This is a genomic window from Streptomyces sp. NPDC055243 (assembly GCF_044544025.1).
In the GTDB taxonomy this organism is placed as follows: domain Bacteria; phylum Actinomycetota; class Actinomycetes; order Streptomycetales; family Streptomycetaceae; genus Streptomyces.
The window spans coordinates 58,805-116,475 of the sequence record NZ_JBITWR010000019.1 but is presented as its reverse complement, the minus strand read 5'-3'; the positions used below and the strand labels follow the sequence as shown (position 1 = coordinate 116,475).

The following is a 57,671-nucleotide window of genomic DNA, read 5'->3' as shown; positions in this document are numbered from 1 at the left end:
AAGTCCAGCGCCAGGCGGCGGAAGATGTAGTCGACGATCGACTGCGCCATCCGCACGTCCGGGTCGTCCGTCATGCCGGCCGGCTCGAAGCGCATGTTCGTGAACTTCGAGACGTACGTCTCCAGCGGAACGCCGTACTGCAGGCCTACGGAGACGGCGATCGAGAAGGCGTCCATCATGCCCGCGAGGGTCGAGCCCTGCTTGGACATCTTCAGGAAGACCTCGCCGAGACCGTCGTCCGGGTAGGAGTTGGCGGTCATGTAGCCCTCGGCGCCACCCACGGTGAAGGAGGTGGTGATCCCCGGGCGGCCCTTGGGAAGGCGCTTGCGGACGGGGCGGTACTCGACCACCTTCTCGACCGCGGCACGGATCGTGTCCTCGGCCTTCTCGGTGACCTCGGCGTTCCCGTCGCCCTTCTTCTTGGCGGAGAGGGGCTGGCCGACCTTGCAGTTGTCGCGGTAGATGGCGAGCGCCTTGACGCCCATCTTCCACGCCTCGTAGTAGACCTCTTCGACGTCCTCGACGGTGGCCGTCTCGGGGAGGTTCACCGTCTTGGAGAGCGCGCCGGAGATCCACGGCTGGATGGCCGCCATCATCCGGACGTGCCCCATCGCGGAGATGGAACGCTCGCCCATCGCGCAGTCGAAGACCTCGTAGTGCTCGGGCTTCAGACCGGGGGCGTCGATCACATTGCCATGGTCGGCGATGTGGGCGACGATCGCCTCGATCTGCTCCTCCTGGTAACCCAGGCGACGCAGGGCCTGCGGCACGGTGCCGTTGACGATCTGCATCGAGCCGCCGCCGACGAGCTTCTTGAACTTGACCAGGGCGAGGTCGGGCTCCAGGCCCGTGGTGTCGCAGGACATCGCGAGACCGATGGTGCCGGTCGGGGCGATGACGGACGCCTGGGAGTTACGGAAACCGTTCTTCTCGCCGAGGCGCAGCACGTCCTGCCAGGCCTCCGTGGCGGCGGCCCAGATCGGCGTGTCCAGGTCGTCGACGCGGGGCGCCGTGGCGTTGGCGTCGGAGTGCTGCTTCATGACGCGCTTGTGCGGGGTCGCGTTCTTGGCGTAGCCGTCGTACGGGCCGACGACCGCGGCGAGCTCGGCGGAACGCTTGTACGACCGACCCGTCATCAGGGAGGTGATGGCGCCGGCCAGGGAGCGGCCGCCGTCGGAGTCGTACGCGTGACCGGTGGCCATCAGCAGGGCGCCGAGGTTGGCGTAGCCGATGCCCAGCTGGCGGAAGGCGCGGGTGTTCTCGCCGATCTTCTGCGTCGGGAAGTCCGCGAAGCAGATCGAGATGTCCATCGCGGTGATGACCAGCTCGACGACCTTGGAGAAGCGCTCGGCGTCGAAGGACTGCGTGCCCAGGCCGTCGTCCTTGAGGAACTTCATCAGGTTCAGCGAGGCGAGGTTGCAGGACGTGTTGTCCAGGTGCATGTACTCGCTGCACGGGTTCGAGCCGTTGATGCGGCCGGACTCCGGGCAGGTGTGCCAGGCGTTGATGGTGTCGTCGTACTGGATGCCGGGGTCGGCACAGGCCCAGGCGGCCTCGGCCATCTTGCGGAAGAGCGACTTGGCGTCGACCTCCTCGATGACGTCGCCCGTCATGCGGGACGTCAGACCGAACTTGCCGCCCTCCTCGACCGCCTTCATGAACGTGTCGTTCACACGGACCGAGTTGTTGGCGTTCTGGTACTGGACGGACGTGATGTCGTCGCCGCCCAGGTCCATGTCGAAGCCCGCGTCACGCAGGGCGCGGATCTTCTCCTCTTCCTTCACCTTGGTCTCGATGAAGCCCTCGATGTCGGGGTGGTCGACGTCGAGGATGACCATCTTGGCCGCGCGGCGCGTGGCGCCACCCGACTTGATGGTTCCCGCGGACGCGTCGGCACCGCGCATGAAGGAGACCGGTCCCGAGGCGTTGCCTCCGGAGGAGAGCAGTTCCTTGGAGGAACGGATGCGGGAGAGGTTCAGGCCGGCGCCGGAGCCGCCCTTGAAGATCATCCCCTCTTCCTTGTACCAGTCCAGGATCGAGTCCATGGAGTCGTCCACGGCCAGGATGAAGCAGGCGGAGACCTGCTGCGGCTGGGGCGTGCCGACGTTGAACCAGACCGGCGAGTTGAAGCTGAAGATCTGGTGCAGGAGGGCATACGCCAGCTCGTGCTCGAAGATCTCGGCGTCGGCGGGCGAGGCGAAGTAGCTGTAGTCCTCGCCGGCCTTCCGGTAGGTCTTCACGATGCGGTCGATCAGCTGCTTGAGGCCGGTCTCGCGCTGCGGGGTGCCAACGGCCCCGCGGAAGTACTTGCTGGTGACGATGTTGACCGCGTTCACCGACCAGAAGTCGGGGAACTCGACGCCACGCTGCTCGAAGTTGACCGAGCCGTCGCGCCAGTTGGTCATGACGACGTCTCGGCGCTCCCAGACCACCTCGTCGTACGGATGCACGCCGGGCGTCGTATGGATGCGCTCGATACGCAGACCCTTGCTGGCCTTGGATCCCTTGGCGCGGGAACCTCGTGCCGGGCCGCTCGTCGTCTCGGTCATGCCGCCTCCCTGTATCAGGCTAAAACGCCCTGAAGTGCCACGTTCTTCCCGTGACACGGTGTTGTCTGGTGCCGCGAAAACCCGCGAAGGTCACCGCAACAGGTCTGTGTGTGCCGCCGTCGGCCGTTCAGCCGGTCAGTCGGCGGCAGTGGCGGGCACCGGGACTTCGACAGTCCCTCCGGGCCCGCAGTCTTTCGCGCCGCGCTCGCCGCCGGCGCCCTGCGGCTCGTCGTCGAGCCGCTTTTCCCGCTGGTCCCTCAGCTCCCCGATGGCAGCCTCGAAGTCCTCGAGCGAGTCGAACGCCCGATACACGGACGCGAAGCGCAGGTAGGCCACGAGGTCCAGCTCCTGCAGCGGACCGAGTATGGCCAGACCCACGTCGTGCGTGGTCAGCTCGGCGCTTCCGGTGGCCCGCACCGCCTCCTCGACCCGCTGGCCGAGCTGGGCGAGGGCGTCCTCGGTCACCGGACGCCCCTGGCACGCCTTGCGTACGCCGTTGATCACCTTCGTACGACTGAAAGGCTCGGTCACGCCGCTGCGCTTGACCACCATCAGCGAACACGTCTCCACCGTCGTGAAACGACGGGAGCAGTCGGGGCACTGACGGCGCCTGCGGATCGACGTGCCGTCATCGGTGGTGCGACTGTCGACCACGCGACTGTCGGGGTGCCTGCAGAAGGGGCAGTGCATGGAACTCCCAACCCTCCTTCATGACACGACTCGTAGGCCTCAACAGGCCCATGAGGCCCTCGAAGCAGCCCCCAGCATAGGCGATGCCCGAGGCCTGAAAAGACCGGGGACCACAACTTCTGGGCTGTGGTTGCAATCCAACCACTAGATCTGGGGTTTGGCCGTAAATCCGACGCCATCGCGTGTCGCGTACTCGCGGCCCTCCGCGAACGATACGAGCCCGCCTCGCGCGCCGCACGGGAAGGGGGGCGGTGCCAGGTTGACCGCGCAACCAGTGGCAGTATGGGAGCCCCACTGAGGGGGTCACGACCCCGGCGGTGAAGCGTACCGTAATGAACCGAAATGCCATTCGGCTCGAACGTTAGCCATACACCCAGACGCATGATCACGGCAGGCCTTCTGCGATTTTTCACTCGAACGTGTGTTTGGCGCAACCTTTCGAAAGCAACTACCGTTGGCTAACTAGGGAGAACATCTCGAGAGGGGCCGACAGACGTGACCACCACCGCAGACAGCGCCACCATCACTGCCCAGGACCGCCAGAGCCGACTCGAGCCGGTGCATGCCATGAATGACGCAAGCACGAACCAGGAGGGCCCCAAGCCCCCACGCTCCCTACCGGGCCGACCTCCTGGAATCCGCGCCGACAGCTCGGGGCTCACGGACCGGCAGCGCCGGGTCATCGAGGTCATCAGGGACTCGGTGCAGCGGCGGGGCTACCCGCCGTCCATGCGGGAGATCGGCCAGGCGGTAGGCCTCTCCAGCACCTCATCGGTGGCCCATCAGCTGATGGCCCTGGAGCGCAAGGGCTTCCTGCGCCGTGACCCGCACCGCCCGCGTGCGTACGAGGTGCGTGGCTCGGACCAGCCGAGCAGCCAGCCCACGGACACGGCAGGCAAGCCCGCCGCTTCGTACGTGCCGCTGGTCGGCCGCATCGCCGCCGGTGGCCCGATCCTCGCCGAGGAGTCGGTGGAGGACGTCTTCCCGCTCCCCCGGCAGCTGGTCGGTGACGGTGAGCTGTTCGTCCTCAAGGTCGTCGGCGACTCGATGATCGAGGCCGCTATCTGTGACGGCGACTGGGTGACGGTCCGCCGCCAGCCCGTCGCCGAGAACGGCGACATCGTGGCCGCCATGCTGGACGGCGAGGCGACGGTCAAGCGGTTCAAGCGCGAGGACGGACACGTGTGGTTGCTGCCTCACAACTCCGCGTACCAGCCCATCCCCGGTGACGAGGCGACGATCCTCGGCAAGGTCGTGGCGGTGCTGCGGCGGGTGTGAGCCTCCGCCCCTGACCGGGCCCCGGAACCAACTGCGCCGGTTCCGGGGCCCTGCTGTGTCCCGGGGGCTTCTGTGTCTCGGGAAGGGCTGCTGTGTCCGGCGGCACTGCTTCCGGACTGCTGCGTCCGAAGGCCTACCGCGTACCGGCCCTGCTGCTTCCGGGCCGGTCCGCGCCTACTCCTCGCCGGCCTCGTCCTCGCCTGTGTCCGTGGCGGTGTCCTCGTCGGCGTCCTTGATCGTGACCGTCGCCTTCGCCGCCGCGTCGATCGCGGCCAGCGAGCGCCGCGCCTGATTGCGGTCCGTCGTGTACCAGAAGTCCGGCAGCGAGGCCTTCAGATAGCTGCCGTAGCGGGCGGTCGCGAGCCGCGGGTCCAGGACGGCGACCACTCCGCGGTCCGCGGAGGCCCGCACGAGCCGTCCCGCACCCTGCGCCATCAGGAGCGCCGCGTGGGTCGCGGCGATGGCCATGAAGCCGTTGCCACCGGCGTCCTCCACCGCCTTCTGGCGGGCGCTCATCAGCGGGTCGTCCGGGCGAGGGAAAGGGATCTTGTCCATGACCACCAGCTGACAGCTGGCACCCGGCACATCGACGCCCTGCCACAAGGAAAGCGTCCCGAACAGGCAGGTCTGCGGGTCCGCCGCGAAGTTCTTGATCAGCTCGCCCAGCGTCTCCTCGCCCTGGAGCAGGATCGGCACGTCGAGCCGCTCGCGGAGCTCCTCGGCGGCGTTCTGAGCGGCGCGCATGGACGAGAACAGACCGAGCGTGCGCCCGCCTGCCGCCTCGATCAGCTCGGCCAGTTCGTCGATCATGTCGCTGCGCGTGCCCTCGCGGCCCGGCCGGGCCAGGTGCTTGGCGACGTACAGGATCCCCTGCTTGCGGTAGTCGAAGGGTGAGCCGACGTCGAGGCCCTTCCACACCGGGGCGTCCTCGGACTCGGTGCCCTCGGGGGCGAGCCCCAGGGAGGCTCCCACTCCGTTGAAGTCGCCGCCGAGCTTGAGGGTGGCGGACGTCAGAACCACCGAGCGGTCGCTGAAGAGCTTCTCCCGGAGCAGGCCCGAGACGGACATAGGCGCCACGCGCAGCGAGGCTCCGAAGCGGTCATGGCGCTCGTACCAGACGACGTCCCACTCGGAGCCGTTCGCGATGCGCTCCGCCACGTCGTGGATCGACTCGACGGAGGCGAGGGCCTGCTTACGTACGGCGTCCTCGTCCTGGACCGACTTGTCGCGGGTGGAGCCGAGCGCCGAGATCACCGTGCGGGCAGCGTCGCGCAGGGCCATCAGTGCGTACCCGAGGTCCTCCGGGACCTCCTCGAGACGGCCGGGGAGAGCCAGCTCCATCACGCGCTCGAAGCCCTCGGACGCGGTCTGGAGCTGGTCGGCGACCTTCTCGTTGACGAGCTTGGACGCTCGGCGCACCGCGCGGTTGACCTGGCCCGGAGTGAGCTCGCCGGTGGCGACGCCGGTGACGCGGGAGACCAGCTCATGAGCCTCGTCCACGATCAGCACTTCGTGCTGGGGAAGGACCGGGGCACCCTCGATGGCATCGATCGCAAGGAGCGCGTGATTGGTGACGACGACCTCGGAGAGCTTGGCCCGCTCGCGCGCGGCCTCGGCGAAGCACTCCGCTCCGTACGCGCACTTCGTCGCTCCCAGGCATTCCCTGGAGGAGACGGACACCTGGGACCAGGCACGGTCGGAGACCCCGGGAGTGAGGTTGTCCCGGTCACCGGTCTCGGTCTCGTCCGCCCAGTCGCGCATCCGCAGCAGGTCCTGGCCGAGCTTGCTGGTGGGGGCGGCGGCCTCGAACTGGTCGAAGAGGCCGGGGCCCTCCTCCTCTTCCTGCGGCACTCCCTCGTGGAGGCGGTGCAGGCACAGGTAGTTCGAACGGCCCTTGAGCATGGCGAACTGGGGGCGGCGGCGCAGCAGCGGATGCAGGGCGTCCACCGTCCGCGGCAGGTCGCGCTCCACGAGCTGGCGCTGCAGCGCCAGCGTGGCGGTCGCGACCACCACGCGCTCGCCGTGCGCGAGGGCGGGCACCAGATAGCCGAGGGACTTGCCCGTGCCGGTGCCGGCCTGGATCAGCAGGTGGGAGCCGTCGTCGATCGCCTCGGCGACGGTCTCGGCCATCGTCACCTGGCCAGGGCGCTCTGTGCCGCCGACAGCGGTGACGGCGGCGTGCAGGAGCTCGGGAAGGGAGGGCTTTGTCATAGCGCGACCACCCTACGGGTCTCCACTGACAATCCTTCGATCAAGGCTGATGGAGGGGGTTCGGCACGCTCCCGTGCACGGCGGCGTGCGGGCGTTCGGGGCGGTCCCGGTAGCCGTCCAGGTGGAGCCGGTTGCGGTTGAGGCACAGCCGCTCGATGCGCGGGGCGAGCAGGTCGAACATCTCGTACCGCTCCTTGAGCCGCGGGGCACGCGCCTGATGGCGGAGGATCTCCGCGCGGACGAGCGACCAGAAGTCGCTCTCCGGGACGCCCAACTGCTCGTGGCAGAGCGGGGCGAGATAGCGGAAGACGCCCACGAAGAGCCCGGAATGGATGAACTGCGTGAGGAAGTCGGGGCGTTCGGTGAGCAGTACGTCCCTTACGTCGTCCGGCATCGACGTGTGCTCCGGAAGCGCCTCGGCGCTGACGTTGACGTCGTCGACGAAATCCTTCACCGCGAGCCGGACGGGTACGTCCTTGTCGTCGAAGACGACGATGGCGTTCTCCCCGTGAGGGGAGAACACGGTGCCGTACCGGTAAAGGAACTGAAGGAGCGGCGGCAGCAGCGCGGCGAAGAGATGGCGCAGCCAGACCTCGGGGGTGAGGCGCGAGCGCTCGACCAGCTCGGCGACGAAGGCCCTGCCGTGCGGGTCGGTGTGCAACAAGGAGGCGAGCGTGCGGGCGCGCTCATCGGGAGCGAGATACCGGCTGATCGGTTCGCGCCAGATGGCACCGAGCAGTTCCTTGTACTGGTACGGGACCTCGGGAAGGCCGTCGTACAGCGGGTGCGCGACGGTCACCGACGCGACCTCGCCGAGCAGGATCACCCGGCATTCGTCGCGCAGGAAGGGGTCGGCGTCGCGCAGGGCGTGCATCCAGGCGGTGACGGCGGGGGCGGCCAGGGTGCGCTCGGTCGGCAGCCCGCGCCACACCAGGGTGTTGAGGACCGAGAGCGGCAGCTTCACGGTGTGCCGGTCGGGGCGGGACACATTCAGGAACGTACGAATGGACTGCTGGGGCAGTCGCAGATCGCTGTCGGTGGTGAGCGGCACGATCGTTCCGGCGGCGACGGAAGGGGCGAAGAGGGGCAGGACGACGTCGTCCCATTGCCACGGGTGCACCGGCAGGTAGAGGTAGGCGTGCGGGTCGAGGCCGCGTGCCCTGAGTATGCCCGCGAAGGACTCCCTGGTGGCGGGGGTGAGTTCGCGTGCGTAGAGCCGCTCCGCGGTGTCCAGACCGGAGACGCCTCGGTATGCGGCGAGGTCGGTGTGGACCGCGATCCAGGGAAGCCGCGCGCTGAGGCGGGCCTCGGGGGCCCAGCGGGCGGTGTCACTGGCGGAGAACCCGATGCGGCCCTTGTTGAGGACGAGCCATGGGTGGCCGGTCTGATGCCCTTCGAGTTCCGCGTAGCCGAGGTCGGCCAGCTGTGCCGCGGTGAGGGCGGTCCGGTCGAGCCGGGCGTCGGCGGAGAGCGTGACGGTCAGCTCGCGGATGAGGTGGCCCAGCGTGGCGCCGTCGATGCCCAGGGTGCGGCGGGCGCGGGTGAGGAAGCGGAGAGGGTCGTCGAAGGGGCGCGGTGGTCCCTCACCCTCGGCCAGGGCCAGGCTGGCGGGGTCGACGTGCCAGCTGCCGTACGAGCCGCGGCGGGCGCGGAAGAGGAGACGGGGGGCCGCCGGTCGCTCGCCCTGTGAGTGGTTCCCGTACCCGTTTGCGTCTCCGTCTCTGCCTCTGTCCCCGTCATCGCCGGCGCTATCGCCAGCGGCATCGGCATCGGCATCGAGGCGGATGCTGTAGCTGTCCGTGTCGCCCGGCGGTCCGGTGGGGGCGGGCTCGATGATCTCTTCATAGGCGAACTCGCCGACCATTTTCGCGAGGAGGCGGCGCCCCGCCCTCGCCCATCTGTCCGGGGTCAGCTCGGGCGGGTCATGGAGAGCGGACGGTTCTCGGGACGTCGGGGGAACGGACGGATTCGGCACGGGGACTCCTCAGGGAGGGAACCGGATCAGGTCGAGCGGTGTACCAAGAGTGACGGGGTCATAGCACTGCGCGCAGGGCCCGGTCACGGACCATGAGCGCCGCGCGCTTGTCGGGGAGATCCACCTCGGCGGCAAAGCGGAAGCCGGCGCTCAGAAACGCGGAGACGGAGGGGGTGTTGCGCAGGTCGGGTTCTGCGATGACGCGTGCGCATGCGGCGCGACGGTCGAGCACAAGGTCGGCGACGGCTCTCAGCAGCGAGGTGCCGAGCCCCCGGCCGCGGTCGGCGACACCGCCGATGAGGAGGTGAAGACCGGTGTCGTGCGGGCGGGCCGGGTAATGGCGGGCCAGGGCGTCGAGGTCCGCGCGGTAGACCTCCCAGTAGCTCATCGGCGTGCCGTCCAGAACACCGAGGCAGGGGACGCTGCGGCCGTCGCCGTCGAACTGGTCGCGCAGATGCGCCTCTGTGACGGCATCGGGACCGGCCAGTTCCCAGAACGCCGCTACGGCGGGGTCGTTCATCCACCGGCTGATGAGAGGGAGATCGCGTTCGATGCGCACAGGGACGAGTTGAAAGACACCGGCAGAGGTGGTCGCGGGGCCCCAGTCGGCGACATGGTCCAGCAGATCCTCGGCCGACGAGGCGGCCGTCGGTGCCGGTGTCTGGGCAGAGGCTGCCGTGCGCGCCGCGCCGCTCGCGCCGAACAGGGCGATGAGCTCGTCCGGGAGACGTAGGTCCAGGGTGTCCTGGACGTCGGCCCGGTCTGCCCGTTCGGTCTGGTCGGCCCGATCGGCCCTGCCGACGGTGGAGGACTCGGTGGCGGACTCGGGGGTGGTCTCGGTTCCGGCGTCGGTGCTCGCATCGGGGGGAGGCGGAGGCACGGCGTCGCTCCTCTCAGAAAGGGTCGGTCATGTTCCTCAGGAATGAAGGGGGTTGGCGATGGAGACGTAGACGGACTGGGTGTCGACGGGGCCCACGAGCTCGTCGAGCCCGCGCAGCCGGGTCAGCAGATTGGCCTTGCAGCGCAGCACGGGTGAGTCGAGAAGCAGAGCGGGCAGCGGCGAACGCAGCGGAGCGGGACCGGAGACGACGTCGCCGAGGAAGCGGCGGAACCCGGCGAGCAACAGCTTCTCGTCGGCCAGACGCTGGGCGCCCAGCGCTCCGATGAGGCCAAGGACGTTGTTGATGCCGAGGTAGTAGGCGAAGCGCTCGTCCGCCACCTCGTCGGAGACGAACGTGTCGCTGTGCTCGCCGATGCCGGGGAGCCTTCGGTCGAGTTCGGCGCGGCGGGACTCGCGGAAGTAGTAGCCCTGGTTGTCGCGGTAGCGGCCGCCCACCGGCCAACCGTCGGGGTCGAGCAGCAGGAGCGTGTTCTGCTGGTGGGCCTCCAGGGCGACACCTGCCTCGCTGTCCAGCCACAGCACGGGGCGTACGACGTTCTCCAGGTAGCGCAGGAACCACTCCGTGGCGACGGCTCCCCGGGGGCGGCCCGTCCGTCCGGCGAGGCGGGTGACGATCTCGCCGAGCCGGGAGCGCATCGGGGCGCGGTCATGCCCGGTGGACTGCGGGGACGGTCGGGGCGAGACGAGTCCCGCGATGCAGGTGACGTCGTCGCCGGGACCGAAGGGATTGTGCCGGATCATGACGTCGAGCCCGGGGACGGGCGCGCCGTCGGGGCCGGTCACGGCGAGCCAGGCCGGGTCGCGGATCACGTCGAAGCCCGGGTGAGCCGCCTGCCACTGCTCGGCGAGGCCGCTGCGCAGCAGTCGGTGGACCTCGACGCCGCGGTGGAGTTCCTTGCGGAGATTCTCACGACGGGAGTTGGTGATGCGTAGGCCGAGCGAGAGCTTCAGCATGGCTGCGGCGCCCGAGCGGTAGAGGGTGCGCACGGAGGAGGTCGGGTACCACGGTGCGCCGTGGGAGCCGAGGTCCTGGAGGAGTCCGGCTTCCAGGAGCGCGGCGGTCGCGGGGCGATGTCTGAGCTCACGCATCTGCCACGGGTGCAGGGGCAGGGCGGCGCGGCCTTCCGGCAGCGGCAGGTCCGGGCCCGCGAGGCGGGCGGTGAGCTGCTCGGCAGGGAGGGTGCGGCCACGCTCGGTCCAGGCTGAGTCCGCGGCGAGTACGGAGGGGTCGACGGCGAGCCAGTGCAGTGCGAAGGCGCCGCGCAACTCCGGTGAGTAGAGCCGGGATTCGGTGTCGGAGAGCCCCTCGCGGCTCTTCGGCGTCGGGTGCAGGGGGTGGCCGAGGAGCAGAGACTGTTCGGCGGCGAGGAAGAGGTCGGGCTCGTCACCGGGGTTGTTCCGGCGGTCGGCGATGAAGGTCGCGGTGCGCCGCACCGAGTCGGCGACGCGGCCGACGAGGTCCCCTCCCTCGACCCGCTCGTCGTCGCTGCCGGCGCCGAGGAGGGAGTCGGCTCCGCTGCCGGTGCCGGTCCCAGAGCTGGTGCCGGTGCCGGTGCCGGTGTTAGAGCTGGTGCCGGAGTCGGAGTCGGAGTGGCCGGGCTCGCCTTGCACGGCGGCCTCTGCCTGCGCCCCTGCCTGTGCCTCTCCCTGCGCCTCCGCCCAGCCTTCCGCCCACCCCGCTGCCTGCGCCTCCGGATCAGCGGCTCCGCTGCGTTGGCCCGTCTCTCGGCCCAGGAGAGCGGCGACGGTGACGGCGTCGGCCGGGGGTGCGCTCTGAGGACCGTCCTCCAGGTACGGGAGGCCGAACCGGTGCCAGCCGGTGGCCGACCAGTAGTGCACGGGGACCAGCAGAGCGGTACCACTGGCGTCGAGCGGGATGCGCAGGGCGCCGTGCTCCGGGGCCGGGAAGTCGTTCTCGCGCACCCAGCAGCGCAGGAGGTTCTCGATGGCCGCCACCTGCGCGGCGGTGTGCGGATCCGGGTGATCCAGGAGGTCGGCGGTCGCGCCTCGCAGCTGCTCGGCCCGCCCGCCTTCCTTCTGCCGGGGGACCGTACCGGCCTCCGCCACCAGCGCGGATCGCTTGCCGCACGCGCCTGGGACGTGAGGTTGGGGTGGGCCTTCGGATGCGGGGGTGGCGTTCAAGAGGGCTTCCTTGTGGGGTCGTTCGGGCTCCGGGGCGACGGGTCGGAGCTGTGCTGATGTCTCTTGGCCGCCCGCGGGACGGCCGGGGTCCGCCGTGGCTATGCGTAGTGCGGGCGCGCTGCCGCGGAGATCGCCTCGGCGAGGCGGTCCAAGATCGCGGTCGCCTGCTCGTCCGTGATGGTGAGAGGAGGAAGGAGACGTACGACGCTGGAGTGGCGTCCGCCCAGCTCGACGATGAGTCCGCGGCTCAGGCATTCCCGCTGCACCGCGGCGGCGAGTTCGGGTGCCGGAGGAAGCGGCCGCGGAGAGCGGCCCAGGAAGCTGACGGGCCCCGCAGACCCGGCGGATTCAGACGGCCCGGCCGATTTGGCAGGCACGGCCGATTCGGCAGGCACGGCGGATTCGGCAGGCACGGCGGGTCCAGCGGGCAGATGGCGCTCAGCCGGTACGCCGCTCGACGTGCCACCTGAGATAGCGGCCGAAAGGCCATCTGAGATGCCGAGTTGGTCCGCGCCGCCCGGGTCCACGAGTTCGACGCCGATCATCAGGCCGCTGCCCCGGACGTCGCCGACGCAGGGATGCCCGGCGGCCAGGGACCGCAGTTGGGCGAGCATGCGGGCGCCCAGGACTCCCGCGCGTTCCGCGAGGCCGTTCTCACGGACGTACGCGAGGGTGGCCGAACCGGCCGCCATGGCGAGCTGGTTGCCGCGGAACGTGCCCGCGTGGGCGCCGGGCGGCCAGACGTCGAGGTCGTCGCGGTAGACCACGACGGCCAGCGGCAGACTGCCGCCGATCGCCTTGGAGAGCACCATCACATCCGGGACGATGCCGCTGTGCTCGACGGCCCAGAAGGTGCCGGTGCGCCCGACGCCGGTCTGGACCTCGTCCGCGATGAGCGGGATCGAGCGTGCGGCGGTGATCTCGCGCATCCGGCGCAGCCAGTCGGCGGGGGCGGGGATCACACCGCCCTCGCCCTGCACGGGTTCGAGGATCATCCCGGCCGGATGCGGTACGCCGGACTTGGGGTCGTCGAGGAGGCTCTCGGTCCAGCGGGCCGCGAGTTCGGCGCCGTCCGCGCCGCCGATGCCGAACGGGCAGCGGTAGTCCTGCGGGTAGGGCAGGCGCGCCACGCGTACGTCCTGTGCGCCACCGGATGCTTCGAGCGCCCCTGCCGTCATCCCGTGGTAGGCGCCGGTGAAGGCGAGCATGCCGTCGCGCCCGGTCGCCGTACGCACGAGTTTGAGCGCGGCCTCCACCGCGTCGGTGCCGGCGGGGCCGCAGAACTGGATCCGCGCGCGGTCCGCGAGTCCGCGGGGCAGCGTGCGGAACAGCTCGGTGGTGAAGGCGTCCTTGACCGGCGTGGCCAGGTCGAGGACGTGCAGCGGCGCCCCCGAGTCGAGGACCTTTCTGATCGCTTCGAGCACGACCGGATGGTTGTGCCCGAGGGCCAGGGTCCCCGCGCCCGAGAGACAGTCGAGGTAGCGCTGTCCGTCGGCGCCCTCGATCGTCAGACCGCGCGCCCGTACCGGCACGATCGGCAGGGCGCGCGCATAGGTGCGCGCCGCCGACTCGCGCGCCGACTGGCGTCGCAGGATCCCCTCGTGTGCTGCGGAGTGCGCCGCGGAAACCGCCGCGGGTGCCGGCTCGGTCACGGCCACGACTGTTGGTCCTCCCGCTGGGAATGGGCGCTTCCCACTCGATCTGGGCGAGCGCGCCGACGAGTTGGCAGGGGAGATGAACGCAGGCCGCCAGTCCCCCGTACGTACCAACGACGGGAGCTGCGGAGAAACACGGGTGATCGGAAGATCCTTGCCGTGACGGAACCGTTGCCGTTCCGTCGGCAGTCCCCTACGGCACCGGCATAGTGTGAGGTGCCGTTCATCCGCGGCAGGGTGTGCAGCGCCACGGAAGCACGGTGGCCGACGCGCCGTGCGGCACGCGGTGTCCGGCATGTGAACGATCTCGAAGCCCAGGGGGAATCTCTCTATGCGACCCATACGTCCGCTCAAGACCGATCGTCGTGGGAGGAGTGCCCGCGGCAGAACCTCCCCCGTGGCGGCGGCTGTCGCCATCGGCGCGGCGCTCGTTCTGACCGCGACGGCCTGTGGCCCGAGCGAGGACAACGCGGGCGACGAGCCGTCCGCCTCCCAGCCCGCCGACAACGGCAACGACGACGGCAAGGTCAAGATCCCCCAGGACATCCAGGACCGGCTCAAGGAGCACGGCATCGACCTGGACAAGTGGAAGGACGGGGCCTGGAAGAACTGGGACAAGGACGACTGGCTCCGCGAGGCCGGCGACTACGTCAACCCGATCATCGACGGTCTGTGGGACTCGGACCGCATGCGGGACGCGGACAAGAACCCCGACCGCGGTGTCGAGGACAACGACATCTCCGGTGACCAGGGCGTGACCGACCCGACGCCCGAGCCGGTGGAGGCGGCGGCCCTGAAGACGCCGTACGACGCCAGCGCCCCCGCCTCGGGCAAGCTGTTCTTCGACGGCCCCGAGGGCTCGATGGTCTGTTCGGCCACCGTCGTGAAGGACCCGGCGCACCCGGGCAAGTCCAACATGGTGTGGACCGCGGGTCACTGCGTGCACGCCGGCGCCGACGGCGGCTGGTACCGCAACATCGCCTTCGTGCCCTCGTACAACAACGGCGGCAAGTCGGCCGCCGAGTTGGAGAACGCCCCCAAGGAAGAGGTGGCTCCGCACGGCGTCTGGTGGGGTGACTGGGCACAGACCTCCGACCAGTGGATCGAGAAGGGCGGCCCGACGGGCGGCGCCGGCGCGCCGTACGACTTCGCGGTCATCCACGTGACGCCCGAGAAGGGCAGTGAGGGCCAGTCCCTCGAGGAGCAGGTCGGTTCGGCGCTCCCGGTGGACTTCAACGCCCCGGCCGTGCCCCAGATCGCCGACATGACGGCGACCGGCTACCCGGCGGCTCCGCCGTTCGACGGCCAGAAGGCGTTCCAGTGCGCCGACAAGCCGGGCCGGCTCTCGATCAGCAAGCCCGACCCGACGATGTACCGCATCGGCTGCACGATGACCGGCGGTTCGTCCGGCGGCGGCTGGGTCGCCCAGGGTTCGCAGGGCGAGCCCGCCCTGGTCTCCAACACCTCCATCGGCCCGGTGACGGCCGGCTGGCTGGCCGGACCGCGGCTCGGCAAGGAAGCCAAGGGCATCTACGGCGCGGTCAGCAAGAAGTTCGCCGACCAGTAGCCGCCCGGTAATCGCCTGATGTACGACGGCGGGGTCGCCGGAAACCTTCACGACCCCGCCGTCATTCGTCCCCCATCTCAAGGGCATAGTGGGGTGTCGCGTCGGCGGGGGCTCCCGGAGCTTCCACGCCGACACATGACAAGTACATGGCAATTGCAGCAATCACACGTTCAATTCGGGGGTTACAGCACCATGCGTTCCACTCGTGCGCCCTTCGCGCGCAGTCGCGGGCGGCGTCTCGCACTCGCCGCCACCGGGCTCGCCGCGACCCTGGCACTCACCGCCACGGCCTGCGGTCCCACCGACGACAAGGCCAGTGACAAGGCCGATTCCGGTACCTCCCAGGGCGCGGAAGGCGCGGACAAGGGCTCCGACACCGGTTCCGACACCAAGCTGCCCGGCGACATCGCCGACAAGCTCAAGGACCACGGCATCGACCCGGACAAGTGGAAGGACGGGGCCTGGAAGAACTGGAACAAGGACGACTGGCTCCGCGAGTCCAAGGACTTCGTCAATCCGGTCATCGAGGGGCTCTGGAAGCCCGAGCGGATGAAGGACGCCAAGGACCCGAACAAGACGATCGCCGCGAAGGACGCCGCCGCCGACCAGGGCGCGACCGACCCCGAGCCGTCGCCGGTCCAGGCCAAGCGCGAGAAGACGCCGTACCACGAGAACGCCGCCCCGGTCGGCAAGATCTTCTTCGACGCCCCCGAGGGCTCGATGGTCTGCTCCGGCACGGTCGTGAAGGACCCGCGCAACCCGGGCAAGTCCAACCTCGTGTGGACCGCGGGCCACTGCGTGCACGCCGGTTCCGCCGGTGGCTGGTACCGCAACATCACCTTCGTGCCTGCCTACAACGACCTCGGCAAGTCCGAGGCCGAGCTGAGCAACGCCGCCCCGCAGGAAGTCGCCCCCTACGGCCAGTACTGGGCCGACTGGGTCTCCACCTCCGCCGAGTGGATCGACCAGGGCGCCGCTTCGGGCGGTGCCGGTGCGCCGTACGACTACGCCGTGATGCACGTGAAGCCGAAGCAGGGCGCCAAGTCCCTCGAGGAGACGGTCGGCAACGCGCTGGCGGTCGACTTCACGACTCCGTCGGCGCAGAGCGTGAGCTCGATGGGCGCCTGGGGCTACCCCGCCGCTCCCCCGTACAACGGCCAGATCATGCACAAGTGCATCGACAAGCCGGGCCGTCTCTCGCTGGCCTCCACCCAGCCGACGATGTACCGCATCGGCTGCACCATGACCGGCGGTTCGTCCGGCGGCGGCTGGTTCCGGATGGTGGGCGGCAAGACCCAGCTGGTCTCGAACACCTCGATCGGCCCGGCCGAGAACACCTGGCTGGCCGGACCGCAGCTGGGCAAGGGCGCCGAGCAGGTCTACGACATGATGAGCGAGAAGTACGGCTCCCAGTAGCCGCCCGGCAGGCGAGAGCCGCACCTGAACACATCGCGCGTGACGCGGCGAAGGCCCGCCCCCTACGAGAGGGGGCGGGCCTTCGCCCTGTGGTGCACACCGCGTGAACCGCGTGAACTACGCCTGCCGGGGCCTGCGCTCAGCCCGCGACCGGGACGTACGGCGTGAGGTCCGCCGCCAGTTCCTCGTGCACCCGCGCCTTGAGCAGCGTGCCCTCGGCGGTGTGCTCCTCGGAGAGCACCTCGCCCTCGGCGTGCGCCCGCGAGATGAGCTGCCCCTGCGTGTACGGCACGAGGGCCTCGATCTCGACCTCGGGCCGCGGCAGTTCGGCGTCGATCAGCGCGAGCAGCTCTTCGATGCCCATGCCGGTGCGCGCGGAGACCGCGATCGCGTGCTTCTCGTTGCGCAGCAGCCGCTGGAGGACCAGTGGATCGGCCGCGTCCGCCTTGTTCACGATCACGATCTCGGGCACGTTCGTCGCGCCCACATCGCGGATCACCTCGCGCACGGCGGCCAGCTGCTCCTCCGGAACCGGGTGCGAACCGTCCACCACGTGCAGGATCAGGTCGGACTCGCCGACCTCTTCCATCGTGGAGCGGAACGCCTCGACGAGGTGGTGCGGCAGATGCCGTACGAACCCGACGGTGTCGGCCAGGGTGTAGATCCGGCCACTCGGCGTCTCGGCCCGGCGCACGGTCGGGTCGAGGGTGGCGAACAGGGAGTTCTCCACCAGGACGCCCGCGCCCGTGAGTCGGTTGAGCAGGGAGGACTTGCCCGCGTTCGTGTAACCGGCGATCGCGACCGAGGGCACCTTGTTGCGCTTGCGCTCCTGGCGCTTGATCTCGCGGCCCGTCTTCATCTCCGCGATCTCCCGGCGCATCTTCGCCATCTTCTCGCGGATCCGACGGCGGTCCGTCTCGATCTTGGTCTCACCGGGACCACGGGTCGCCATGCCGCCGCCACCGCTGGATCCGCCGCCGCCCATCTGACGGGAGAGCGACTGACCCCAGCCGCGCAGGCGCGGGAGCATGTACTGCATCTGGGCGAGGGCGACCTGCGCCTTGCCCTCTCGGGACTTCGCGTGCTGGGCGAAGATGTCGAGGATCAGGGCGGTCCTGTCGACCACCTTGACCTTGACGACGTCTTCGAGGTGGATCAGCTGGCCGGGGCTCAGCTCACCGTCACAGACGACGGTGTCGGCCCCGGTCTCGAGGACGATGTCACGCAGCTCAAGAGCCTTGCCGGATCCGATGTACGTGGCCGGGTCGGGCTTGTCGCGGCGCTGGATGACGCCGTCGAGCACGAGCGCGCCCGCCGTCTCGGCGAGTGCGGCCAGCTCGGCGACCGAGTTCTCCGCGTCCTGCACTGTGCCCGAGGTCCACACGCCGACGAGCACCACTCGCTCCAGACGGAGCTGTCGGTACTCGACTTCGGTGACGTCCTCGAGCTCGGTGGAGAGGCCGGCGACGCGGCGCAGGGCCGCGCGCTCGGAGCGGTCGAACTGATCGCCGTCCCGCTCTCCGTCGATCTCGTGGCTCCAGGCGACGTCCTCTTCCATCAGGGCATCGGCCCGAAGACCTTCGGGGTAGTTCTGCGCGAGGCTCTGCGCGTCCTGGGAAGGGGAAGAAGAGGAGGTCATTGGATCCTTACGTCGATGGGATTCGTCATAGTGGTCAACGCTCCGGGCCGCCCCGAGATTCCCCGGTCCGGCCGGCACCGGCCCTGAGATCCCCCCGAAGGGTTTTCCCGGACCCGCGGCGGCGCCGACCTGAAGATGGTTGCACGGAACGGCCCGTCTCGTCACATGGGTTATTTCCCTGCGGGAGCGGCCTTACGCCAGTCCGGGTGCCCCGGCATCGGAGGCGTCTTCGCGCCGTACAGCCAGGGGTCGAGGAATCCGCTCAGATCGCGTCCCGCGGTCGACGAGGCGAGCCGTACGAAGTCCGCGGTCGTCGCGTTCCCGTCCCGGTGGTCGCGCACCCAGTCCCGCTCCAGGCGGTCGAAGTTCTCCTGTCCGATCTCCTGCCGCAGCGCGTAGAGCACCAGAGCGCTGCCGTCGTACACGACAGGGCGGAAGATGCTGATCTTCTGCCCCGGCGCGGGCCCCTTCGGCGCGGCCGGCGGCCCGCCCGCCGCACGCCAGCTGTCCGACTGCCGGTAGGCCTCGCGCATCCGCTTCTGGAGGGGCTTCTTCGACTTCTCCTCGGCGAAGAGTGCCTCGTACCAGGTGGCGTGTCCTTCGTTGAGCCAGAGATCGGACCAGGAGCTCGGGCTCACGCTGTCGCCGAACCACTGGTGCGCCAGCTCGTGCACCATGATCGAGTCCACGTACCACTCGGGGAACTCGGGCCGCTTGAACAGGTCGCTCTCGAAAAGGGAGAGGGTCTGCGTCTCGAGCTCGAAGCCGGTCTGCGCCTGCGCCATCAGCACTCCGTACGTCTCGAAGGGATAGCGGCCGACCTTCTTCTCCATCCAGTCGATCTGGTCCGGCGTCTTCTTCAGCCAGCGCTCCATCGCCTTGCGGTCCTTGGTGGGCACCACATCGCGTACGGGCAGGCCGTTCGGCCCGGAGCGGTGCACCACGGTGGAGCGGCCGATGGAGACCTGCGCCAGTTCCGTCGCCATGGGGTGACGGGTGCGGAAGGCCCGGGTCGTGGTGGACCCGGTGTGCGCCGTGGCGACGGGCAGACCGTTGGCGACGGCGGTGAGCCCCTTCGGGGTGGTGATGCGGAACGTGAACTGTGCCTTGTCGGCGGGGTGGTCGTTGCACGGGAACACGCGATGCCCGGCATCGGCCTGATTGGCCATGGCGAGCCCGTCGGCGGTGGGCACCCAGCCGCCGTCCCGGTCCTTCGTGGGCCGGGGGTCACTGGTGTGCCGCACCGTGATCCGCATCCGCTCGCCCCGGCCCAGCGGCCGCGACGGCGTGACGGCCAGGTCCTCACCGGTGGTCTCGAAGCGGGCGGGAGATCCGTTGACGTCGACGGAGCGGACCTTGCCGTGCGCGAAGTCGAGGTTGACCCGCTGCATCGTGGCGCTCGTGCGGGCGTCGATCACCGTCACGGCGTCGAGCGGCTTCTTGTTGTCGCCGCGGTAGGTGAAGGCGATGTCGTACGCCAGGACGTCGTACCCGGGATTGCCCAGGTGCGGGAAGAGCCGGTCGCCGATGCCGAGCGGCCTGGCCGGTGACGGCGCGCTCGCGGCGAGGAGGGTGGCGGAGGTGACCGCGGCCAGGAGCGCGGTCGCGATGCGAAGAGTCTTCGGCCGCGAGGCCTTGACCCGGGGGGTGAGCAGCATGAACTACCGCTATCAGCGCGGGCCTTCCGCACCGGTGTCGGCGCGCGTCGCACCACTCGAACGAGTCGCCAGTAGGCGGCGCAGGCGACGCCGAGGCCCCGTGGCGCGCTGCTACGAAGGCGCCGCCGTCGGGTGCTGGGCACGGCTGACGTCGTACACCCCGGGCACCGCGCGCATCGCGCGCATCAGCCCCGGAAGGTGGGCCGCGTCCGGCAGTTGCAGCGTGTACGTGTGGCGCACACGCTGCTGGGTCGGCGGCTCGACGGTCGCCGACATGATCTCGACGCCCTCCATGGCGATGGCTTCGGTGAGGTCGGCCAGCAGATGCGCCCGTCCGAACGACTCGGCGATCAGCGTCACCCGGCACTCCGCGCTGTCTCCCCAGCGCACTCCGACCTCGGGGCGCCCCACCTCCTTCATGCGCCCGACGGCGGGACACTCGACGCGGTGCACGGTGACGACGCCGCCGCGCACGGCGAAGGCGGTCACCTCGTCCGGCGGCACGGGCGTACAGCAGCCCGCGAGCCGGACGCTCGCGCCTTCCCTGTCGACGACGGCGTTCGCCGCGGCGGGGCGCGGGAAGTCGGCGGCCTGCGGCGGGGGCGAGGGCTTCTCCGGGGTGGAGGCCGCGGGAGCCGACGCGGGCGTGGGGTGGGTCGTGAGCCAGCGGCGGATGGCGATCCGGGCGCCGGGCGTGCGGGCGTGGTCGAGCCACTCGCGCGATGGCCCCGATGCCGCGTCCTGCCCCATGAGCAGCTGGACCGTGTCGCCGTCATGCAGGACGGTGCTCAGCGTCGCCAGGCGGCCGTTGACACGTGCTCCGATGCAGGCGTGGGCGTCCTCGCCGTACTGGGCATAGGCGGCGTCCACGCAGCTCGCACCGGCGGGCAGGCCGAGCGTGCCGCCGTCGGGGCGGAAGACGGCGATCTCGCGGTCCTGGGCGAGGTCTTCGCGCAGCGTGGACCAGAACGTGTCCGGGTCGGGGGCCGCCTCCTGCCAGTCGAGCAGGCGGGAGAGCCAGCCGGGCCGGGTCGGGTCGGCGCGCTCGCCCTCGACGGCGACGTCCGAAGAGGCGTCGGGACCGGCATCGGACTGCTCCTCCGAAGGAGGAGCGTACGGATTGCGCAGGGCGACGACGCCGGCCTCGGCCACCTTGTGCATCTGGTGCGTACGGATGAGGACTTCGGCGACCTCTCCGTCCGGGCGGGCCACGGCCGTGTGCAGCGACTGGTAGAGGTTGAACTTCGGGACGGCGATGAAGTCCTTGAACTCCGAGACCACCGGCGTGAAGCACGTGTGCAGCTCTCCGAGGACGCCGTAACAGTCCGCGTCCTCGTTCACCAGGACCAGGAGCCGTCCGAAGTCCGCCGCGCGCATCTCGCCGCGTTTGCGGTGCACCCGGTGGACCGAGACGAAGTGCCGTGGCCTGATGAGGACTTCGGCGGCGATCCCGGCCTCGCGCAGCACCGCGCGGACGTCGTCCGCCGTCCCTTCGAGCGGGTCGCCGCCACCCACCGCGTTGGCCGCGATCAGCTCCTGGACCTGGGAGTACTCCTCCGGGTGGAGGATCGCGAAGACGAGGTCCTCCAGCTCGGTCTTGAGCGCCTGCACACCGAGGCGTTCGGCGAGCGGAATGAGCACGTCCCGCGTCACCTTGGCGATCCGGGCCTGCTTCTCGGGACGCATGACGCCGAGCGTGCGCATGTTGTGCAGGCGGTCGGCCAGCTTGATCGACATGACGCGTACGTCGTTGCCGGTGGCCACCAGCATCTTGCGGAAGGTCTCCGGCTCGGCGGCCGCTCCGTAGTCGACCTTCTCCAGCTTCGTGACGCCGTCGACCAGATAGCAGACGTCGTCGCCGAATTCCGTACGCACCTGATCGAGCGTCACATCCGTGTCCTCGACGGTGTCGTGGAGCAGGGACGCGGTCAGGGTGGTGGTCTCGGCGCCCAGCTGGGCGAGGATCAGGGTCACCGCGAGCGGATGTGTGATGTACGGCTCACCGCTCTTGCGCATCTGGCCGCGGTGGGACGACTCCGCAAGGACCCACGCACGCCTCAACGGCTCCAGATCCGCGTCCGGATAGTGCGCGCGATGGGCTTCCGCCACATGGCCGATCGCATCCGGCAAACGGTCCCGGGTGGCGGGCCCCATGAGGGCCGCGCGGCCGAGCCTGCGCAGGTCAAGCCGCGGACGACCGCGCCTGCGCTGCGCACCGGGCGTCACGGGGCCAGACATCGCAGGGTTTGTAGCCTCCGCACTCATGGGCACCTCCGGCTGCTCCGACCGGCGGTGAGCGGACGACGGCGTGCTCCGTCCGGGCCGGTGCTTGATGCTACCGAGCCCATCACGCGCCGCTGACCGCCTCTCGCCGAGCGTGAAACGGATCACCCATTCGAGCGACAGTTCACGGGTTTACAGTTTCGAACCATTCCGCGTCGATCTCGCCTTCGGCGACGATCACCGCGGGGCCCGTCATCTCGATCTCGCCGTCGGGCCGCTCGGTGATGACCAGGCTCCCACCAGGCAGATCGACGGTGTACGTAACCGGCGAACCGGTCGCTGCGGGGTCGGCCCCGTCCCTGCGGGCCGCGGCGACGGCCACGGCGCACGCGCCCGTGCCGCACGAGCGGGTCTCACCGGCGCCGCGCTCGTGCACGCGCATGGCGACGTGACGCACGCCACGGTCGACGACGAACTCGACGTTCACACCGTCCGGGTAGGCCGAAGCCGGGCTGAACGGCGGTGCGTCGTACAGGTTTCCCGCGTCGGACAGGTCGTCCACGAAGGCGACCGCGTGCGGATTGCCCATGCTCACGTTGCGCGCGGGCCAGTGCCGGTCGGCCACGGAGACGGTGACCTCCCCTTCGGGGAGGAACGCCTTGCCCATGCCGACGGTGATGTCCCCGCCGGTCGCGGCCTTGGCGATGTGCACGGTCTTCACGCCGCCACGGGTCGCGACGGCCAGGTCGCCCTCGCCCACCAGTCCGGCATGCTGCAGATAGCGGGCGAAGACGCGCACTCCGTTGCCGCACATCTCGGCGATCGAACCGTCGCCGTTGCGGTAGTCCATGAACCACTCGGCCTCGGCGGCCAGATGGCGCACCTCCGGGTGCGCCGCGGAACGCACGACGTGCAGCAGGCCGTCGCCCCCGATGCCCGCGCGGCGGTCGCACAGGGCGGCCACGGCGGCCGGGGGCAGCTCGACGGCGTTGTCGGGGTCCGGGACGATCACGAAGTCGTTCTCGGTCCCGTGCCCCTTGAGGAAGGCGATCCGCGTGCTCATTCCTCGATCGTACGGGGTAGCCAGGACACTCGGTCCGTACGGTGCCTGTCAGCGCTCTGACCTCGTACGACGCGGTCAGCGAAGGCGGGCTACGCGCCACACGGCGAGGACGGCCACGGCGATGAACACCAGGGCGTACGCGGAGACGATCCGCCAGTCCGGGCGGCCTCCGGAACCGCGCTCCGGCAGCCCCGGCCAGGTGTGCCCCACGCGGCGCGCGGCCATCATGCCCCAGCCCGCGGCGCAGCAGCTGATCAGGAGTCCGAGCATGGCGACGACGGCGCCGCCGTCACCGAACTCGAAGGCCAGCGGGAAGGCGAACATCAGCGATCCGGCGGCGGCCAGGACGACGATCGGCGCGAGCTGCCAGATGCGCAGACGGCGCTGCGGGCGCAGTTCGACCTCGACCTCGGCCGCGGCCATCTGGTCCGCTCCGGGTCCGTCGTCGGTCACGCCGTCCGGGGGCCCGTCGGGGCCGTCCGGAGTCAGCTCGCCGCCGTCATGTGCGGTGTCACGAGGGCCGGCCTCCATCGCCATCCGCCCTCCCACTTCGGACTCCACTGGTCGATTGATGGTCGATGATGGCACGGCGCCAGGGGCCGGGATGACCGCCGGAGCGTCCCGATGCCATCACGTGATCAGGCTGTTATGGCCCTGCTTGAGGGTTCCTGCAGGTCAGATGCCTGCTGCTGGTCGGCGAGTCAGCAAAAGGTCAACAATAAGCCCAGGTCAGCGACCGATTACAGGTCGAGACCGAACCCGAAGAGGGGACCGCAACAACCGTGTCGAACAAGCTTGCGCGGGGCATGGGCAGCTTCTTCAAGTCCTGCGAGTGCCGCCGTCCTTCCGGCTGCCCGCACCTCTACACGATCCGCTTCCGCAACTCCCGCGGCAGACAGGCCGAGGAGTCCGGCTTCCCCGACCAGGACGCGGCCATCGAACGCCTGATCGCGCTCTACACGGCCCGCAAAACCACTCCCCGGAGCATCGCCGAACAGAAGGAAACCCTCGGTGAGATGACCTTCGAGGAGTACGCGAAGGCATGGTTCGCCCGCAAGCGCGGCCTCACCGGCAGCACGAAGGCCGCGACCGAGTCCCGGATGCGCACCCACGCCTACCCCGAGATCGGCTCCCGGAAGATGCACACCTTCGACAGCTTCGTAGTTGAACGGTTCATCACCGCCATGGAACGCAGCAACGTCGGCGCCGCGACCCAGAAGCAAGTCTTCCTACGCGTGAAAGGCATCCTCAAAGACGCACACCGGCGCGGAATCATCGGCCTTGACCCGCTGCTCGATGTCAGCCCGCCGGAGTACCGCCCGGGTCCGACTGTGATCCCCTCCAAGGAACAGGTCGGTCTGCTGCGCGTGGCCCGTGACGACGACGCCTTCCGCCTCATCGTCGACCTCATGGCCGGCATGGGCCTGCGCAACGGCGAGGCCCTCGCCGTCAACGTGAACAACATGGTCGCCAATGACACCTACCGGGTGCACCAGCAGGTCCACGACCGGACCGTCACCCTGGAACCCCTCAAGCACAGGAAAACCGGCGAGTTCCGCGAAGTGCCCCTGCCCGCCTTCGTCCGAGAAAGCATCGAACGCTACGCCGCCACCCACGGAACCTTCCAAGGCGGCTACCTCCTCAAAACCATGCGCCCCAGCACCGGAAACGCCTTCCTCTCCCCCACCACCCTCCGAAGGTGGTGGACCAACCTCCAACAGCAGAAGCACGAACTCACCCCCCAAGGGATGACCATGTACAGCTTCCGCCACTACTTCGCCTCCAACGCCCTCGGACACGGCATCCCCATCACCGACGTCGCCGACTGGATGGGACACTCCGACATCAACATCACCTTCCGCACCTACCGCCACCTCCTCCCCGGATCCGTCTCCAAAGCCGCCACATTCCTCAACAACGGCCTCAACTTCAACACCACAACGGTAGAAGCACCCGAGCACGTCGCGGCGGCCTGACATCTCAGTCGATACGGCGCCCGTGCCCGATCTGCGACGGCCCCCTCGACCTCCACGGCGCAGCACCTACCGTCCACTACCCCAGGTGCGGCCGCACCTGGAGCGAGGCGCCGAGCTGAGGGTCACCCCGGGACGGCCACAGCAACTGCTTCAGGCCGTCCCCCAAGTCACGTGCAAGGTGCCCAGATTGAGCATGCTCGCAGCGCCCGCCATACGGAATTGCACGGCACCGTTGGGAGCCAAGTCCCCACCCGCGAGGACCCCAAATTTCGAGCCCCGATCGACGGCGGACCAACACGTTTAGGTCGCGCTCCACACAGATATCCTCCGCGGCCCTTGGTGTCAGTGCGGCGGGATACCGTCCTCATCACGCTGAGGGGAGGGGAGAACCATGGCGAGGAACGCCCGGGCCGAGCAGCTGCGGGAGTACGGCCGGTCCGTGCTGGAGGGGGCCCGATCGGAGCAAGTCCTGCGCATGGCACGACAGGTGAATGCCGTGTCGTACACGAGTGCGCGGGAGTACGCCGGCCGCTCCCTCTTCGAGCTGCTCCAGAACGGCTACGACGCGCATCCGAGGGACCGCCGCGACGGACGGGTCCACGTCCTGCTGGACGAAGCGGAAGGCGAGTGGGGGACGTTGTACGTCGCCAACGGCGGCACCCCCTTCACGTGGCAGAACGTCAAGCGGATCTGCGAGCTCGCCCAAAGCTCGAAGGAGGTCGGCGAGGGCATCGGGAACAAGGGCGTCGGCTTCCGCAGCATCCTGCTGATCAGCGATGCCCCCGAGATCTATAGCGCGGACCCCGACAGCCCGCTCGGTCCGGAAATGGACGGGTATTGCTTCCGCTTCGCGCAGAAGGCCGACGTGGAGGAGTTCCTCGCCGACGAGGACAACGCCCACGAGGTGGCCGACAAGTATCCGCCACTCCAGGCGCCCCTGCCGCTGGACGATGTGCCCGCGGCCTGTCGGCAGCTCGCCGTCCAGGGATACGTAACCATCGTCCGGCTGCCCCTGTTGAACGAGGCTGCCCGGGCCGAGGTGCGGCTGCGGATGCACGAACTCGCGGGGGCGAAGGTACCCGTCATGCTGTTCCTCGATCGGCTCGCTGGCCTGACGCTGGAACGTCGGACCGACGGTGGCGATGCAGGCGAGCTTGGCGACCGCCACGAGGCGTACCAGCGGCACGAGCTGACGCGCTCCGAGGAGCGCTTCCCGGTGGCGCAGGACGATGCCGAGCACGGGCCCGCCGTCTCCTTCGCGACCGTGGACCTGGGGCCGTCCGGCAGCTTTCTCATAGCCCGGGGCACCGTGGAGAAGGAACGGCTGAACAGCACGCTCGCAAAGGCCGTGAGTTCCGGCCTCCTCGACGACACGTGGCAGGAGTGGAAGCGATCCGCCGTCGTTGAGGTCGCACTCCCGCTGCCCGCCCCGCGCCGACCGCGACGCGGGCAGACCTACACCTTCCTGCCAATGGGCGAAAACCTGGCCGCGCCCTTCCCGGGCCACATGAACGCCCCGTTCTTCACCAAGTTCGACCGCACTGGGCTTCCCTCCGATAACCCCCTCAACGTGCTACTGCTCGACGCGGTCGCTGAGACCTGTCTGGCGGCCGCCGCGCTACTGCGTACCGCGCCCGAGCCCTCAATGCGGCAGCTGGCCGTGGACCTGGTGAGCTGGGAGACCGAGAAAGGCTCGACGGGGCGACTTCGCGCGGCTGCCCAGCGCGTGCACGGCAGCGATCTCGCCGACGTACCGATCGTGCCCGTCCTCACTACGGATAACGCCCCACCGGCGGCGAGCTGGGCCCCTCCCCAGGGCGCGGCCCTGTGGCCGGACCACGACCTGAGCGTCCTTACGACACACCGCGCGCACGAGGCCGGGATCGTGGTGGCGGACCCAGAGATCGGCGGCGACCGGCTGAAACGGCTGGCCACTCTGTGCAAGGCCCTCGCGTGCCCCTTGGAGCCGGGTCCGGAGACCCTCGTCGAGTATGTGGAGCGGATCATCGAGGGCCTCCCCCTCCCCCGGCCCGGTGAGTCCCCCGACGAGCAGTGGAGCGCGCTGTACGAGGATCTGGCCGACCTCTTCGAGGACGATGGGCGCGTCTTGCAGGGCAGGCAGTTGCTCCTCGCGGAGGACTGCACACTGCAGCACACCAACCGCCCCCTCGACAGGGCGGGTACGGGCACAAGTACACGTGCACAGGGCAAGACGAGCCGTCAGGTCGCCCGCGAGGCGTTCTTCCAGCCAGTACGTACGGAGGCGAACCAGACCGAGGCCCCATCCGTCCCCGCCCTGCTCGGCAAGCGGTTGTTCTCCCTGCACCCAGGGCTGGTCTGGAAGGACCGCAGCGAGCGTGCGCGCGGGCGGGCCGCCCGCTCCTTCCTCGAAGGGGAAGGGCTCGTCCGGCCGTACGACACGAGGGGCCTGCTGGACCACGTACGCCAGGCGCTCAGCACGAGCACCGATCTCCGGCTGCGGCTCCAGACCCTGCGATTCGTCTTCCGGCTGTGGCAGCCACGGCGTTCCCTGGGCGGAACGGAGACCTCCTCGCTCGGACTGTACGTACCGTCGGTGGACGGCCGTCTGATCGCAGCGAGCGACGCCGTCTTCGGCCGGGGCTGGGGCCGCGCGTCCGTCGGTGAGGACCTGGCGGCAGTGGTCACCGCCGGAGCGGACGTGTCGAAGAGCCTCAAGGCGATCGCCGGGCGCCTCCTCGCTGCGCCCGAGGAGTTCGCCAAGCGAGGCGAGACTGAGGAGTGGAAGGCATTCCTGCTGGAGGCAGGCGTAGCCGACGGACTGGTCCCGGTCAGGTCCCGAGAGGCATTGAGTCGGGTAGAGCAAGGCCACAACCTCACCGCTCGGCGGATTGTCCGCATGGCGAAGGTGTCTGCTGTGGTGCAGGCCCAGTGGGAGCCGTACGTCCGCGACTGGTCCCGTGCCTGCTACCCCCGGACGCCGTACCGGGGGACCCCCGCCTGGCGCCTCCCCGGCCAGGACGTCGTCGGACGCCTCGGCCAGGAGGCCCAGCTAGCGTACGCACGGCTCATCCTGCACGGCTTGGCTATCTGGGACGACACGAAATTCACCAGCGTCTGGACCAGTGCTGGCAGCCAGAGTTCCCGGGACACGGAACGGGTTCCGACCCCGCTTGGCGCCTTTGTGCGGGAACAGCCGTGGCTCCCGGTGCGGGGCCGCGACCGGGCCGTCCGGTTCGTCCGGCCGGCTGACGCCTGGCACTGCCCGCCCGGGCTGGAGGAGGAGCCCTCGTACGCGCCGACCGTCGACCATAGGCTGCGTCACCTCCTGGAACGCGGGAAAGCGGGCGACCGCCTGCGGGAGATGCGGCTGCCGACCTGGGATGATCCCCGGGACAGCGACCGCCTCATCGCCGCGCTGGGTCGTCTAGCGACGGAGGGCACGCTGGGGGCCGAGGACCGGCCCGCCGCGCAACGCGCCAACGAACGCGCCTGGAGGCACCTCGTACGGCGACCCAATCCCGCACTGCCCGCGGGCGCCAGTCTGCTCGCCGAGTGCGGGAACCTGCTGATCGGCGTACCGCTGTCCGCACTGGTCGGCGGGGAGAACGACGGTGATGCCGAGACCCTTCTCTACGTCAGCGGTGAACGCGACAGTCTGACGGCTCTGCTGGTACGGGAGATGGAACGCCCCCAGCTCACCCTTCCCGGTGTCTCGACGAAGGCCGCTGAACTGCTGGCGGCCGAACACCCCGCCACCGTCCGACACACCGACGACCTGACGTTCACGGTGACCGTGGACGGCACACTGGTGGACCCTGCGGCCATGGGAGAGGCCCTGGTCCAGCAGTTGCCCTGGCTCACGCTGGCCGTGGGTGTCCTCTCCGACCACCTGGCCCGCGGTCCCAGGGCGAGCGAGGCCGAGCTGAGCGAGCTGACGTCCCTCGTCCGGAGCGTGCGTCTGCACCGCTACCGCTCATGGGACATCGAACTCGACGGTCGCCCCGTGACGTTGCCGGGCCGCCTCGGCGGAGTGCTGCCGCTGCCCGATCCGAAGTATCCGCTCGTCCTCGCCCCGGCAGGCGAGCCGGGCTGGCCCGAGACCACCCGCATCGTGGTGGCGGTAGCCGAGCTGCTGGGACGGCGAGAGTTCGGCGACCGGTTGCGCCTCGCCGCCCACCAGCTCGCCTCCCGCCACGCCGACCTGCGCGATCCGGCTCAGGATGAACTCGCCGACGCCCTGGAAGTCACGGCCCACCAGGTCGAGGAGACAGGCCGCCGGATCGACGGGGCCATCGGCGTGGTCCTGGAGCGCTGCTGGCCTTTCCTCGTCCACCTGCTCGGCACGGAGATTGCGAACTCACTCCTCCTGCCGCCTCCGAGCGACCCCCAGGAGTTCCAGGCTCACCTTGAGCAGCACGCCGCCGAGCTCCCGGTCCCCGTATCCGAGTTCATCGCCAAGGCCCGGGCGGCCCGCCGTACGGACGAACTGCGGCGCGACCTGGGCATCGGATTCGCCGAACTCAACGACACTCTGCGCGCGATGAGCCCGCCCCAGGAACCGGTCAGCCACGCCGACGAGCACGAAGAGGCGCTCCGCACCTACCTGGATCTGCACAAGAAAGACCTTGTCAACCGGTTGCGCTGGGCGGTGCTGGAGGACTTCGACGCGCGCCGCCCGATGCCCGACTGGCCCTCGGTCCGGGCCCTGGGCTGGATCACCGCGCCGGAGGCATGGGAGTACACCCTGGACGTGGCCGACACAGGGAGCCTGGAAGCACTCGTGGAGGAGCAGCTGGCGCTGCGCCTGGGTCGGCCGGTGCCGTTGCCCCGGTCGGGCGAACGCCTGCCCGCCCCAGACCAGGTACGCGGCGCGAACCATCGTACGATCACCGGCCTGGCCCCCGAACTCGCTGTCCTGGTAAGGGCTGCCGGACATCCATTGCCCGCGGCCCTGACCGGATCCGAGCCCGCCGAGGAGGTCACTGCACGGCTGGAGGCCGCGGGCGCGCTGGACTTCCGTCCCCTGTCCCCCACCGACGTCGTCGGCTGGCTGGCGGCCCTCGGCCAGTGGCCTGACGGGATGGCAGTGGCGACGGAACTCCAACTGCACGGGCTGTCCGAGGCCGACCTGGAACGGGTGCGCAACGCTGCGGAACACGAGCGTCGGGAACGGGAACGCAAGAAACGTTCGGTCTTCGTCGGAGGCCGCGCCTTCGACGTGTACTCCGGCGACTTCACCGCCCTCACCCGCGAACTCGACCGGGTTCTGCAGAGCGGCTCGGCACCGGGTATAACCGCCGCCGGGTCGCTCCGCTTCACAGACCCCCGCCCCCAGACCGGGCCCGCCCAGGCCACCGGTCGCACTCGCGGATGGCGCTACGCGGGCGGCACGGACAACGGGCTGACCACAGCCCAGCGGGAGGCCATCGGGTACGTGGGCGAGTGGTACGCGTACCAGTGGCTGTGTGTGCGCTACCCGGACAGCATGGACGAGACCGGATGGGTGTCGGGTAACCGCCGCAAAGCCTTCCCCGGCCCGTCCGGAGACGACGGCCTCGGCTTCGACTTCCGAGTCGGCTCCGGCAGCCGACCTTACCTCTACGAGGTTAAGGCGACCGGGGGCGAAGGCGGCCGCTTTGAGCTGGGAGAGAGCGAGGTCCGCGCGGCCCGCCAGCACGCGGGGAACGACCGCTGGCGCCTCCTGGTGGTCACACACGCCCTCACCCCTCACAAGGTGGCCGTCCAGATGCTCCCCAACCCCTACGGAAAGCGCGGGCAGGGCCGCTACCGGGAGGAGGGCGGGGCACTGCGCTTCTCGTACGTGCTCTGATCTTGACTTTCAACCCCGGCCAAAATGAGCCGGGGCCACAGGGCCTGATCAAGTTCCCGAGTCGTGTGGCTGGACCGGGGCGAAATGAAGGAAGAGGTCTCGTTGCTCTTGTCCGCGATCTGCCGCTGCCCGAGGACGGTGCCCGCGTGGTCCATGGCGGCCAGGAGCCACACGGACTTGCGGCGGGGAACGCGGGATCCGCGCAGGACCTTCCCGTCCACCGCCACGACCCTCGACCGTGTCCCGGCTCGGCGGGATCGTCGGTGGGACGTATCCCACTGGTTCTACAGCAAGACAGAGTACTGTACATACCAGGGCAATCTCACCACCATGGGAAACGCGCTGTATCGGGGTCTTGCCGCCGACAGTGGTACGTCAACAGCGGATAGCACGCCCCGGAGGTGGAGGCTGAGGCAAGCTGACGCCATCAAGCAACTTGGTAGACGCCATGACGACTCTGGTCCGCAGCTCAAACACACGCTGAACTGCGGACCATGGCTTACGCCGCAGCCATATACGCGGCGGATACCTCTACTGCTCGAACCCAGGCTACGGCGTCCCGCCGGCCCGCTGTCAGATTGGACGCCCCCGTCGCAGATCCGAGTCGCGACAGCGGCTACGACCACGACGTCTATCGCGACCAGGTCCGCGCCCGAGACATCGTTCCCGCCATCGCCCGCCGCGGAACCCTGCACGGCACCGGCCTGGGCATCTACCGGTGGATGGTCGAGCGCATCCGGGCCACCACGCCGCCCAAGTGGCCGTGGTGTTACGCCCTTCCAATCACTCCCCCGGCATCCTCACTCTCCTCGAACTCGTCGTTCTCCATCTCCACATCGTCGGCCATGACCACCGGATCACTGCTGGCGTCGGACAGCTCCAGGCCGAGCCACCCTTTGAGCCGTGTGTAGGCCAGACTTAGAAGGACGTCAGCACGCTGATCCATGAACGTCGGATTTAGCTCGTCCTCACGCCGGCCCAGTGCTCGCAGGTGCGGGAGGTAGCGCGACAGGGACGCTAGATCTTCAGTCGACTGCGCGAAAGTCAAGCCAGAACTGGTAAGAATCGACCTGGCGTCGTCGGCCGTCGGGGCACCGAGCGCCGCATACAGGACCTTCTTCTCGGTCCAAGGCCGCGAGCTGAGGGACGTGTTGGCAGCTCCTGGCGCCAGGACCAGATTGCCCAGCTTATGCACGGTCTCCTTCTCGCTATAGAACTCCTCATCCCACCCACCCGTGGCCTGCTGTGGTGCGATGTGTTCGATCGTGAGGTGTGTCTCGTCCTCCCAACCGTCCGAGGTGAAGCAGGAGGCGACCCCTGTCTTGCCTTGGATGATCAGTCCTGGATTCTCCGGATCTTCGATTGTGTCGTGATATGCAGCCAGAAGAAGGAAACGAGCCAGCGGGCGGCTAATTTTGTACAGTGGCAGTGCGGAAGCTGCTGCCACGAACGACGCCAAGTTTGGGACGCCACCCTTATGGCCCGACAAACGCGCCGCAAGTTCCTTCTTCAGCGCCTCAGCGTCGACGATCGGATCAAGCTTCGATTCACCGGGCACCGCCCACTGCCGAGCGAGCGGCCCAATGCACGTGAGCGAGTCCCCGGCCATGACAGCCCTGTACTCGCTGTCGATGTTGCCCGTGCTGCGACGAGTTGCTCGCCAGAAGACCGTGAAGGCAGTGATTGCCTTGATCGCCGTCTCGAACTCGGCGATGCGCTTGGTCCTCGCCTCCCCTTCGTCCGCGTGGACAGCCTCGGAGTAGAAGCGCACGAGCGGTGCGATGACAATGGTGTGATTGAGCGAATTGAGGAAAGTCAGACACAACTTCACGGTGTCCGTCATAGCGGTCGCTTCTAGCCCAGGTAGCATGCGAGGAGAGTTAGCCACGGGCTCCCATGCATTCCCGACAAAGGCCGCCGTGTCACGTAGGTGGCGCAAGTACGCGCTCCGATCACCTGCCGAGTCCTTGTAGCGCTCAAAGGTATCGCGCATGTAGACCCGTTGATCCGGAAGGCGCTTGGAGAGCTTCTTCCCAGTCTCTCCCAACGCGAAAGTGACCAGCAGGTCTCGAGTCGCGTTCTGAAGCTTGTCTCCGACACCGAAATGGTCGAGGTAGCCCTGAACCGATTTCATATGCGCGTATGCGCCCGATTCCTGGTAGCCCTCAAGTTTCTCTGCCATAACCACCCGAGGAAGGAAGGTCTCGAAGGCGGTCAGAGGCTCGCCCGTGGTGTTCAACGACTCGAAGATCGTGAAGGCATAGTCCTCGTCCTTGCCTTGCACGACCGTCAGAGCGATGCGGTTCAAACCATAGGCAGCGAACATGACGAGTCGCATCAGCTCAGCCTCGGGCTCGTCCTGCAACTGCCCCAGCCAAGTACAGAGCTCGGGGTCGAGTTCATGGTTGAAGAGCGCGCGCTGGAACTCGATGCCAGTAGCAAGGGTAGCTAGCGGCGTCAAATCCTCCAGCTCCTCGATAGACTTCCGCTCCGACAGCTTGGTCAACGCCGTACGAATCTCGTTGAACCTCTTGATGAGATCGCCTTCGCCTTCGCCCGCCTTCTCTCGCGCCTTCGGCCTGAAGTCCGTCGGCTTAGCATCTGCCGACTCGCCTTCGGCTTGCACCGAGTACGTGTAGATAAGGTTGGCGATCGGCGACTCATACTTCTTATGCTTCTCGTCCCTGGCCCACTGATCCAGGAAGGCTCGAATGAGGCGCGGATAGATCGGCGTAGTTCCGAAGTTCTTTCGCTCGTAGAACGCCGCTCCCAGCATCTGCAGGATGTTGATCGTTTCTGAATAGAGTTGAATCCGAGCAGTATCGGCCGGATCCGGCTCCTTACCCTTGAATACCTTCCACGCACGCTGACGAATGAGGTTGTGCAGGCCGACAAGCAGGATAAGAAGGCTCGACAAACGCTGCTGCCCATCGATCACGGTAAGGACCTTGGATGGGACCTCCGGCTTGACGATTGGATTCACCGTGACGTGGTTGACGTCATGAATAGTGATGACAGTTCCCAAGAAGGTGAAGCTGTCCGGCGCCTCGCCCAGATTCTTGAGGCCATGCAGCGTGTCGTCGAGCAATTTCTCGACCTTGTCTTTACCCCAGCCGTACGGACGCTGGTAGGGAGGTAGGTAGAGGCCCAGGCCGTTGTCAGACAGCAGCTCGCGGAGACTCTTGCTCTGCGCCTCGAATATTTCCTTGGCCTGCGTAGGCATACATGATCCCTTTCCGTTCAGCAGGTTTATTCAGATCAGATGCGGCATCACCTTGGAAGGACCTGCAACCTAAATTTCGGCCCAAATTTGATGTCGCGAAGCACGATGACAGTACCGAGGAAATAGACCGATCCCTCAAACTCGGCATGCTATTCAAGGCCGTGCGCGACGCCACCGAGAAGGCGTCTGATCTCGGGCAGCTCCAGCCGCATGCGCACTGATACAAGGGAATCCAGGGCCCCTGACCGGGCTCGCTGAGGAACTGAGAAGCTGACATCCGCGCCGCATCGTAAAGCCGCGAGTTTCCATATTCCCGGTTTCTCTCCGTCACCGTTCTACACCTGTGAGCGAGTCGTCACTCATAGTGGCACATGAGTGGTCGGTACAGGAAGCAGGAGCCCCATGCGCCCATCATGCTCCACATGTGACGTCGCGTCACTCCATCGCAGAGGAACTCGACTTGCCGTGGGCGAGTGCGCCGCGCCCCTTCGAGAGGCCAGGGACAGAGTCTGGGCGAGGTTACAACTGCAAGCGGGACAAGCTTGATTGGAAGTCGGGAAAGCAAAAGCGGCCCCAGATCGAGCTGCTGGGGCCGCTGTGTGTGGTTGCGCGTCAGAGGTGGCAGACGGAGCAGCCGGCCTCGTCGTCGTCGGAGTCGAGAGCGTCGGAAAGAACCTCCAGCAGGGGGCGGTTGGGCTTGATGCGCTTGGCTGCGCGCTCAAGGGCTGCCTCGTGCTTGGCCTCGATCTCGTCCTTGCGCTCTATGAGCTCCGGAAGGGACTCGCCCTGTGACCAGGTGTAGTTGCGGCCCTTCATGGCGGTATGCCGGTACCGGACCTTGTCCTCGTACTCCACGGCCTTCGCATACAGGTCGGGGTGGCGTTCCTTGAGGCCGACCCACTCGTGCTTGCGCTGGAAGAAGCAGAAGTAGCATCCCGAGCGAGTGCGCCACTCGTAGTAGCCGGGCAGGCCGATGCCTGCCTCGTCGAGGATGCGCATGACGCCTTCCTTGTCGACGCCTTCCTCTCGGAAAGGAAAGACGGCATCGATGTTCGGCTTGGTGCTGACATAGCCGATGCGGTTCTCGTCGGCCCGGATGGCGACGTAGGAGATGACCTTGTCGTCGCCGACCCAGTCTTCCAGGGGCTTGATCTTGAGGTTCTTGGTGCACCAGCGCATCTGAGGGCTGGGGAGGGTGCCCTGGTAGACCTCCATCCAATGGTCGAAGTCGCGGTCGGCGTTCAGTCGCACGATGGACTTGCCGAGGGCAGCCTCAAGACGGTTGAGGTACTCGTACGTTTCCGGGAGTTCGGCACCGGTGTCACAGAAGAAGTACTCCATCTCCGGGACTCGGTTGCGCATATAGACGGCGAGCGCTGAGGAGTCCTTGCCGCCGGAGATACCGAGAACGTGCCGGACCTTCTGGGTGTCGGCTTCGTCGGTCATCCGTGTGCCTTCCTTTCACTCGCCGCTGTCGCGGCATCGGTCACGCGCTGGGCGAGGGCCGCGAGCAGGATCCTCGCTCCGTCGGGCCCGAGGGCCTTCTCGGCCTGCTTCAGGACGTCGGTGGCAAGGCTGCTGGCCTCACTGCGAGCCTGTTCCGGCACGTAGATCAGGGTGCGTTGTTCCACGCCAGCGCTGTCAGTCAAGGTCAACAACTGAGCGTCGAGTTTCTCTTCCCGGCCGCGGGCCTCGTTCCCGGCGTGGTGCAGGTGCCCGACTCGGTCAAGGGCCGCAGCCATGGATCGGGCCTTCTGCGGGAAGACCTTGGCTTCGCGGTCGTCCCAGTCGCCGAGGGCGGAGTTGGTCAGGCGTACGACGATGGGCTCGAGCCAGTCTTCATCCTCGATGCTGTCGCTGAGGGCAAAGTCGACAAAGCCGCGCAGTTCTGGAGTCAGTACTGCACCGGAGAAGCCTCGCAGCCGGGCAGCGAGTTGTGCGCGCAGCTCCGTAAGTTCGGCCGGCAGGCGGAACTCCTGCGCAAGGACGCTCACGACGCTGGCCCGCAGCTGGCTGTCGATGGCCACGAGTTCGTCAGCTGCCACGGTGAGTCGTTCGACGTAGGTGTTCGCCGCCTCCGCGTTGATGCGCGTACGTGCGGGAACCTCGGGCAAGCCGAGCGCCTTTGGCAGCGCATGGAAGATCAGATCGTCAGGATCCAGCGCTCCGGCAATCGCCGTGCGCACGGTGCGGGCATCAGCGGAGATGCTCTTAGTGGTGCGGGCGTACTTGTGCAGGTCGGCCACACGCACAATCAGGGCGCTGGCCACGGAGAGGAGGTCGGGGTTACGCAGGGCCCTGGAGCGCGGTGCCTCCACGCCGAGCGAGACCATCAGCTTCTTGATGATGCTGCCGCGCTGGCCGTCTCCGGCCGGCGTGTACTTCACCGAGAAGCGTCCCGGGCCCTTGACGAGCCGCTCGACCACATCGATGGTCAGCCGGGGCAGGTAGGTGCCTTCCTCGAACAGGGCGATGTCGTGGCGGCGGATGACCAGGGCGGGGATCAGGAAGACCGGGACCACGCCGGCCTTGAGCCCGAACGGCGGGCTCATCAGGACACGGATGACCTCCTCGACAGTGACTCGCTCTGTGGCACTGGTCAGTACCTCGTTGAGGGCGTTCCAGGCGGGCTGGGCGTGCTCGTGCCCCTCGCCAGGCGGGGAGAAGCCGTACGGAAGCAGGCTCTCTTGCTGGCTCTCGGCCTGGGCTACCCCGTTTTCGCGGTGCAGGCCGAGGTAGGCCAGGACACCGCTGTAGATGGCTCGTTCGGCCTTGTACCCAACGAGACCGAGGTTCTCCTCGCCCGAGGCAGAAAGCATGGCCGTCAGCAGTACGCCGCGGGCCTGGGCCGCCTGGCTGGTCAGGACGTGGCGGCCAAGCATCTCGTTGCGGATGTGTGGAGTGTGCGGGTACACCGACTCGCAGGCGAGGGAGACCAGGCCGCTCAGGCTGCGAGCCGTCAGACCGGAGGCAGCGGGTTCTTCACCGGGGGCGATCCCGGTGTGCCACAGGCTCCAGGACGCTTCGGAGGACGGCGGGTAGAAGGCGTCCTGCAGGAGCTCGAGCAGCTCGGCTTCCGCCTGCACGAGCCGCTCGATGACTTCCCGCCGGGCGACGTGGTCGATGTCCTGCTGGGTGCTGAGTTCCTTCAGCGCGACGAGGTAGGTGGCCGTAGTGAGTACCTCGTCGGGGCTGGGGGTAGTGCCGACGAGGACCGGCAGCGGCGAGTGGACATTGGGCCGGTCAGCGTCTGTGCCGAGGTGGAAGACGACGAGGCCGTCGGCAGGCTCCTTCAGCTCGTCCGGGGCGGCGACGGACTTGGTCTCCGGGCCGCTGACCGCGGTGTAGAACACGCGCATCATGCCGGTGACCTGGCTGTGGCGGCCGGCCACGAATGCCTGCGGGACGAGGCTGCCGAGCCGGTTGATGACCGAGGCGTCATCGAAGCGGCTGACGATTTCCTTGAGCCGGCCGTCGATGTCGACATCGGTGCCCTGCCAGACCCGGTATTCACCGCTGAACTCACGGTGGACCACAAAGCCCCGACGGACGAGGTCGGCGAGCCGCTCTTCGAGCGCCGTGAAGGCGTCGGGGTCAGCAACGTCGGTGGGGTCGTGAAGCGCGAAGTGAATCATCGGTGCGGTGGCGCTGAGCGCCCCGTCGGAGTCGATCAGGTTGAGGACGCCGATGGTCTTCAGCACGTCCTGGTCGGCATCCGGGAGACCGTTGGCGTCCCGGATACGCGAGTCGACCTCGATCCACCGGCTCGCATTGGCGGAGGCGAGGAGGGTGGTGCGCCCGGAGTTGAGGAAATAGTCGTACAGCTGTGGCAGTCGCACCGTGCTGGCACGGTCGGCCTTCTGGGTGCTGTGCCGGGACAGCGAGTGTCGGACGGTGTTGGGCTCGCCACTGTTGAGGAAACCCGACAGGCTGCGGTCGTGCTGGCCGATCTGAGCGGCAAGGGTCGGGGCGGCCAGGGCGGTGATCGGGTGCAGCGGGTAGAGGTCCGCGAAGTGGTCAGGGCCGAGTTCGGCCAGCACGCCGAGCCCGTGCTGCGTCCAGATGTCCGCGGACGCCTCGGCCGACGCGGCGATCAGTTCCTGCCCCGCCGAGTTGACGGCCGAGCGGGCGAGGCGGCGGCGCAGCAGGTGCAGGGAGTCGCCGTGGTGGGGGACGAAGGTGATGTCTTCGAAACGCCCCTGGATCTTGGCCCATTCTCGGGTCTTGAGTTCGCTGGACCGTGAGGCGTAGTCCATGAACGACAGATGCTGCAGGGTCATCAGGTAGACGGGCAGCCCGTTGGGGCCAGCCGCCTTCTCGGCGAGTTCCTGCAGCAGGAACAGGTCGTGTTGGGCGTCGGCGAACTCGTTGTGACCGGCGAGGTGTTCCAGCGTCTTGCCGAACTCGTCGATGACGAGGAGCAGAGGCTGACCGTCAGCGGTCAGAGCCGTGACGGCGGCGAGAATCTCCTCGGCCCCGGCGCGGTCCGCGTCGGCGCACGCCGCCAGGGCGGAAGCGATGGCTTTCGGGACACGCTTGCCCCAGCGCCGCGCCGCCGCGGTGTGGAGGGCGCGGGAGAGCGTGGCGACGACGGATTCGCGACGCGCGGTGGCCACGCCGCCGAGGAATCCCTCGGGAGCGATGGCGTCGCGCGCTGCGACAAGGCGCTGCGCGAGAGCGGGGCTGGCCTCTTCGAGGATGCGCTCGGCCTCGCTGCGCCGACTGGCATCCCGCCCTAGCAGAGCGTCGACGATGTTGGACAGGGTGGACTTGCCGGAGCCGTATGGGCCGGTGAACGACCAGGCGCGGGTGCGGCGTTGGTCTGCCACGGCGCTCGCGATGCGCTCCAGAACATCGACGGCCCGGGCGCCGACGTAGGGGTCGTGCAGGGCGTCCTCGACATCGCGCTCGAGATTGGTCGAGCGCATCTGGGAGCCGACAAGTTCGATGCCGGCGGGGAACTGCGGGGCGGAGCTCGCCGGGCTGTTCGGGGTCCGCGTGGGGGTTGCGGTGGTCACGCGGTCTCCTCAGCAAAAAGCATCTCGGTGGTATCGGCCGTGTCTGCTGCGTCCGTGGCCTTCGTGGCAAGTTCCTTCTGCTCGGCCTCAGCGAGCTTGGGAAACTTGGCAGCCCACTCCTCGCGGGTGGGGAAGCCGGGTCGGCGGGTGACGAAGTCGTACTGCTCGTCCAGCACTTCCCAGGCCAGCTCGAAAGGGTCGGCCGTGAAGGCGAGGCTGCGCTGTCCCACGGCCTCGGTCAGGTTGAGCTGCGGGTGGTCCGCGGCGATCTTCTGCAGCGCCATGACGATCTCGTTCTCCCGAACACGGAAGGCGCGCCCCGGGGAGCCCGGCTCGTTGGCAAGGCGGGCCACAGAGATCGAATTGGCCTGGCGCGAGAACTTGGCGGCGTAGTCGAGGCAGGCGTAGGCCAGAACCCGGGCGGGCAGCGAGGTGCGGTGCCCGCTGGTGAACTGCCACTCGGGCTTGCCACGCGTCCCGACAAAGGTGAGCAGGTCAAGGTCACGGAAGGGGCAGGCAAGCAGGTCCTCGTAGCTGCCCGGCGAGCCGGCCTTCTCCGGGGCACTGCGCGCATACATCTTGGTGATGCAGTCGATGTCCCGGACGATTGACGCCTCTTCCGGGCTCTTGTCGTAGGAGAAGTTCACATGCCGGGTGACCACCTGCGTCATGTCCGCGGTCGTAAACCGGGAGAACGGCGCCAGGTGGAAGGCCGTGTACCAGGCCGGAGCGTGGCTCTTGGCCCCGGGGCGGGAAGAGACCAGCCACCAGTGCAGCAGCCACAGGCTGCCGTTCTCCTCCAGATACGGGTCCGCTCCGTCCTCGTCCAGAAGCCAGCGGGCCTCCCAAGTGGGATAGGAGAACTTGGCCTGCGTGCGCTGCGCGGGCGAGTGCTCTCGAGTCAGCTTGAACGCACGCGACCAGTAGCGCATGGCGTTGACCATGTTCTTGCCCACACCGAACAACACCGGCGCATCGTCCGCAAGGAACGCACCCTGGTCGCGTTTGACCTGCATGTACGCCTTGTGCAGCCAGCCGAAGCGGGGCGCGAACGTTTCGTGTCGCGCGAAGGCAAAATGGGCGGCTTCCCCGAGCCGGCTGTCTGACATTCAAGACCTCTCTGTGTCCAACGCGATTGCTCTAACGAGGTGGTAAACGGGATAACGGTCAGCGGCGACCATGGGCTTCGGCCAGCGCCGCACGAACCTGCGTCACGGCGCGTTTGACGGCGTGCGCGGCATGCTCAATCTCGGCATGCGTGGTGGCGTAGCCGAGCGAGAAGCGGATCGTGCTGTCGGCGTCTTCCCGGGACAGACCCATCGCCAGGAGCACGTGGCTCGGCGTCGGAGCGCCGGACGCGCAAGCACTGCCCTCCGAGGCAGCGACGTCGGGCATGGCCGCCAGGACCGCATCCGCCGGCACACCCAGGAAGGTGATACTCGTGACGCCCGGCAGGCGCTGATCGCGTCGACCATTAATACGACAGCCTGGCAAGCCATCGGTCACGAGGTTCTCGAGGCGGTCGCGCAGGGCCGCGATCCGCTCGACCTCCTCGCTGAGACCACGGCGCGCGGCTTCAGCCGCTGCCCCCATGCCGATGATCCCGGCCACGTTCAGCGTTCCTGCGCGCCAGCCTCGCTCCTGCCCCCCGCCCACGAGCAGTGGCCGGTGCGGAAGTGGGGAGCCACGCCTCACATACAGGGCGCCGGCTCCCTGCGGGCCGCCGAACTTGTGGGCCGACAGCGACAGAAGGTCGACGTCGAGTTCAGTAACGTCAACGGGGAGGCGGCCGATGATCTGTGTGGCGTCCGTGTGGACGAGGGCGCCGGCTTCCCGGGCCGCCTTGGCGGCGACGCGGAGGTCGGTGAGGACGCCGGTCTCGTTGTTGCCTGCCATCAGAGAGACGACACCCCCACGGCGTTCCGCAAAGACCTGCTCCAGAGCGTCGAGATCCACCAGGCCGTCGGCGCTGACAGGTAGCAGTACAAGATCGTCGTGGTTCTCGGTGGTGACCGTTCGGGCCGTTTCCAGGACGGCCGGATGCTCAACAGGGGTCGTGACCAAGGGGTTTCCGGCGATGTACGCGGCGCGAAGGGCTAGATTGTTCGCCTCAGTCGCGCCGGACGTGAAGATGATCTCGCCGGGTGAGCAGCCTAGGAGGTCAGCGAGCTGCCGACGGGCGATGTCGACCCGGTGAGCCGCCTGCCGTCCCGGTTGATGCAGGCTTGAGGCGTTCCCGACCGACTGCATGGCCTCAAGGACCGCGGCGAGGGCTTCGGGGCGAATCGGGGCGGTGGCATTGTAGTCAAGGTAGGACGTATCCGCCCCATACGGCCCATTCGTCATCTGCCACCCCTCCTCGCTCGTGTCGCACACCAATGTACTGCTGGTGGAAAGCTTCCTCCGCATCCGGGGTTCCACCAGGAGCTCGCCGCGATCCTAGCCGCGAGCCGAGATCCACTCTTTGAATCACTCGAACGCGGGGTGTCGCGACCACCTATCGAATGAATGTTCTACACGGGGGCGCCATGCGTGCAAGTCGCATGCATCAAGATCCGTACCACGACCCGCCGAGTCGGCTGGCGAGACCAAATGTCCTTCCTGTGTGGGCTTTTCGCCTGATGGTGCCCCTGTTGTCAGTGGCCCCGTCTAGGCTGATCCGAACGCTGCAGCGTTGCAGTAACTGCGCACGTTGGGGCGGTGTTTGGCGTGCTCGAACTAGGGATGGAATTCATGACGACAGCTGTTCCGGCCGCGGACGCGGACGGGCTGGAGCCTGCCGGGCAGGTGAGGCAGTGACGACGTGGTCGCCAGGGATGTCGTTCAAGGCGCTCTTGGCGGATGCGCCGATGGCGTACATCCGGAGACATGTCGGCGAGCGGCTGTGCGCTCTGCTCGATCTGATCGAAGGAGGCGCAGCGGAAGACGACCGCCTTCGTGCCGTTGCCCCGATCGCCATCGATGCCGAGCGTCTGGTCGCCGACGATGCTGAACGCTCCGCCCTGATCGCCTTGGTTCCGGGCCCGAAGCAGGCAGAGCTGGCACAGCGCCTGGGCTCCGTGGACGATGAGCAGCAGCCGCTGGACTACTTGCAGAGCCTGAAGTGGACGACGGACGAGCGACGCGAACTGCTGGAGTTCTTCGGCTTCGCGATCGACCGGGTGCCGTCCCTTCCCCCGGCGTTCAAGCAGGAGTCGACTCCCGAGTACGGCTTGTTCCCGCACCAGCGACACGCGGCGGCACGGGTCAAAGAGCTGCTGTACGACGGGTCCCGCCGGACGGTGCTGCACCTTCCGACGGGGGTGGGAAAGACTCGAACCGGCATGAGCCTGATCTGTGACCACCTGCGGGGACACGAACCTACTGTGGTGGTGTGGCTGGCCCACGGGCAGGAGCTGCTGGAGCAGGCCGCCACCGAGTTCGAGCGCGCCTGGACGAAGGTCGGTGACCGCCCGCTCCCTGTCCTGCGGGTATGGGGCAGTGCCCCGGCCAACCTTGCAGAAATGACCGACGGGCTTGTCGTTCTCGGCCTGGAAAAGGCTGCCTCGGCGGCCAAGGCGGACCCGCAGTTCCTGGCTACCCTCGCGGCGCGCAGCACGCTCACGGTCTTCGACGAGGCCCATCAGATCATCGCCCCCACGTTCCAGAGGGTTGTCGACGAATTGACGATCCGTCACGATTCAAGTCTGCTCGGGCTGACCGCCACACCGGGACGCACGTGGGCCGACGTCTCCAAGGACGAGGAACTCTCCGACTACTTCTCCCGGCAGAAGGTCATGCTGGAGATCGAGGGCTACACCAACCCGGTGACGGCCCTGATCGAGCAGGGGTACCTGGCCAAGCCGCTGATGCGGACCGTGGCCTCCGAGGCAGGCATGCACCTATCCGCCCGGGACCAGCAACTCCTTGCGCGGTCGTTCGACATCCCGGCCAACATGATGGCCGAGCTTGCGGGCGATGAGCAGTGGAACCTCAAGGTCGTCCAGACGATCACGGAGCTGCTCCAGCAGCACCGGCGCATCCTGGTGTTCGCTGCTTCCGTGGAGCATTGCCGACTTATCGCGGCAGTACTGTCCGCCGCCGGTTTTGATGCCGAGTTTGTTACGGGCGAGTCCTCCCCTCGGCATCGCAGCCAGGTCATATCACGCTTCAAGGGGGCCGGTCGGCGCCCCATGGTGCTGTGCAACTTCGGCGTCCTGACGACGGGCTTCGACGCGCCGGCGGCAAGCGCGGCAGTGATCGCCCGTCCCACCAAGTCTCTTGTGCTGTACAGCCAGATGGTGGGTCGCGCCATCCGTGGCCCGAAGGCTGGCGGCACTGACACCTGCGAAATCGTCACCGTCGTGAACCCGGAGCTTCCCGGGTTCGGCGACGTGGCAGAGGCATTCACCAACTGGGAAGACGTATGGGAGACAGCGTGACCAACGACGGCAGCAACTACCGGATCGTCACTCCTTCACTGACCGTCAAGGCCATGCGGGACAGCGGCTACAAGAACACCTCCTACGCCCTCGCCGAACTGATCGACAACAGCATCGACGCCAAGGCCACGCTGGTAGAGGTCTTCGCCTGCGAAAACCCGATTCAGGTTAGTTCTCGTACCAGCCACCGTGTCGAGACCATCGCTGTGCTCGACAACGGCCACGGCATGGAGACGTCGGACTTGCGGCGCGCTCTGAAGTACGGGGATGGCCACGGCGCTGACCCGAAGCGCATCGGCAGGTTCGGCATGGGCCTGCCCAACTCCAGCATGTCCCAGTGCACGCGACTCGACGTCTGGTCATGGACCAACGGGCCGGGCAACGCCATGCACACGTACCTCAATCTCGAAGACATAGAGAAGGGTCTCGTCGACGACGTTCCCGAGCCCCATCACGACCCGCTGCCGGACTACTGGCGCAACCTGAGCGAGGGCCTCGACAACACGGGCACCCTTGTCGTCTGGAGCAATCTTGACAAGGTCAACTGGTACGGGGCTGCGGCGACGTTCAAGCACACCGCGGACCTCATCGGCCGGGTCTACCGGCACTACCTTCGCGATGGACGCGTCGAAATCAGGATGGCGCCCGTCAGGGACGGCGAGGTAGTCGGCCGCGAGTACCGCGCCGAGCCCAACGACCCCTTGTACCTCATGGGGTCCTCTTCCACGCCAGAGCCGTTCTCGGACCAGCCGATGTTCATGCCCTTCTCCATGGGCAGCGAGTCCGAGCCGGGGATTGCACACTTTCCCGTTCTCTACGGCGGCAAGAAACACAACATCACCGTCCGCGCCTCCATCGCACGTCCGGAAGCTCGCCGCCCCGACGTCGACGGCCACCCGTGGCCCGACGGCACAAGCCGTGTACAGGACGCCGGTGATCTTCCTTGGGGCAAGCACGCAAAGCAGAACATCGGCATCTCGCTCGTCCGACAGGGCCGGGAGCTGGAACTCGACGCGTCGTGGGCCATTGGATACAACCCGGTCGAACGCTGGTGGGGCATCGAGGTCGAGTTCCCCCCGGAGCTCGACCCTGTTTTCGGCGTGACGAACAACAAGCAAAGCGCCACTGTCTTCGCGTCGCTGGCTCACTTCGACTGGAAGACTCACGCTGAGCCTGGCGAGTCCTTCAAAGCCTTCAAGGAACGCCTTGCCGAACTCGATGATCCGCGTCGACACCTCATCGACCTAGTGCTCTACCTCGAAGAGAAGCTACTGCGAGCCATCCGTCAGCAGCTCAAGCAACAGACAGTCGGTACCCGCAAGAACAAGAAGAGGCACCAGGACGACGTCGATGCCCGCGCGTCCGAGACAGTGAAGCGCCGTAGCGAAGAGGGCTACACCGGCAAGACCGACGAGCTCGAAGAGGGCACAACCACCGAGTCCAAGCGGCAGGAACAGGTCGCGGCCCTCACCCAGCGGCACCACCTCGATGAGGACACCGCGGAGTCGATGGTCGACGAGGCCCTGGAGAGGGATCTTCGCGCGCGGTGGATCTCGAGCTTCCAGGACACCTCCGCCTTCTTCAGCATTGACCTCATGGCTGGCATGCTGCAGGTGATCTTCAACGAGAAGCACCCTCTGCACAGTCAGCTGATGGACGTCCTCGAAGACGTCCCCGAGGACGCCGACGTCGACGACCTGCGCTATCGACTGAACCAGGCCGCCGAGACCTTCAAACTGCTGCTGTTCTCCTGGGCACGCATGGAGGACGAGACCTACCCCGATCGTGATCGAGAGCGAATTGCGGATGCGCGCCGCGAGTGGGGCCGGTATGCCCGTGACTTCGTGGACGGGAAGGCCGACGGCGCGTGAGCGAGCCCGGCCGCATCTGGAAGCAGATCGAGGAACTCATGGAGGGGGCCCACGGACGCGTCACACTCGTGGCGCCATTCATCAAACGAGAGGTCCTAACAGCCACTCTGTCCGCCCTCCCCAACACCGTCGAGGAGATTGAGTGCATCACGCGCTGGATCCCCGAGGAGGTGGCGGCAGGGGTGTCCGATCCGGAGATCATCGAGCTCATCGACGAGGACAGGCGGCTGCGCATTGCTCTCTGCCCCAGCCTGCACGCCAAGCTCTACCTCACCGGCGAGCGGTGTCTGATCGGGTCCGCCAATATGACCGGGAAGGCCACCGGGCGCGCCCCCAACGCCAACATCGAGATTCTGGTGGAGGCGCCTGCAGACCACCCGGAAGTCGTCCGGGTGCTCGCCGAGATCACGGCCCGCACGGTCGAGGCGACGCCGCACATGGCCGAGCTCGTGAGAAGACAGGCCGACCTGCTGAAGGAACATCGCCCGACTGCCTCCGACCAGTCCCGGGAGGAAGCCCCTCAGGGCTGGTATCCAGTGACACGACGCCCGGAGGCCCTCTACCCGTACTACTGCGGGAGCGCCCAGTTGGGGCGGTCCGTCGAAGCGGCCATCCTCCGGGACCTGGCACTCCTTGGCATGCCCGCAGGGTTGTCCGAGACGGAATTCTCGGACGTGATCGAGAGCCGCCTGCGGGAAATCCCGGCTCTCCAGCCGCTCGTGGCGGGAGACCGCCTGAGCAACGTGGAGTTGCAGCAAGCGCTGCAGGAGCAGGCAGGCATGACAGGCGAACAGGCCAGAAGGACCACCGAGACCATCGCAGCGTGGCTTCGGCACTTCGGCCGTTTCTACACCGACGTCGGGACGTGGGAAATCCGGCACGGACAGGAGTTGTCCTAACCCCCGTGGGCGATCGTGCCGGCCTTGCAACCAAGGCCGGCCTCCCGCCCGCACAAGGTGCTTGCCGGGGCGGCACCGTCCACGACCTCAGGCCGGACCTGATGCACTGGGATGGCTGCCGCACGCCTAGGATCTGTACCGACAGCCTGGTGAGGCAGCAGCGCCCACCTGGCGGTCACTCGGCAAGAACATCGGCGTGGGGAAGTTACGCATGTCTCAAGCGCGGGTCCCGTATTTGCTCGGGCACGCCGAGATCGCCTCCCTCTTCGCCATCGAGCGCCAGACGTCACAGAAATGGCGCACGGAAGGCACGCTCCCAGAGCCCGACCTGCTCGCGTCCGGCAACCCGTACTGGCTGCTGACGACGGTGCTTCACATCAGCGGCGACGGCGACCGCCAGGTCGATCAGCAACAATTGACGGACTACAGGGCCAGCATCCCTCACGGCTATGAAGTGCAGGCCAAGGAGCAACTGCCGGTCATCCTCGGCATCCAGGAAGCAGGCAGCGTCCTCGGTCAGGACCCACAGGCAGTCTCCCGTTGGCGTAACCGGCGGAGGATCGCCGAGGCCGACCTGGTCCTCTCCGGGTCCCCGCTCTGGCTCCTGGATACCATCCTGGCAGACGCACCACAACGGCAGCGGACCATCGACCAAGCCGAGGTCACCAAGCTCCGTGCAGGGCAGCGCGGCTCCCAGAAACCTCGCGGGCGCAGAACCAGTCCCCCTGCCGTATCTCCGCCGCAGAAGCCTCTGCCCGCCGCACGAACATTCACTGCTGCCGACCGGGCCACCGCAGCCGAGTACCTCACATCGGTTCTGTCCGACGGCTACTCCGTCACCATCACGCCTCAGCGCTAGGTCCTGTCTGGAGTTGAAATCTTTGTGGGCTGATTCGGCTATCGAACTGGTGCTTGGTTGGTAGAACCGTCGGTGTGACGCGACGTCAACTGAGCGACATTGAGTGGGAGTTGATCGAGCCGTTTCTGCCGGTCGGACAGTACGGCCCGCACCCGCAGTGGCTGCGTGAGCAGTTCGAGGGCTTGGTGTGGCGGTTCCGGACCGGCAGCCAGTGGCGGGAGATGCCGCGGGAGGAGTTCGGGGCCTGGCAGACGGTCTACGAGCGCTTTACCCAGTGACCCATAGTGTCGACTCTGGCAGAGCTGCAGGGCATTACGCTCCTTCCATGTGGAGTGAGTCGAACAACTATGGCTTCGAGAACGAGCAGGACTACCTGCGGTCGATCAAGAAGGACGACAGCTACACGTTCACGTACCCGTTCGAGTACATCGCTAAGAACCACGGGAACCACAACTACGACATCGGCACAGCGGACATGGTGGTCCGGGTCCAGTGGACCGACACGGAGGCCGGGTACACGATGGCCTACGACGTCCCCGAGATGGACAAGATCGACCCCGCTGAGGGGAACGGCGATGCAGCGAGCTTCTACGAGAGCGACGTTTGCTGGAGGCTCGAAAGCGACCTCGACGACATGGGGATCAGCTTCGAGCTTCGTGCCTTCTAGGGCCTGTCTGGAGTCGTGCATCACGTGGCGGGGTCGAGGCTGCGCATCCAGATGATCGAGCTGCGTAGCTGGAGCCCTGCCATGTAGCTGTCGGGTGTCTTGTCGTAGCGCGTGGCCAAGCCCCGCCAGGCCCGGATCCTGTTGATGCAGCGCTCCACGGTTTGCGGTCCTTGTACCGCTCGGCGTCGTGGGAGACCGGTCGGCCGTCGGCGCTGCCGCGCTTCTTGCGGTTGGCGGCCTGGTCGGCCTTCTCCTGGATCACGGCCTTGATGCCGTGTTTGCGCAGGTGGGCGCGGTTGGCCCGGGAGGAGTACGCCCTGTCGGCAGCAACCGCGTCGGGGCGGGTGCGGGGGCGGCCGACGGGCCCGCGCACCCTGACGTTTTCCAGTACCGCGACGAACTGAGGACTGTCGGCATCCTGCCCGGGGGTGAGCACGAACGCCAGCGGGCGCCAGCGGGGGTCCGCCGCGAGGTGGACCTAGCTGGTCAGCCCGCCGCGCGAGCGGCCCAGCACCACCGCCGTGAGCCGGGCACGGCGCTGCCGCCGCACCCGTCGACGCTCCGCCCGGTCCGCCTCCCGCTCTTGCGACTGGGCCGCCCTCGGGGCATTTTGCCCGGTTTTCGCTGCCCCTTTTTCTTCGCCGCAGCCTCCTCCAGCGCGTCAGGACCTCCGGGTCCACCACCATCCCGGCCGCGTCGTGGTACGCACGCGCCACCGTGGAGTCCACGCTCACCAACGACATGTCCGCCTGGCCGCGTCGGGCGGCCTCGGCGATCATCCCCTCCATCGGCGCGGCGAACACACCCTCGTCCCGCCACTGGGTAAAGCGCTCGTAGACCGTCTGCAGGCCCCGAACTCCTCCCGCGGCATCTCCCGCCACTGGCTGCCGGTCCGGAACCGCCACACCAAGCCCTCGAACTGCTCACGCAGCCGCTGCGGGTGCGGGTGCGGGTGCGGGCCGTACTGTCCGACCGGCAGAAACGGCTCGATCAACTCCCACTCAATGTCGCTCAGTTGACGTCGCGTCACACCGACGGTTCTACCAATCAAGCACCAGTTCGATAGCCGAATCAGCCCACAAAGATTTCAACTCCAGACAGGACCGAGTTCGCCCCTCCGCGCACAACGTCCGGCGCACAAGTGCCCCACGCCAGCACATAGCTGTTTCCGCTGTTCGCCGACAGCTGCGAGAGGAACACTTGATTTACTGGAATTCCATCCATACTCTCTCTCGCGTGTCGATCTTGCAGCAGACCTCGGGAGCCCATCACGCCGACCCAACCGACCCCACTCCTCAAGCCGCTTCCAGCGAGCCGAACCGGCACCCCCTGAGGGCCATTTCCTACGGCGGTGGCGTCCAGAGCACGGCCCTGCTCGTACTGGCCGCTCGCAGGGAGATCGACTTCCGCACCTTCCTCTTCGCCAACGTCGGCGACGACAGCGAGCACCCAGCGACGCTGGCCTACGTCCGCGAGATCGCCATCCCGTACGCCGCCCGCGCCGGGCTTGAGGTTCATGAGCTCGATCGCCGCCGTCGGGACGGAACTACCGAAACGCTCATGCAGCGGCTGAACCGGCCGGACACACGGTCGATCCCCATCCCTGTCCGCATGGCCAACGGAGCTCCGGGCCGACGCAACTGCACGGCAGACTTCAAGATCAAGGTGGTCGGACGGTGGCTCCGGGAGCACGGAGCCACCGCAGAGCATCCAGCGGCGGTTGGCATCGGCATATCGCTCGACGAAATCCACCGAGCCAATCGTCGACGAAGTGAGTCCCACGAGGTAGTCGAGTACCCGCTGCTCGACCTCAGGCTCCGCAGGGACGACTGCGAGCGCATCATCGGCGAGGCCGGTCTGCCAGTGCCGCCCAAGAGCTCGTGTTTCTTCTGCCCCTTCCGTACGGTCGGCGCATGGCGTCACCAGCGTAGACACGAGCCGGAGCTGTTCGCCTTGCCGGTCCAGCTGGAGGAGACGATCAATCGGCGGCGGGCCGCGCTCGGGCGGGACGCCGTGTATCTCACGAGGTACGGTGTCCCGCTCACCCAGGCCATCCCTGATGTGTCCCCGAGTGATGGCGGCGTCGACGACGAAAGTTCTTGCGACTCGGGTTGGTGCATGACCTGAAATGCCCTGAGCGGGGCCAGAAGCCATGGGCTTTGGCCCCGCTCGCGATTCCCCCTGAGGCTGCAGGAGTGAAGCCGCATTGGACCGAAGTCAGGGCGGAGCTAGCGATATTCGCCGGCGAACCGGTTTGCAGCCCGCCGCCGGAGAGCAGACGGTGTGATGGACTCAGAGCTCGGGCGGCTCGCCGGGGGCAAGGTGGAGAACAGCCAGATACTCGCCGTAGGGCATCTCTTCGTCCACCCATCGGCTGTCACCGGAGGCGTCGGGAATCCACATTCCGTCCAGGAGGTACTTGTCGTCGAAGGCCGTGACGCGGCCTTTCTTCACCGCTGCTGCCATCAGCACCTGGATCCCCAGCAGAAGCACCGTGGAGGCTTCCCTGGCGGCGCAGACCTCAGCGTGCCCAGCGGCGGAGATCTTCATATCCGCGTCGTCGGTCGGCTCGGGAATGCCCGCACGTCCGTGTACCGCCTCCTCGTGCAAGGCAATCGCCTGCACCACTCCCGTCGCGAGCGGCGCATCGCTGTTACCTGCATGGTCCGGGGAGTGTGTCCCCAAGTGCTCGGCAACCGCTCGTGCGTGTACGGGCAGCGCTTCGGCGTGGTGCTGCAACTGCTGTTCAGCCGCTTCGATGGCGTGCCCGGGATGCGTAGCATCGGGGTGCAGCAGCCGGGCGAACCCCTCGAGTGCTGCGCGCAGGTGGCCGAGCCGGACCTGGTGCAGCTGCCATCTCTCCATCATCTCTGTCCAAACGGCATCGAAGTCGCTGCCTACCGAGCACATGCCGCCGTCGTCGTAGGACATGTCGAAGGTCATCGTGTGCAGCCCCTGGGCGAGGCGCAGCCACTTGTAGGCGTTGTCCCAGACCTCCTGCGCCCCCGGCGCTCCGGCGACCGCGGAGGCGTGCTCGACCCAGTCGGTGAGTTCACGGACGTGGTCCTCGGGCTCGGACAGCGCAAGGGTTGACTGCGTTCGGTAGGAGGGCAGGCAGGAGCCGCCCGATCGAGTGGTGGTCATGGACGGAGCGTCTCACGCACCACTGACAATCACGCCGGGATCGAAGGCTGGCGCGAGGCTCATGTGCTGGTGGTTCGTCGCACAAGCCGGTGACCGCGCAATTCCCTTTCGCAGCGCATGAGTTCGCGCTCCCATCCCTCTTCAGTGCCGATCAAGTGCGGGCTCTCGTAGAGGCCAGCGCGTACTTCGGCTTCGGTGAGCCGCCGGTACTTGGGCGCATCGGGATCGTCCTCTGCGAGGAATTCGTGTTTGCGGTGCAGGAGCGGACGGTTGGTCGAGTCTGCGTACGAGGTGAAGGAAGACTTGAGGGTCTTCAGGTCGACGGCGTACGACGCCGCGAGGCGGGGGTGGGGGTCTGTATCGAACTCTGAGTAGTCGAGCCAGCTGGCGCCGCGTCCCTGGTGGCGGAGCTTGACGACGGACCACTCGCCAGGCCGGCCGGCAGCGATACTCGCGCACTGCTCATACAAGCGCAGTACGGTCGGGACCCGGTGAAGCGCCCGGCGATGAACGTATAGAGCGGTTGCGGTGAACTTGCCGGCGATCGATCCGTTCATCGCCCGGCGGATGTATGCGTCATCGCGCAGCTTGAGCAGCAGGCGATCGGCTCGCTGACACGCTTCGGTGTACGAGGGGAAGAAGGCGCGAACGTCCAGCTGAATGGGGAGCGGCAGACTGGTTGCAGGACCTCGGCCATGAAAGAGCTCCAGGGCAAGGAACTCTAGTACGTCGCGAGCACCGCGCTCCGCGCTGCGCTCCACCTTCACCGGGTCTGCTGCCTGCTCGGCAAGGCGCTTCAGCTCAACGGGGCGTAGGTGGCCAAGGAGGCCGATGATCGGCTGCGGCATTTCCTCCAGCTGAGGCATCCGGCCGCGCTGTTCGAGGTGATCGACGACGGAAGTGATCGCCGAGGCGGTGTCCTCAGACTCCAGCCACGCGCCCTCGGGCGCAATCTGGCGTGCCAGGTAGCTGAGGCGGGCCTCGTCGTCCTTGAAGGCGTAGACGATGCCCGGCGCCGCCGACACGCAGCGCACTCCCGTTGCGTCCTCGACGTAGTCGCGGAGTTCCCCAGCCGCGTAGAGATGCTGGAAGGTGCGGCGCTGAGTCAAGATGCCGTCACCGTGCGCTGTCCCTCTGATCTGGTTGCGCTCCCAACGCAGTCGCGCAGACACCACGAGCACAGAACTAGTGAGTCCCCACGCTCGCAAGAGCGTCTCGCGCCGTTCGGCTGAGTCTTCAATGACGTTCAGGACGTAGGTGAGAAGGACGACGTCGGCTAGCCTGCGGAGACCGTCGGGGAAATGCACTGGGTCCCAACCCGTGACGTCGAGACCGAGGTGTTGAAGTGCGCGCACATCACCGCCGCGCCCACACCCGTAGTCGAGTACTTCCGTCCCAGGTTCCATTTTCAGGTCGCTAAGGGCGCGACGAGCCGGTAGCGATAGCCCGACACGGCCGATGGCGGTCTGATGCCTCTGACTTCTCCAGAGCTGCTGCGTCATCGGTGTCCCCTATTGCAACGGACCGGCCAGCACACGACGTCCCCGCACCCTACGCTGGCACTCACTCCTATATCCGTTCATCTACGCTGAGCCTCTGGACTCATCGCGCGATCGCTTCAGCTACACGGCGCCCAACTGATCCCGGCTCTATATGACTTAGCCTGCAACCAGACGTAGGCCACGATGACACGAGGGGTCACGCCGGTACGCACGCGGGGACGAGGCGGGCAAGGGAGCAGATGGACAGCTACGGCAAGTTGGTGAGGGACCGGATCCCTGAAATCATTCGGGCCGAGGGGACAAAGCCGATCACCTACGTCGCCGGTTCCCAGGAATACCGCAGCAGACTTCGGGACAAACTGGGCGAGGAAGTCGCCGAGTTCTTGTCGGCAGACGAGGCGGTGGCTCTAGGGGAGCTCGCGGACGTACTGGAAGTCGTGCACGCGCTCGCTGCAGACCTGGGCACGGACTCGGCAGGACTGGAAAGTGTCCGCCAGGCCAAGGCGCGAGAGCGGGGCGTTTTCGCCGACCGGATCATCTGGAAGGGCAACTGCTGATCCACTCGGCCCAGTACTGGTAGGCCCGTGGATGGTCACGACGATCAACCACGGCCTGCGGCGTCACCGGCACTCGGCGGGCGCATATATCCCCCGAGCGGCGGTCGGCAGCTCCTGGAAGAGCTTGCGCAGACGGGTGGCCGGATCGTCAAACAGGAAGCCCATGGCCGGAGGCCGAGAACTGGCCGAGCCGTATCACCGCTGCCCGGAGATCGGGGCACCTCCCCGGCTGCTCCATCCGGCACAGCCGGCCGCGCCGCAAGACAGTGGCGCAGCGAGTCTGCACTTGGAACCCGCCGCAGTAGCTCCACCGGACGCCTCGTCAGGGTCGCGACGCCGCGACATACCTGAAAGCCAGACCGAGGGCCCCAGGCGAGTTCGAATACCCACCGGTGCCGAAGTGAGGTTCGATGCTCGTCTACCAACGATGCAGAAGCGACAAACGCAGCCCCCACTACTCCTGCCAGCGCACCCGATGCGGGCACTCCTGGACCGTACGCTACCGCGAGCCACGCAGCGCCGGAGGCCGCCAACGCGAGCGCAGTTTTGACCTGAAGTGGCAGGCAGATGCCTATGCCGCACGACTGCAACGAGACAAATACGAGGGTCTCTTCCTCGATCCTAGACGCGGTCAGATCCCCTTGGGCGCCTACGCCAAGCAGTGGTTGGAGCGCCAGGCCGTCAGTGAAGCCACTTACCGCAATTATGAGAGCTTTCTACGCATCCATCTGCTCCCGCGCCTCGGAGATCGGCCTTTGGCCGGGATCGAGCGATACGACATCGAAGTCCTCGTCGCTGCCCTGGGCCAGGATCTCGCCGCGAGCACGGTGCGCGACCGTATGAAGGCAGTCTCGAGCAAAGACAAGCGACGGCCCGATGACCCCACCGACGGCGTCAAACTCCCCCGTAGTGCATCCCCCGCGCTCGATGAGGACCTGCTGCCTACTCTGGCGGAAGTCGATCTGATCGCCGAGCGCATCTCACCGCACTACCGGCTGAGCGTGTACCTACAAGCTGGAGCGGGTCTACGGATCAGCGAAGCCCTCGCCTTCACTACCGATTGCCGCCGCTCCGAGTTCCTTCGGGTGCGCCAGCAGGTCAGCTCCAAGGCCCACCGCTTGGACTGCGCAACGCGGTTCGTACCGCTCAAGCACCGCACCGCCAAGGAGTACCGGGACGTTCCACTGGCGCCCTTTCTCGCCCACGAGATCGAAAAGCATCTAAGCGAGTGGGGGACATCGACCGTGTCCGGACACCATGTGCTGTTCGCGCCACGCCTCCGCGGCAAGGGGACCATGCCCACGGCCACCACGTATGCGTATCACTTCCGTAAAGCACTCAGGGACGCGGAACTCATCCACCCCGACGGCGCTCCGTTGTACACCCCTCACTGCCTGCGCCACTTCTTCGCCTCCAGTGCCCTGGGGCACGGCATCCCGGTGCACGAAGTCTCCCGCTGGCTCGGGCACCGGTCGATCAAGACCACGGTCGACATCTACGGGCACCTCATCCCCGCCTCCTGGGACCGCTGCCGGACGATCATGCAGGCAGTGCTGCGGCCCCCACCCGCCTGACGGTCGGCACCGGGTGTCTCACCCGAGGGTCAACTGTCTCCGTCCGCTCGAACAGGTGAATCTGCAGACCGATGTTTTGGCCCCCCCACTTGGATATCGCGGAAGCCACGCCGAGTCCGCTGCTCCACGCAATCAGCGGCGCGTCCGTGCGGCGGTGGCGCGGCACCGGCGGATCCCCGATTACCCAAGACCCTGTTGCCCGATTCGGTGGTCAGGCCGCGAGGGCCATGCCGAGTCGCGCAAAGTGGCTGGCACGTGTGGGGCTGATCGGTGTACCGGTCCACCAGGCGTCCAGGCGGACGACGTTGAGTGCGGTCGCGGTCAGCACATGAGCGAGCCGGGTTCTATCCAGTCCCCGGTATCGAGTGGTCCGCACTCCTGTAACTCGGACGGCTTGGTTCATCGTCCCCTCGACACCGGCCCTGACGGCGTAGCGCTCCTTCCACTCGTCACTGTCCTGGTTATGCCGGGCGGTCTCGATCTCCTCGTACAGAGGCTGGGGACGGATGGTGAGTCTGCGCTGCCCGCCAAGTGCCGTACTGGTGCACTGTGCCCGCAGCGAGCATGGCTTGCAGTCGTTTCGGCGGAAGGCGACCCTGATCAGCGGTGCGCCCCGGCTTGTCTCCTCCCGCCAGGCGCTGCTGGTCTTGCCGTCCGGGCAGGTGACGTGCTGGTGCTCGAAGTCGATAACGAACGCGGGCAGGGCGAAACGCCCGCCGTCCTTGGACTGCTGGCTCGTGGAGAGCTGCAGGGGGCCCACCAGGTTGATTGCCTTGGCTCGTGCGGAGACCAGGTGTTCGGCGCTGGTGTATCCGGCATCGACGAGGTGTTCGCCGGGTTTCACGGCCCTCTTGGCCTGGTGTGTGTGGATGATGCCGGTCATCTCCACATCGCCCACGGCGGCGTGGGTGGTCTCCACATTCGTGATCAGGTGCGGCTGCCCGGGCTCACAGACTTCGGAGAGGTGAACCTTGTAGCCGATGTACTCAAAACCACGCTTGACCGAGTACCGGGCCTCGGGATCGTAGGGCGAGCAGAGCAGGAGCTTGCCGGGCGGGAGGTCCTTGTCCTTGGCTCTCCGCGGGCTCACCCCGCTGTCCTGGCCGCGGTGGAATTGCTGGACCCAGGTCCGACGCAGGATCTCGATGGCGGGCAGCTGCCGCAGCCAGGCTGGTGCCTCGGGCGTCCAGATGGCTTCCAACAAGGCGAACCCGTCCTGCCCCACCGTGATCAGGTAGTCCTGGCGGGCACCCTCCGCGCGGGGCAGCCGGTAGGCGTCAACGCGGCCGCCGTAGCGTTCGAACCAGGCCCGAGGCGCTACTTGAGCCAACCAGGCAGGAGCGGCGACGGTGACAGCCTCCAGTGCGGCGCGCAGGGTCTCGCCGGCGAGCTCCATCCGGTTCAAGGTTCGGATGGCGGCCAGGACATGGGTGGAGTCCGTGCGCTGAAGACCCCCTGCCCGCAGCAGGTCCATTTCCTTCGCGCGTTGCAGGAACATGTCGAGAATCTTCTCCTCCAGACCGTGCTCGATCAGGCGGGCGCGGAAACCGCACAACACAGAGAAGTCGAAGCCAGGGTCTTCCAGCTCTAGCGACAGGGCGTACTTCCAGTCGATCCGGCCTTTGACTTGCTCGGCAGCCTGCCGGTCGGTCAGGTTCTCGGCATACTGCAGCACCGAGACCAAAGCCAGCATGCCGGGAGACAGACCGGGGCCGCCCCGGCTGGGGAACGCCTCGACGAACTGCTCGTCCTCGAAGAGCACCCCGATTTCATCGCGCAGTCGCATGGCCAGACAGCCCTTGCGGAACGCCAGACGGGCCACCCGCGCGGTGGCATCGGGCACGGCAGGGATGGGGCGCGGACACATGGACATCTCGGCCTCCTGACCTCCCCGCTCTGACCTACCACCACAATGAGGGTCAGGCTGGTCGAGCGGAACACACCACCGAATCGGGCAGCAGGGTCTTCGCTAACCGGGGATGCACAGAGATAGGTAGTGACATGCGCTTCGGGGGTGGCCCAGGGGCGATTCGTCCATCCGGACTTCACGCCCAGGTGCCGATGTCTACTGCCCCTGGGGGAAAATTGAGTTCGGGCATGTTGGCCTGGTGGTTCGGCTAATAGTTGATCAGCAGGCGGTGTCGCGGACGAGTTCGCTGCTCGTCCGACGGTAGGGGGAGCTTGGCGGCTCGGTCGGAGCCAGGAAGATGATGGCGAAGTGACTCTCGGCGTATGCTTAACGATGGCAGGTGAAACATCGAATCTGGGCCCATTCGCCTCTGTTCGGTTTTGGTGCCTACGAATTAACCAGGGCTGCCCGATACTGAAGTTAATCGATCCTCGACGCGCTAACTAATCTTCCCTCTCGTGCTCAAAGTTGCAAGGCATACGCGATTCACGGTGGACACACAGGCTCCCTTGGAATTTCGGGCAAGTATTTCGACCGTTCCTCCTGGGTGAAATCTCGGTGAATGGCTTGGCAGATTTTTTTAATCGCCTCTTCTGGGCTCGGTATGGCTATGTTAAGCAGCTGCACCGTTGCCGAATCGATGTTCCTGGCAAGAGTTGAACCATCGGAGCTCAAGGCAATTGAAACCGCGAAGGAGGAATCGTTGAAGAATATGTCGCGGATTTCACCTGCAGCCACATCCCATATGCGGATAGTCCCATCCCCTCCGCTTGCTATGAGTGCATTTTCGTCTGGGGTGAATATTATCGATTCTACGCCGTAGGGGTGATTGGAGAGAGTCTTGATTCTCTTGCCGGTTGTCACGTTGAATAGCCGCACAGTGCCGTCGCCGCAGCCGGTCGCGACGATGGAACCGTCCGGACTAAATGTGGCGGCGGACACGCCATTTTCGACTATCCCGGTTAACCCGTCTAGCGGTTTACCATGGCCGGTGAGGGTCTTTCTCCTCTTGCCAGTATTCAAGTCCCAGAGTCGTGCGGTGTTATCCTCGCTGCCGGTGGCCAGAGTCGCGCCATCTGGGCTGAATGCCACCGACGTAATCGCGTCTCGGTGGCCGGTGAGGGTCTTTCTCGCCTTGCCGGAATTCAAGTCCCAGAGTCGTGCGGTGTTATCCTCACTGCCGGTGGCCAGAGTCGCGCCATCTGGGCTGAATGCCACCGACGTAATCGCGTCTCGGTGGCCGGTGAGGGTCTTTCTCGCCTTGCCGGAATT

34 protein-coding genes and 3 pseudogenes (1 of these 37 cut by a window edge) are annotated in these 57,671 nt (G+C 67.4%); 15 read left to right on the top strand and 22 right to left on the bottom strand.

Going from position 1 to position 57,671, the window contains the following annotated elements:
• Together ACIGXX_RS37595 and nrdR are read right to left on the bottom strand one after the other, a co-directional pair.
• Nucleotides 1-2,549: the 5' portion of a vitamin B12-dependent ribonucleotide reductase gene (locus ACIGXX_RS37595; protein WP_351173560.1), read on the bottom strand. The gene continues 349 nt to the left of window position 1, outside the view; 2,549 of the gene's 2,898 nt are visible here — the first part of the coding sequence; its start codon is at nt 2,547-2,549; its stop codon lies beyond the left edge, outside the window.
• Nucleotides 2,550-2,684: 135 nt separating this feature from the next.
• A complete protein-coding gene (gene nrdR, locus ACIGXX_RS37590) occupies nt 2,685-3,239 on the bottom strand; it encodes a transcriptional regulator NrdR (protein WP_351173557.1) in 555 nt (184 codons plus the stop codon).
• 495 nt (nt 3,240-3,734) lie between these two features.
• Between nrdR and lexA the strand changes: the two genes are divergently transcribed.
• Nucleotides 3,735-4,517 (top strand): transcriptional repressor LexA, encoded by a 783-nt coding sequence (lexA, locus tag ACIGXX_RS37585; RefSeq protein WP_399982696.1) that lies wholly within the window; start codon nt 3,735-3,737, stop codon nt 4,515-4,517.
• Nucleotides 4,518-4,691: 174 nt separating this feature from the next.
• Here the strand turns inward: lexA and ACIGXX_RS37580 are convergent, their stop codons facing one another.
• From ACIGXX_RS37580 to ACIGXX_RS37560, 5 genes are all read right to left on the bottom strand, one after another.
• Entirely contained in the window at nt 4,692-6,728 is a 2,037-nt protein-coding gene (locus ACIGXX_RS37580; protein WP_351173554.1) for an ATP-dependent DNA helicase, read from the bottom strand.
• Nucleotides 6,729-6,768: 40 nt separating this feature from the next.
• Nucleotides 6,769-8,703, bottom strand: coding sequence for an IucA/IucC family protein (locus ACIGXX_RS37575; RefSeq protein WP_399982692.1), 1,935 nt, complete (start codon nt 8,701-8,703; stop codon nt 6,769-6,771).
• Between the two features lie 58 nt (nt 8,704-8,761).
• A complete protein-coding gene (locus ACIGXX_RS37570) occupies nt 8,762-9,583 on the bottom strand; it encodes a GNAT family N-acetyltransferase (RefSeq protein ID WP_361468264.1) in 822 nt (273 codons plus the stop codon).
• A 36-nt stretch (nt 9,584-9,619) separates the two neighbouring features.
• Complete coding sequence (locus tag ACIGXX_RS37565; protein ID WP_399982688.1) at nt 9,620-11,746, bottom strand: IucA/IucC family protein; 2,127 nt, start codon at nt 11,744-11,746, stop codon at nt 9,620-9,622.
• Between the two features lie 98 nt (nt 11,747-11,844).
• On the bottom strand, nt 11,845-13,404 hold the full coding sequence (locus ACIGXX_RS37560) for a diaminobutyrate--2-oxoglutarate transaminase family protein (RefSeq protein ID WP_399982685.1): 1,560 nt from the start codon (nt 13,402-13,404) through the stop codon (nt 11,845-11,847).
• A 328-nt stretch (nt 13,405-13,732) separates the two neighbouring features.
• Here ACIGXX_RS37560 and ACIGXX_RS37555 point away from each other — a divergent pair, with 328 nt between their 5' ends.
• Entirely contained in the window at nt 13,733-14,968 is a 1,236-nt protein-coding gene (locus ACIGXX_RS37555; protein ID WP_361468270.1) for a hypothetical protein, read from the top strand.
• Between the two features lie 192 nt (nt 14,969-15,160).
• Nucleotides 15,161-16,384, top strand: a complete 1,224-nt coding sequence (locus ACIGXX_RS37550) for a hypothetical protein (protein WP_361468272.1) — start codon at nt 15,161-15,163, stop codon at nt 16,382-16,384.
• 139 nt (nt 16,385-16,523) lie between these two features.
• On the opposite strand, the gene hflX is transcribed toward ACIGXX_RS37550, so the two are convergent.
• The 5 genes from hflX to ACIGXX_RS37525 form a co-directional block, all read right to left on the bottom strand.
• A complete protein-coding gene (gene hflX, locus ACIGXX_RS37545; protein WP_361468276.1) occupies nt 16,524-18,023 on the bottom strand; it encodes a GTPase HflX in 1,500 nt (499 codons plus the stop codon).
• Between the two features lie 170 nt (nt 18,024-18,193).
• Nucleotides 18,194-19,681: a M1 family metallopeptidase gene (locus ACIGXX_RS37540; RefSeq protein ID WP_361468279.1), complete on the bottom strand. Its 1,488-nt coding sequence runs from the start codon at nt 19,679-19,681 to the stop codon at nt 18,194-18,196.
• Nucleotides 19,682-19,792: 111 nt separating this feature from the next.
• Nucleotides 19,793-21,946 carry an HD domain-containing protein gene (locus ACIGXX_RS37535; RefSeq protein WP_361468282.1) on the bottom strand — a complete coding sequence of 718 codons (2,154 nt, stop codon included), beginning with the start codon at nt 21,944-21,946 and terminating at the stop codon, nt 19,793-19,795.
• 142 nt (nt 21,947-22,088) lie between these two features.
• On the bottom strand, nt 22,089-22,967 hold the full coding sequence (dapF, locus tag ACIGXX_RS37530; protein WP_383823923.1) for a diaminopimelate epimerase: 879 nt from the start codon (nt 22,965-22,967) through the stop codon (nt 22,089-22,091).
• Nucleotides 22,968-23,042: 75 nt separating this feature from the next.
• Nucleotides 23,043-23,504 carry a hypothetical protein gene (locus ACIGXX_RS37525; protein ID WP_351173525.1) on the bottom strand — a complete coding sequence of 154 codons (462 nt, stop codon included), beginning with the start codon at nt 23,502-23,504 and terminating at the stop codon, nt 23,043-23,045.
• A 245-nt stretch (nt 23,505-23,749) separates the two neighbouring features.
• On the opposite strand from ACIGXX_RS37525, the gene ACIGXX_RS37520 reads away from it, so the two are divergent.
• The 3 genes and pseudogenes from ACIGXX_RS37520 to ACIGXX_RS37510 all read left to right on the top strand — a co-directional run.
• Nucleotides 23,750-24,943 carry a tyrosine-type recombinase/integrase gene (locus ACIGXX_RS37520; protein WP_399982676.1) on the top strand — a complete coding sequence of 398 codons (1,194 nt, stop codon included), beginning with the start codon at nt 23,750-23,752 and terminating at the stop codon, nt 24,941-24,943.
• A 391-nt stretch (nt 24,944-25,334) separates the two neighbouring features.
• Nucleotides 25,335-30,755, top strand: coding sequence for a sacsin N-terminal ATP-binding-like domain-containing protein (locus tag ACIGXX_RS37515; RefSeq protein ID WP_399982673.1), 5,421 nt, complete (start codon nt 25,335-25,337; stop codon nt 30,753-30,755).
• Between the two features lie 556 nt (nt 30,756-31,311).
• Nucleotides 31,312-31,489: pseudogene (locus ACIGXX_RS37510) on the top strand (IS5/IS1182 family transposase); the annotation flags it as partial.
• Nucleotides 31,490-31,524: 35 nt separating this feature from the next.
• Here the strand turns inward: ACIGXX_RS37510 and ACIGXX_RS37505 are convergent.
• The 5 genes from ACIGXX_RS37505 to ACIGXX_RS37485 form a co-directional block, all read right to left on the bottom strand.
• Nucleotides 31,525-33,978: a DUF262 domain-containing protein gene (locus ACIGXX_RS37505; RefSeq protein WP_399982670.1), complete on the bottom strand. Its 2,454-nt coding sequence runs from the start codon at nt 33,976-33,978 to the stop codon at nt 31,525-31,527.
• A gap of 612 nt (nt 33,979-34,590) precedes the next feature.
• The gene (locus ACIGXX_RS37500; RefSeq protein ID WP_399982667.1) at nt 34,591-35,424 is read right to left on the bottom strand and encodes a phosphoadenosine phosphosulfate reductase family protein; all 834 of its coding nucleotides are present in this window, start codon (nt 35,422-35,424) and stop codon (nt 34,591-34,593) included.
• Nucleotides 35,421-38,996 carry an ATP-binding protein gene (locus tag ACIGXX_RS37495; RefSeq protein WP_399982664.1) on the bottom strand — a complete coding sequence of 1,192 codons (3,576 nt, stop codon included), beginning with the start codon at nt 38,994-38,996 and terminating at the stop codon, nt 35,421-35,423. The genes ACIGXX_RS37500 and ACIGXX_RS37495 overlap by 4 nt, the downstream gene beginning before the upstream one ends.
• Nucleotides 38,993-40,105, bottom strand: coding sequence for a DUF4007 family protein (locus ACIGXX_RS37490; protein ID WP_399982661.1), 1,113 nt, complete (start codon nt 40,103-40,105; stop codon nt 38,993-38,995). The genes ACIGXX_RS37495 and ACIGXX_RS37490 overlap by 4 nt, the downstream gene beginning before the upstream one ends.
• Before the next feature lie 58 nt (nt 40,106-40,163).
• Complete coding sequence (locus tag ACIGXX_RS37485) at nt 40,164-41,342, bottom strand: cysteine desulfurase family protein (RefSeq protein WP_399982658.1); 1,179 nt, start codon at nt 41,340-41,342, stop codon at nt 40,164-40,166.
• Between the two features lie 449 nt (nt 41,343-41,791).
• Here ACIGXX_RS37485 and ACIGXX_RS37480 point away from each other — a divergent pair, with 449 nt between their 5' ends.
• From ACIGXX_RS37480 to ACIGXX_RS37455, 6 genes and pseudogenes are all read left to right on the top strand, one after another.
• Nucleotides 41,792-43,417, top strand: a complete 1,626-nt coding sequence (locus ACIGXX_RS37480) for a DEAD/DEAH box helicase (RefSeq protein ID WP_399982655.1) — start codon at nt 41,792-41,794, stop codon at nt 43,415-43,417.
• Nucleotides 43,414-45,288, top strand: a complete 1,875-nt coding sequence (locus tag ACIGXX_RS37475; RefSeq protein ID WP_399982652.1) for an ATP-binding protein — start codon at nt 43,414-43,416, stop codon at nt 45,286-45,288. The genes ACIGXX_RS37480 and ACIGXX_RS37475 overlap by 4 nt, the downstream gene beginning before the upstream one ends.
• Entirely contained in the window at nt 45,285-46,187 is a 903-nt protein-coding gene (locus ACIGXX_RS37470) for a phospholipase D family protein (protein ID WP_399982649.1), read from the top strand. Before ACIGXX_RS37475 ends, ACIGXX_RS37470 begins: the two co-directional genes overlap by 4 nt.
• Before the next feature lie 211 nt (nt 46,188-46,398).
• On the top strand, nt 46,399-47,046 hold the full coding sequence (locus ACIGXX_RS37465; protein WP_399982646.1) for a hypothetical protein: 648 nt from the start codon (nt 46,399-46,401) through the stop codon (nt 47,044-47,046).
• Nucleotides 47,047-47,120: 74 nt separating this feature from the next.
• Nucleotides 47,121-47,315 (top strand): annotated as a pseudogene (locus tag ACIGXX_RS37460) (transposase); the annotation flags it as partial.
• A 56-nt stretch (nt 47,316-47,371) separates the two neighbouring features.
• Nucleotides 47,372-47,713, top strand: a complete 342-nt coding sequence (locus ACIGXX_RS37455) for a hypothetical protein (protein WP_399982643.1) — start codon at nt 47,372-47,374, stop codon at nt 47,711-47,713.
• 20 nt (nt 47,714-47,733) lie between these two features.
• Here ACIGXX_RS37455 and ACIGXX_RS37450 read toward each other — a convergent pair.
• A pseudogene (locus ACIGXX_RS37450) lies at nt 47,734-48,743 on the bottom strand (IS5 family transposase).
• Between the two features lie 299 nt (nt 48,744-49,042).
• On the opposite strand from ACIGXX_RS37450, the gene ACIGXX_RS37445 reads away from it, so the two are divergent.
• Entirely contained in the window at nt 49,043-49,840 is a 798-nt protein-coding gene (locus ACIGXX_RS37445; protein WP_399982771.1) for a phosphoadenosine phosphosulfate reductase, read from the top strand.
• A gap of 165 nt (nt 49,841-50,005) precedes the next feature.
• On the opposite strand, the gene ACIGXX_RS37440 is transcribed toward ACIGXX_RS37445, so the two are convergent.
• Both ACIGXX_RS37440 and ACIGXX_RS37435 read right to left on the bottom strand, forming a co-directional pair.
• Nucleotides 50,006-50,857: a hypothetical protein gene (locus ACIGXX_RS37440; RefSeq protein ID WP_399982640.1), complete on the bottom strand. Its 852-nt coding sequence runs from the start codon at nt 50,855-50,857 to the stop codon at nt 50,006-50,008.
• Between the two features lie 59 nt (nt 50,858-50,916).
• Nucleotides 50,917-52,359, bottom strand: coding sequence for a DNA phosphorothioation-associated putative methyltransferase (locus tag ACIGXX_RS37435; RefSeq protein ID WP_399982637.1), 1,443 nt, complete (start codon nt 52,357-52,359; stop codon nt 50,917-50,919).
• A gap of 239 nt (nt 52,360-52,598) precedes the next feature.
• On the opposite strand from ACIGXX_RS37435, the gene ACIGXX_RS37430 reads away from it, so the two are divergent.
• Both ACIGXX_RS37430 and ACIGXX_RS37425 read left to right on the top strand, forming a co-directional pair.
• On the top strand, nt 52,599-52,916 hold the full coding sequence (locus ACIGXX_RS37430; protein WP_399982634.1) for a nucleoside triphosphate pyrophosphohydrolase: 318 nt from the start codon (nt 52,599-52,601) through the stop codon (nt 52,914-52,916).
• 410 nt (nt 52,917-53,326) lie between these two features.
• Nucleotides 53,327-54,490 carry a tyrosine-type recombinase/integrase gene (locus tag ACIGXX_RS37425; protein WP_399982630.1) on the top strand — a complete coding sequence of 388 codons (1,164 nt, stop codon included), beginning with the start codon at nt 53,327-53,329 and terminating at the stop codon, nt 54,488-54,490.
• 211 nt (nt 54,491-54,701) lie between these two features.
• Here ACIGXX_RS37425 and ACIGXX_RS37420 read toward each other — a convergent pair whose 3' ends face one another.
• Together ACIGXX_RS37420 and ACIGXX_RS37415 are read right to left on the bottom strand one after the other, a co-directional pair.
• Nucleotides 54,702-56,333 carry an IS1182 family transposase gene (locus tag ACIGXX_RS37420; protein WP_399982627.1) on the bottom strand — a complete coding sequence of 544 codons (1,632 nt, stop codon included), beginning with the start codon at nt 56,331-56,333 and terminating at the stop codon, nt 54,702-54,704.
• Between the two features lie 552 nt (nt 56,334-56,885).
• Nucleotides 56,886-57,671 (bottom strand): WD40 repeat domain-containing protein (locus ACIGXX_RS37415; protein ID WP_399982623.1); only part of this gene is annotated, 786 nt, incomplete at its 5' end.

Coding starts and splice junctions, on each gene's coding strand:
- nrdR (WP_351173557.1), bottom strand. CDS start 3,239: ATGCACTGCCCCTTCTGCAGGCACCCCGACAGTCGCGTGGTCGACAGT.
- ACIGXX_RS37580 (WP_351173554.1), bottom strand. CDS start 6,728: ATGACAAAGCCCTCCCTTCCCGAGCTCCTGCACGCCGCCGTCACCGCT.
- ACIGXX_RS37555 (WP_361468270.1), top strand. CDS start 13,733: ATGCGACCCATACGTCCGCTCAAGACCGATCGTCGTGGGAGGAGTGCC.
- ACIGXX_RS37550 (WP_361468272.1), top strand. CDS start 15,161: ATGCGTTCCACTCGTGCGCCCTTCGCGCGCAGTCGCGGGCGGCGTCTC.
- hflX (WP_361468276.1), bottom strand. CDS start 18,023: ATGACCTCCTCTTCTTCCCCTTCCCAGGACGCGCAGAGCCTCGCGCAG.
- ACIGXX_RS37540 (WP_361468279.1), bottom strand. CDS start 19,681: ATGCTGCTCACCCCCCGGGTCAAGGCCTCGCGGCCGAAGACTCTTCGC.
- ACIGXX_RS37535 (WP_361468282.1), bottom strand. CDS start 21,946: ATGAGTGCGGAGGCTACAAACCCTGCGATGTCTGGCCCCGTGACGCCC.
- dapF (WP_383823923.1), bottom strand. CDS start 22,967: ATGAGCACGCGGATCGCCTTCCTCAAGGGGCACGGGACCGAGAACGAC.
- ACIGXX_RS37525 (WP_351173525.1), bottom strand. CDS start 23,504: ATGGCGATGGAGGCCGGCCCTCGTGACACCGCACATGACGGCGGCGAG.
- ACIGXX_RS37515 (WP_399982673.1), top strand. CDS start 25,335: ATGGCGAGGAACGCCCGGGCCGAGCAGCTGCGGGAGTACGGCCGGTCC.
- ACIGXX_RS37505 (WP_399982670.1), bottom strand. CDS start 33,978: ATGCCTACGCAGGCCAAGGAAATATTCGAGGCGCAGAGCAAGAGTCTC.
- ACIGXX_RS37500 (WP_399982667.1), bottom strand. CDS start 35,424: ATGACCGACGAAGCCGACACCCAGAAGGTCCGGCACGTTCTCGGTATC.
- ACIGXX_RS37490 (WP_399982661.1), bottom strand. CDS start 40,105: ATGTCAGACAGCCGGCTCGGGGAAGCCGCCCATTTTGCCTTCGCGCGA.
- ACIGXX_RS37485 (WP_399982658.1), bottom strand. CDS start 41,342: ATGACGAATGGGCCGTATGGGGCGGATACGTCCTACCTTGACTACAAT.
- ACIGXX_RS37465 (WP_399982646.1), top strand. CDS start 46,399: ATGTCTCAAGCGCGGGTCCCGTATTTGCTCGGGCACGCCGAGATCGCC.
- ACIGXX_RS37455 (WP_399982643.1), top strand. CDS start 47,372: ATGTGGAGTGAGTCGAACAACTATGGCTTCGAGAACGAGCAGGACTAC.
- ACIGXX_RS37440 (WP_399982640.1), bottom strand. CDS start 50,857: ATGACCACCACTCGATCGGGCGGCTCCTGCCTGCCCTCCTACCGAACG.
- ACIGXX_RS37435 (WP_399982637.1), bottom strand. CDS start 52,359: ATGACGCAGCAGCTCTGGAGAAGTCAGAGGCATCAGACCGCCATCGGC.
- ACIGXX_RS37430 (WP_399982634.1), top strand. CDS start 52,599: ATGGACAGCTACGGCAAGTTGGTGAGGGACCGGATCCCTGAAATCATT.
- ACIGXX_RS37425 (WP_399982630.1), top strand. CDS start 53,327: ATGCTCGTCTACCAACGATGCAGAAGCGACAAACGCAGCCCCCACTAC.